The organism is Geodermatophilus sp. SYSU D00697 (assembly GCF_054050175.1).
Genome location: NZ_JBJGYV010000002.1, coordinates 110803 through 167881, shown reverse-complemented (window position 1 = coordinate 167881; position 57079 = coordinate 110803). Strand labels below are relative to the sequence as shown.

General features: G+C 73.9%; 51 protein-coding genes (2 of these 51 running past the window's edge). 27 read left to right on the top strand and 24 right to left on the bottom strand.

Annotated elements, in window-relative coordinates; genetic code table 11:
• Positions 1-745, bottom strand: partial view of an AraC-like ligand-binding domain-containing protein gene (locus tag ACI79C_RS02765; protein ID WP_456944079.1) — the 5' portion only. Its footprint begins 281 nt before the window's first position; 745 of the gene's 1026 nt are visible here — the first part of the coding sequence; it begins with the start codon at positions 743-745; the stop codon falls past the left edge of the window.
• Between the two features lie 249 nt (positions 746-994).
• On the opposite strand from ACI79C_RS02765, the gene ACI79C_RS02760 reads away from it, so the two are divergent.
• Entirely contained in the window at positions 995-2014 is a 1020-nt protein-coding gene (locus tag ACI79C_RS02760; RefSeq protein WP_456944078.1) for an AraC family transcriptional regulator, read from the top strand.
• Between the two features lie 59 nt (positions 2015-2073).
• Here the strand turns inward: ACI79C_RS02760 and ACI79C_RS02755 are convergent, their stop codons facing one another.
• Positions 2074-3213, bottom strand: a complete 1140-nt coding sequence (locus ACI79C_RS02755) for an LLM class flavin-dependent oxidoreductase (protein ID WP_456944077.1) — start codon at positions 3211-3213, stop codon at positions 2074-2076.
• Positions 3214-3470: 257 nt separating this feature from the next.
• Between ACI79C_RS02755 and ACI79C_RS02750 the strand changes: the two genes are divergently transcribed.
• Both ACI79C_RS02750 and ACI79C_RS02745 read left to right on the top strand, forming a co-directional pair.
• Positions 3471-4610 (top strand): flavin reductase, encoded by a 1140-nt coding sequence (locus ACI79C_RS02750; RefSeq protein WP_456944076.1) that lies wholly within the window; start codon positions 3471-3473, stop codon positions 4608-4610.
• Position 4611: 1 nt separating this feature from the next.
• Positions 4612-6678 (top strand): aconitate hydratase, encoded by a 2067-nt coding sequence (locus ACI79C_RS02745; RefSeq protein ID WP_456944075.1) that lies wholly within the window; start codon positions 4612-4614, stop codon positions 6676-6678.
• Here ACI79C_RS02745 and ACI79C_RS02740 read toward each other — a convergent pair.
• The 7 genes from ACI79C_RS02740 to ACI79C_RS02710 all read right to left on the bottom strand — a co-directional run bounded on the left by ACI79C_RS02740 (position 6627) and on the right by ACI79C_RS02710 (position 14668).
• Positions 6627-7550 carry a hydroxymethylglutaryl-CoA lyase gene (locus tag ACI79C_RS02740; RefSeq protein WP_456944074.1) on the bottom strand — a complete coding sequence of 308 codons (924 nt, stop codon included), beginning with the start codon at positions 7548-7550 and terminating at the stop codon, positions 6627-6629. The genes ACI79C_RS02745 and ACI79C_RS02740 overlap by 52 nt on opposite strands.
• 22 nt (positions 7551-7572) lie before the next feature.
• Entirely contained in the window at positions 7573-8790 is a 1218-nt protein-coding gene (locus tag ACI79C_RS02735) for a CaiB/BaiF CoA transferase family protein (protein WP_456944073.1), read from the bottom strand.
• A 161-nt stretch (positions 8791-8951) separates the two neighbouring features.
• Positions 8952-10139 carry an LLM class flavin-dependent oxidoreductase gene (locus tag ACI79C_RS02730; RefSeq protein WP_456944072.1) on the bottom strand — a complete coding sequence of 396 codons (1188 nt, stop codon included), beginning with the start codon at positions 10137-10139 and terminating at the stop codon, positions 8952-8954.
• A 226-nt stretch (positions 10140-10365) separates the two neighbouring features.
• Complete coding sequence (locus ACI79C_RS02725) at positions 10366-11604, bottom strand: bifunctional 3,4-dihydroxy-2-butanone-4-phosphate synthase/GTP cyclohydrolase II (RefSeq protein ID WP_456944071.1); 1239 nt, start codon at positions 11602-11604, stop codon at positions 10366-10368.
• A gap of 64 nt (positions 11605-11668) precedes the next feature.
• On the bottom strand, positions 11669-11878 hold the full coding sequence (locus ACI79C_RS02720; RefSeq protein WP_456944070.1) for a dodecin: 210 nt from the start codon (positions 11876-11878) through the stop codon (positions 11669-11671).
• Between the two features lie 106 nt (positions 11879-11984).
• Positions 11985-13475 (bottom strand): aldehyde dehydrogenase, encoded by a 1491-nt coding sequence (locus ACI79C_RS02715; RefSeq protein ID WP_456944069.1) that lies wholly within the window; start codon positions 13473-13475, stop codon positions 11985-11987.
• Between the two features lie 179 nt (positions 13476-13654).
• Positions 13655-14668, bottom strand: a complete 1014-nt coding sequence (locus ACI79C_RS02710; RefSeq protein WP_456944068.1) for an AraC family transcriptional regulator — start codon at positions 14666-14668, stop codon at positions 13655-13657.
• Positions 14669-14944: 276 nt separating this feature from the next.
• On the opposite strand from ACI79C_RS02710, the gene ACI79C_RS02705 reads away from it, so the two are divergent.
• Positions 14945-17269, top strand: a complete 2325-nt coding sequence (locus ACI79C_RS02705; RefSeq protein WP_456944067.1) for a transketolase-like TK C-terminal-containing protein — start codon at positions 14945-14947, stop codon at positions 17267-17269.
• Between the two features lie 21 nt (positions 17270-17290).
• On the opposite strand, the gene ilvA is transcribed toward ACI79C_RS02705, so the two are convergent.
• Positions 17291-18562, bottom strand: a complete 1272-nt coding sequence (gene ilvA, locus ACI79C_RS02700; protein ID WP_456944066.1) for a threonine ammonia-lyase IlvA — start codon at positions 18560-18562, stop codon at positions 17291-17293.
• Between the two features lie 75 nt (positions 18563-18637).
• Positions 18638-19522 (bottom strand): isocitrate lyase/PEP mutase family protein, encoded by an 885-nt coding sequence (locus tag ACI79C_RS02695; protein ID WP_456944065.1) that lies wholly within the window; start codon positions 19520-19522, stop codon positions 18638-18640.
• A 124-nt stretch (positions 19523-19646) separates the two neighbouring features.
• Between ACI79C_RS02695 and ACI79C_RS02690 the strand changes: the two genes are divergently transcribed.
• From ACI79C_RS02690 to ACI79C_RS02665, 6 genes are all read left to right on the top strand, one after another.
• A complete protein-coding gene (locus tag ACI79C_RS02690) occupies positions 19647-20336 on the top strand; it encodes a GntR family transcriptional regulator (RefSeq protein WP_456944238.1) in 690 nt (229 codons plus the stop codon).
• Positions 20333-22423, top strand: coding sequence for a hydantoinase/oxoprolinase family protein (locus ACI79C_RS02685; protein WP_456944064.1), 2091 nt, complete (start codon positions 20333-20335; stop codon positions 22421-22423). Before ACI79C_RS02690 ends, ACI79C_RS02685 begins: the two co-directional genes overlap by 4 nt.
• A gap of 5 nt (positions 22424-22428) precedes the next feature.
• Positions 22429-24306 (top strand): hydantoinase B/oxoprolinase family protein, encoded by a 1878-nt coding sequence (locus ACI79C_RS02680; RefSeq protein WP_456944063.1) that lies wholly within the window; start codon positions 22429-22431, stop codon positions 24304-24306.
• 91 nt (positions 24307-24397) lie between these two features.
• A complete protein-coding gene (locus ACI79C_RS02675) occupies positions 24398-25021 on the top strand; it encodes an isochorismatase family protein (protein ID WP_456944062.1) in 624 nt (207 codons plus the stop codon).
• A gap of 26 nt (positions 25022-25047) precedes the next feature.
• Complete coding sequence (locus tag ACI79C_RS02670; RefSeq protein WP_456944061.1) at positions 25048-25509, top strand: NUDIX domain-containing protein; 462 nt, start codon at positions 25048-25050, stop codon at positions 25507-25509.
• A gap of 189 nt (positions 25510-25698) precedes the next feature.
• Positions 25699-25989 carry an antibiotic biosynthesis monooxygenase family protein gene (locus ACI79C_RS02665; protein WP_456944060.1) on the top strand — a complete coding sequence of 97 codons (291 nt, stop codon included), beginning with the start codon at positions 25699-25701 and terminating at the stop codon, positions 25987-25989.
• 124 nt (positions 25990-26113) lie between these two features.
• Here ACI79C_RS02665 and ACI79C_RS02660 read toward each other — a convergent pair whose 3' ends face one another.
• From ACI79C_RS02660 to ACI79C_RS02640, 5 genes are all read right to left on the bottom strand, one after another.
• Positions 26114-26290 (bottom strand): hypothetical protein, encoded by a 177-nt coding sequence (locus tag ACI79C_RS02660; protein ID WP_456944059.1) that lies wholly within the window; start codon positions 26288-26290, stop codon positions 26114-26116.
• 138 nt (positions 26291-26428) lie between these two features.
• The gene (locus ACI79C_RS02655; protein ID WP_456944058.1) at positions 26429-27784 is read right to left on the bottom strand and encodes an amidohydrolase family protein; all 1356 of its coding nucleotides are present in this window, start codon (positions 27782-27784) and stop codon (positions 26429-26431) included.
• Positions 27785-27831: 47 nt separating this feature from the next.
• The gene (locus ACI79C_RS02650) at positions 27832-30153 is read right to left on the bottom strand and encodes a xanthine dehydrogenase family protein molybdopterin-binding subunit (RefSeq protein WP_456944057.1); all 2322 of its coding nucleotides are present in this window, start codon (positions 30151-30153) and stop codon (positions 27832-27834) included.
• Position 30154: 1 nt separating this feature from the next.
• Positions 30155-30670 carry a (2Fe-2S)-binding protein gene (locus tag ACI79C_RS02645; protein ID WP_456944056.1) on the bottom strand — a complete coding sequence of 172 codons (516 nt, stop codon included), beginning with the start codon at positions 30668-30670 and terminating at the stop codon, positions 30155-30157.
• Between the two features lie 74 nt (positions 30671-30744).
• Entirely contained in the window at positions 30745-31632 is an 888-nt protein-coding gene (locus tag ACI79C_RS02640) for an FAD binding domain-containing protein (protein ID WP_456944055.1), read from the bottom strand.
• 145 nt (positions 31633-31777) lie between these two features.
• Between ACI79C_RS02640 and ACI79C_RS02635 the strand changes: the two genes are divergently transcribed.
• The 4 genes from ACI79C_RS02635 (at position 31778) to ACI79C_RS02620 (ending at position 35681) form a co-directional block, all read left to right on the top strand.
• Entirely contained in the window at positions 31778-33289 is a 1512-nt protein-coding gene (locus ACI79C_RS02635) for a PucR family transcriptional regulator (RefSeq protein ID WP_456944054.1), read from the top strand.
• A 466-nt stretch (positions 33290-33755) separates the two neighbouring features.
• Entirely contained in the window at positions 33756-34751 is a 996-nt protein-coding gene (locus ACI79C_RS02630; RefSeq protein ID WP_456944053.1) for a ferritin-like domain-containing protein, read from the top strand.
• Positions 34752-34897: 146 nt separating this feature from the next.
• A complete protein-coding gene (locus ACI79C_RS02625; protein WP_456944052.1) occupies positions 34898-35320 on the top strand; it encodes a hypothetical protein in 423 nt (140 codons plus the stop codon).
• A 127-nt stretch (positions 35321-35447) separates the two neighbouring features.
• The gene (locus ACI79C_RS02620; protein ID WP_456944051.1) at positions 35448-35681 is read left to right on the top strand and encodes a hypothetical protein; all 234 of its coding nucleotides are present in this window, start codon (positions 35448-35450) and stop codon (positions 35679-35681) included.
• A 57-nt stretch (positions 35682-35738) separates the two neighbouring features.
• Here the strand turns inward: ACI79C_RS02620 and ACI79C_RS02615 are convergent, their stop codons facing one another.
• From ACI79C_RS02615 to ACI79C_RS02605, 3 genes are all read right to left on the bottom strand, one after another.
• The gene (locus tag ACI79C_RS02615) at positions 35739-36020 is read right to left on the bottom strand and encodes a DUF427 domain-containing protein (protein WP_456944050.1); all 282 of its coding nucleotides are present in this window, start codon (positions 36018-36020) and stop codon (positions 35739-35741) included.
• 99 nt (positions 36021-36119) lie between these two features.
• Positions 36120-36476, bottom strand: coding sequence for a hypothetical protein (locus ACI79C_RS02610; RefSeq protein ID WP_456944049.1), 357 nt, complete (start codon positions 36474-36476; stop codon positions 36120-36122).
• Between the two features lie 10 nt (positions 36477-36486).
• Entirely contained in the window at positions 36487-37857 is a 1371-nt protein-coding gene (locus tag ACI79C_RS02605; protein ID WP_456944048.1) for an FAD-binding oxidoreductase, read from the bottom strand.
• A 149-nt stretch (positions 37858-38006) separates the two neighbouring features.
• On the opposite strand from ACI79C_RS02605, the gene ACI79C_RS02600 reads away from it, so the two are divergent.
• Positions 38007-40886 carry a helix-turn-helix transcriptional regulator gene (locus tag ACI79C_RS02600; RefSeq protein ID WP_456944047.1) on the top strand — a complete coding sequence of 960 codons (2880 nt, stop codon included), beginning with the start codon at positions 38007-38009 and terminating at the stop codon, positions 40884-40886.
• On the opposite strand, the gene ACI79C_RS02595 is transcribed toward ACI79C_RS02600, so the two are convergent.
• From ACI79C_RS02595 to ACI79C_RS02580, 4 genes are all read right to left on the bottom strand, one after another.
• Entirely contained in the window at positions 40869-41138 is a 270-nt protein-coding gene (locus tag ACI79C_RS02595; protein ID WP_456944046.1) for a DUF4242 domain-containing protein, read from the bottom strand. The two genes, ACI79C_RS02600 and ACI79C_RS02595, sit on opposite strands and share 18 nt — an antisense overlap.
• 76 nt (positions 41139-41214) lie before the next feature.
• Positions 41215-42714, bottom strand: coding sequence for a class I adenylate-forming enzyme family protein (locus ACI79C_RS02590; RefSeq protein WP_456944045.1), 1500 nt, complete (start codon positions 42712-42714; stop codon positions 41215-41217).
• A gap of 56 nt (positions 42715-42770) precedes the next feature.
• Positions 42771-43151, bottom strand: a complete 381-nt coding sequence (locus ACI79C_RS02585) for a PaaI family thioesterase (RefSeq protein ID WP_456944044.1) — start codon at positions 43149-43151, stop codon at positions 42771-42773.
• A gap of 41 nt (positions 43152-43192) precedes the next feature.
• Positions 43193-44002: an IclR family transcriptional regulator gene (locus ACI79C_RS02580; protein ID WP_456944043.1), complete on the bottom strand. Its 810-nt coding sequence runs from the start codon at positions 44000-44002 to the stop codon at positions 43193-43195.
• 211 nt (positions 44003-44213) lie between these two features.
• Between ACI79C_RS02580 and ACI79C_RS02575 the strand changes: the two genes are divergently transcribed.
• The 9 genes from ACI79C_RS02575 to ACI79C_RS02535 all read left to right on the top strand — a co-directional run bounded on the left by ACI79C_RS02575 (position 44214) and on the right by ACI79C_RS02535 (position 53126).
• Positions 44214-45308 carry a cupin domain-containing protein gene (locus tag ACI79C_RS02575; RefSeq protein WP_456944042.1) on the top strand — a complete coding sequence of 365 codons (1095 nt, stop codon included), beginning with the start codon at positions 44214-44216 and terminating at the stop codon, positions 45306-45308.
• A gap of 29 nt (positions 45309-45337) precedes the next feature.
• Complete coding sequence (locus tag ACI79C_RS02570; protein ID WP_456944041.1) at positions 45338-46210, top strand: fumarylacetoacetate hydrolase family protein; 873 nt, start codon at positions 45338-45340, stop codon at positions 46208-46210.
• 25 nt (positions 46211-46235) lie between these two features.
• The gene (locus ACI79C_RS02565) at positions 46236-46925 is read left to right on the top strand and encodes a maleylpyruvate isomerase family mycothiol-dependent enzyme (RefSeq protein ID WP_456944040.1); all 690 of its coding nucleotides are present in this window, start codon (positions 46236-46238) and stop codon (positions 46923-46925) included.
• Positions 46926-46951: 26 nt separating this feature from the next.
• On the top strand, positions 46952-47854 hold the full coding sequence (locus tag ACI79C_RS02560; protein ID WP_456944039.1) for a LysR family transcriptional regulator: 903 nt from the start codon (positions 46952-46954) through the stop codon (positions 47852-47854).
• Between the two features lie 216 nt (positions 47855-48070).
• Positions 48071-49243, top strand: coding sequence for an acyl-CoA dehydrogenase family protein (locus ACI79C_RS02555; protein WP_456944038.1), 1173 nt, complete (start codon positions 48071-48073; stop codon positions 49241-49243).
• A 118-nt stretch (positions 49244-49361) separates the two neighbouring features.
• Positions 49362-50366: an ABC transporter substrate-binding protein gene (locus ACI79C_RS02550; RefSeq protein ID WP_456944037.1), complete on the top strand. Its 1005-nt coding sequence runs from the start codon at positions 49362-49364 to the stop codon at positions 50364-50366.
• Between the two features lie 64 nt (positions 50367-50430).
• The gene (locus ACI79C_RS02545; protein WP_456944036.1) at positions 50431-51300 is read left to right on the top strand and encodes an alpha/beta hydrolase; all 870 of its coding nucleotides are present in this window, start codon (positions 50431-50433) and stop codon (positions 51298-51300) included.
• A 124-nt stretch (positions 51301-51424) separates the two neighbouring features.
• Entirely contained in the window at positions 51425-51850 is a 426-nt protein-coding gene (locus tag ACI79C_RS02540) for a YciI family protein (RefSeq protein ID WP_456944035.1), read from the top strand.
• Positions 51851-51863: 13 nt separating this feature from the next.
• Positions 51864-53126, top strand: a complete 1263-nt coding sequence (locus tag ACI79C_RS02535; protein WP_456944034.1) for an RNA polymerase sigma factor — start codon at positions 51864-51866, stop codon at positions 53124-53126.
• 131 nt (positions 53127-53257) lie between these two features.
• Here ACI79C_RS02535 and ACI79C_RS02530 read toward each other — a convergent pair whose 3' ends face one another.
• A complete protein-coding gene (locus ACI79C_RS02530; protein ID WP_456944033.1) occupies positions 53258-53647 on the bottom strand; it encodes a hypothetical protein in 390 nt (129 codons plus the stop codon).
• 189 nt (positions 53648-53836) lie between these two features.
• Here ACI79C_RS02530 and ACI79C_RS02525 point away from each other — a divergent pair, with 189 nt between their 5' ends.
• From ACI79C_RS02525 to ACI79C_RS02515, 3 genes are all read left to right on the top strand, one after another.
• The gene (locus ACI79C_RS02525; protein ID WP_456944032.1) at positions 53837-55348 is read left to right on the top strand and encodes an alkaline phosphatase PhoX; all 1512 of its coding nucleotides are present in this window, start codon (positions 53837-53839) and stop codon (positions 55346-55348) included.
• Positions 55349-55471: 123 nt separating this feature from the next.
• Complete coding sequence (locus ACI79C_RS02520) at positions 55472-56434, top strand: bacteriorhodopsin (protein WP_456944031.1); 963 nt, start codon at positions 55472-55474, stop codon at positions 56432-56434.
• Positions 56435-56440: 6 nt separating this feature from the next.
• On the top strand, positions 56441-57079 hold the 5' portion of the coding sequence (locus tag ACI79C_RS02515) for a beta-carotene 15,15'-dioxygenase, Brp/Blh family (protein ID WP_456944030.1). 351 nt of this gene lie beyond the right edge of the window; 639 of the gene's 990 nt are visible here — the first part of the coding sequence; its start codon is at positions 56441-56443; its stop codon lies off the right edge, out of view.

The following is a 57079-nucleotide window of genomic DNA, read 5'->3' as shown; positions in this document are numbered from 1 at the left end:
TGCCCGCGACGGTGGCGAGCTCGGCCAACCCGAGGGGGCGCTCGGGGTACGCCTCGATGTAGTCGATCGCCTCGTCGAGCGCGAAGCGACCGATGGGGCCGGCCGCGGCCGAGAGCCGGCCGCTGTAGCTGTTCGGGATGCCGAGCAGCACCTGGGTGAGGATGAAGGACTCCATCTGCTGCTGGACGAGGGGCTCCGCCGGCTCGTGGAGCTCCAGCTGCGCGACCAGGAACCGGGTCGCGGTGAGCAGCGCCGCGCCGGCGGAGGACTGCAGGTCGACGGCGAGAGAGAACCGCAGCGGCCGGCTCAGCGCGTCGTGCAGCAGCGCCGACAGTTGTGACTCCAGCGACCGCCGGCCGATCTTCATCGCGAACTGGGTCGCGTCCGCCGACCAGTCCACCGTAGCCGGGCGGGTGGGGGAGATCATGACGCCGCTCCGGCCGGCGGCGGTCCGCACCTCGGCCCGCGCCTGCCGCACCGTCGTCGTCCCGGTCAGGGTCAGGTTCACGTGGAAGGCGTCGACCATCGCCGGGACGGTGAGCCGGGCGTCGGCCCCGTACCGGAGGTAGCCGATCGTGATGCCGCCCGAGGAGACGACGTTGAGCCGGGCGTCGAGCACACTGTCGGCCGTGAGACGGTGCGGGACGTAGGCGCCGGCCACCACGCGCTCGGCCTCTCCGACGTCGCGGGTCCGCATCGTCGCGAAGCGGGCCAGCGGTTCCCCGGATCGCTCCGGCAGCACCATCCTCACCCCCGACGACCCCTCGCCCGTCACCGCGAACCTACGACCGGTGACGGGACGGCGGCTATCCGGTCCGCGACGTGCTGGGCCGCAGTCCGCCGGGGGACCGTCGTTCCGCGGACAGCACCGTCGTTTCGTGGATGGTGACCCCGATCACGCGGTACCTATCGTGAGGTGGCTGCGCCGGGCGGTCCGCGCGGTCGACCACCGCACCGAGCGGGGAGCGGACACGGCTCCACCGGAGAGGCTGCCATGACCCGAGACGACGTCGAGGTGCGCGCCGTGCACGCCGGTGGGGGAGACGCCCCGGACCCGCTGCTGGTGACGCGGGACCTCGAGCAGGCCCGGCACTACATCACCGACGTCTACATCCCGCACGACCTGGAGACGCGGGACGGGCGGGTACTGGACTTCCGGCTGCGCTACCTGGCCTCCGAACGGCTCACCGTGGGCCACCTGGTCTACGGGGCCGACGCCGAGCTGCTCGTGCCGCCGATGCGCGACTGCTACCACATGAACCTGACGCTGCACGGCCAGACGATGGTGTCCCAGCACGGCCGCTGGGCCGCGACCGAGGCCACGCGCAGTGGCGTCCTGTTCAACCCGACCGACCCGTTCACCGTCCGCTGGAGCCCGGACGCGATCCAGTACGCCGTCAAGCTGCCGCGGCGGTCGGTCGAGGCGCACCTGGGCAAGCTGATCAACCAGCCGGTCGAGCGGCCGATCGAGTTCGACCTCGGCTTCGACCTGGTGTCGGCGACCGGGCAGGCGCTGCTCTCGACCGTGCACTTCCTGCGCCAGGAGCTGGCCCGGCCCGGCGGCATCGCCACCATGCCCACGGCGCGCGACCAGCTGGAGTCCCTGGTCCTCACCCAGCTGCTCCTCACCGTCCCGAACAACTACGCCGACCTGCTGCGGGCGCCGGACCCGCCGGTGCGGCACGGGCACGTCCGGCGGGTCGTCGAGCTGATCGAGGCCCACCCCGAGCGGGACCTCACGCTGGCCGAGCTGGCGCACGCCGCCGGTACCACCGCCCGCGCCCTGCAGCGGGGCTTCAAGGAGGTCGTGGGCATGTCCCCGACCGCGTACGTGCGTGCCGTCCGCCTCGACCGGGTGCACGCCGAGCTGCTCGCCACGGCCGGTACCGCCCCGGTCACCGACGTGGCGATGAAGTGGGGGTTCTTCCACCTGGGCCGCTTCGCCCAGCAGTACCGGGAGCGCTTCGGCGTCCTGCCCTCGCAGACCGCGCGCCGCGCCCAGTCCGCCGGCTGAACGACGCGGGAGGGCGGCCGCACCCGTCCTCTGGAGTGCGGCGCCTCCCGCCGCGGTCGTCAGTGCCGCAGGCCGTGCTTGCGCATCAGCGGCATGACCTCGTCGCCGAACTCCTTCAGCTCCTTGGCGTAGTCGAGGAAGCCGAAGATCGCGCCGCTCATGCCGGCCTCGCTGAGCTCGGCGAACTGCTCGACGATCTGCTCCGGCGTGCCGACCAGGTTGGGGCCGCCCCAGCCGGCGATGAACCGCTCCTGGAACTGCTTGATCTGAGTGCCGAACGACTGACTCTCCAGGCCCAGCACATCCATGATGATCTGCGCGCCGGGCCAGTCGCCCTTGTCGATGATCGCCTGGTGGGCCTCCCGCGCCTCCTTCTCGGTCTCGCGGCAGACGACGAGGCAGTAGGTCCAGACGTCGATGTCGCGCCCGTACTTGTCGTTGGCCAGGCCCTTGATGCCCTTGACGTAGGCCGGGACCTCCTCGGTCGGCAGCGCGATCAGGTTGACGTCGACGTTGCGGGCGGAGAAGTCCTGACCGGCGGGGGAGGCGCCGGCGTTGAGCAGCGCGGGGCGCGGGTCCTGGACCGGCTTGGGATAGGCGTGGGCGTTCTTCGACTGGAAGTACTTCCCGTCGAAGTCGAAGTTGCCCGGCTCGTTCCACAGCCGCTGGGCGAAGTCCAGCCACTCCTGGCCGTAGGCGTAGCGCTCGTCGTGCTCGAGCTGCTTGCGCCCGAACAGCTCCATCTCGGGGGTGAACCAGCCCATCACCAGGTTCATCCCGAACCGGCCGTTCGAGATGTGGTCGATGGTGGTCGCCATCTTCGCCGCGACGATCGGGTGGACGGTAGGCACGTGGGTGGTGGTGAAGACGCCGATGTCCTCCGTTGCCTGGGCCAGGCCCGCCGCCCAGGTGTAGGTCTCGAAGCAGACCCCGTTGAAGTTGGTCTCCCCACCGAAACCGGTCCACCGGCCGACCGGCACCATCGCCTCCATGCCGAGCCGGTCGGCTGTGCGGGCGATCTCGAGCTGCTGGTCCCAGGTGACCCGGAAGCCGGTCGGCTCGTGACTCATGATCACGCCGCCGCTGCAGTTGGCCGAGAAGATGCCGAGCTTCATCTTCTGGTCGTTGAACACCGGGTTCTCGCGAACGGGCTTGTACTTGCCGAGCAGGCCGTCGGCCTCGTGCATGGGCAGCGTCACGCTGGTCTTCCTCCCTCGTCGGGGTGCGCGACCGTTCCACCGGGCGGCCGGTCGCCGCGATCCGAACGTAAGCGGGGTCACACCTGCGGCCTATCCCGCGCGCGACAGCGGCTGTCCGCGCCACGTCGGCGCATCCGCGGACGTGCGCTCTGCGGTCATGAGCGTTCGCTGGCGGGATAGTCGGCGGGGCCGGCACTTCCTACCGTCGATGGACACCCGTTGTGGCGCGTGCCACACCGTAGGAGGAGGAGGCGGCGATGACCGGAAGCGCCGGTACCCGGACGGTCCTCGCGGACGAGGTCTTCCGCGACGTCATCGGCCGCTTCGCCAGCGGCGTCACGGTCATCACGACGACGGCGGGCGGCGCCGACTTCGGTACCACCGCCAGCGCGGTGACCTCGCTGTCGATGGAGCCGCCGATGCTCCTCATCTGCCTGAACAAGACCAGCGACACGCAGGCCGCGATCCTCGAATCCGGCGTGTTCGGGGTCAACATCCTGGCCGAGCACCAGGGGAAGGTCGCCTACCAGTTCGCCAAGAAGGGCCAGGACAAGTTCGCCGGCGTGGGCATCCAGCGCGGGCGCACCGGGATCCCGCTGGTGGAGGAAGCGCTCGCCCACCTGGAGTGCGAGGTCGACGAGACGGTCACCGGAGGCACCCACACCGTCTTCCTGGGACGGGTGAAGGAGGCGGCGGGCATGGAGGGAGCGCCGCTCACCTACTTCCGCGGTCGCTTCGGCAGGCTCGAGAGCGCCCTGGACGAGGCCGCCTACCGCGACCTCCGCAAGCGCGTCATCGAGCGCACCCTCCCGGCCGGGCAGCCGCTGGACCCGCAACGGCTGGCGGCGGAACTCGACGTCGATGCCCAGCGGATCTACTACGCGCTGACCAAGCTCGCCACCGACGACCTCGTGTCCCGCCGGCCGGAGGGGTACGTCGTCAACCCGCTGACCGCCGAGGCCGCTGAGCAGCTGTTCGACGCGCGGTGCACGATCGAGGTCGGCGTCGTCGACCAGACGGTGGGGGCGGTCGGCGGCGAGTCGCTCGACCACCTGGCACAGCTGGCCGACGACCTGGCGCAGATCGTCCGGAGCGAGGCCCCCGACCTCACGGCCTTCCTCCACACCAGCCACGCCTTCCACCGGCAGCTGGTGTCACTGGCCGGGTGCTCCCACCTGAGCGAGTCCTACGAGCGCCTGGGCATCCCGGCCTTCTGGACGCGCACGATGGCCGAGCGCCCCTGGTGGGAGGAGTTCGACGTCGTCCACCACGCGCAGCTGGTCGAGGCCTACCGCGCCGGCGACCTCGTGGAGGCCAAGCGGCTCATCTACCAGCACCGTGACCAGGTGAAGGAGCTCGCGCGCCGGCGCATCACGGAAGCCGGCGGAGAGGTCTGACGTGGCGCACCCGGTGAACCTCACGCACAAGCTGCTCCGCAGCCACCTGGTCGACGGGGACCTGGTGCCCGGGCAGGACATCCGCGTCGCCGTCGACCAGGTCCTCGTCGAGGACGCCACCGGCACGATGACCGGGATGCAGTTCGAACTGCTCGGTGCCGACGACGTCGCCGTCCCGCTGGCGGTCATGTACGTCGACCACAACGTCCTGCAGATCGACGACAGGAACATGCAGGACCACCGGTACCTGCGCTCGTTCTCGCAGCGGTACGGCCTGCGCTTCTCCCCGCCGGGCCACGGCATCTCGCACTACATCCACATCGAACGGTTCGCCCGGCCCGGCGAACTGCTGGTCGGCGCCGACTCGCACACCACCACCTCCGGCGCCCTGGGCATGTTCGCCACCGGAGCCGGCGGTCTGGAGGTCGCCGTCGCGATGGCGGGCTACGGCTTCGACCTGCCGTGCCCCCGGGTGATCGGCGTCGAGGTGACCGGCCGGCTGGGGCCGGCGGTCGAGGCCAAGGACGTGATCCTCGAGCTCCTCCGTCGCCACGGCGTCCGGGGCGGCACCGGCGCGGTGTTCGAGTTCTTCGGCGACGGAGTCGCGGGCCTGCCGACGACCGGGCGGGCGACCATCTGCAACATGGCGATGGAGACCGGCGCCACCACGGCGGTCTTCCCCTCCGACGAGGAGACCCGCCGCTGGCTGGCCGACCAGGGCCGGGAACGCGACTTCCGACCACTGGCCGCCGACCCCGGCGCCGAGTACGACGCCTACGAGCACATCGACCTGTCCGCCCTCGGGCCGCTCGTGGCGGTGCCGCAGTCGCCGGGCAACGTGGTGCCCGTCGCGGAGGTGGCCGGGACCGAGCTCGTGCAGGTGTGTGTGGGCTCGTCGGTGAACAGCGCCTACGAGGACCTGGCCACCGTCGCCGCCGCCCTGCGGGACCGCACGGTGAGCCCCGGCATCCAGCTCACCGTCACGCCGGGCTCGCGGCAGATCCTCGACATCATCATGCGGTCAGGGGTGTACCAGGACCTGCTCGCCTCCGGCGCCCGGATGCTCGAGCCCATCTGCGGGCCCTGCGTCGGCATCGGTCAGGCGCCGGCCAAGGGCAAGCCGTCGCTGCGGACCTTCAACCGGAACTTCCCGGGGCGCAGCGGGACCGCGGAGGACCTGGTCTACCTGTGCTCGCCGTCGACGGCCGCGGCCAGCGCGCTGACCGGCACCATCACCGATCCCCGGACCCTCGACCGGCCGCCGCTGCGACCTGCTGCGCCGCCGAACCCGGAGCTGCACGAGCGGCACGTCACCGAGGTGCTCCCCGAGGTCGAGCGCCGCGCGGTCGTGATCGAGCGCGGGGAGAACCTCGTGCCACCGCCGCTCCCGGGGCCGCTGCCGGAGGACCTCGACGGGCGTGTGGTCATCGTCGTCGGGGACGACATCTCGACAGGGGATCTGGCCGCGGACGGCGCCATCGCCATGTCCACGTGGTCGAACATCGCCGACTGCGCCCGGTTCATGTTCCGCCGGATCGATCCGGACTTCCACGATCGGGCACTCCGGTGGGGTGGCGGACTGGTCGTGGCAGGGCACAATTACGGGCAGGGCTCGTCGAGGGAGCACGCGGCGCTCTCCCCGTTGCACCTCGGGATCCGCGCCGTGGTCGCCCGCAGCTATGCCCGCATCCACCGGCGCAACCTCATCGCGGTCGGCATCCTGCCGCTGGTCTTCGCCGACGCGAAGGGGTACGGGCTGGCCGAGCAGGGGCAGCACGTCCGCATCCCCGGCCTGGCCGCGGCGGTCACCGGCGGCGCGGAGACCGTGACGGCGGAGGTGGACGGCGGGCAGCAGGTCGGGCTGGAGCTCCAGCTCACCTCGCGCGAACGCGCGGTGCTCGCTGCGGGCGGGCTGCTCGCCCACATCCGCGCAGGTGGTCGGGCCCCCGTCGCGGAACGGTCCGCCCCCGGCGCGGACCGAACGCCACCGCCGCGGGAACGCGTGCCGGCGTCCGGTCAGGAGCAGACCGTGCCCGACCGGGGCCGGGAGCGGCCGCCGGCCCGGTAGAGGTTGCTCGTCAGGGGGTGGCTGACCGCTTCCTCGACCACGGCGGCCGCCCGCAGCACGGCGTCGAGATCCAGGCCGGTGGAGACCCCCGAGTCCTCGAGCAGATAGACGACCTCCTCGGTGGCGATGTTGCCGCTGGCGCCGGGTGCGAAGGGACAGCCGCCGAGGCCACCCACGGAGGCGTCGAGCTGGGTCACGCCGGCGTCGACGGCGGCGATCACGCTGGCCAGACCGGACCCGCGGGTGTTGTGGAAGTGCACTCCCACCTCGACCCCGGGGCAGGCGTCCCGGACGCGGTCCAGCAGCTCCACGACCCGACCGGGCACGGTGGTGCCGATCGTGTCGCCCAGGCACAGCTGGTCGGCGCCCTGGTCGACCGCTCGGCGGGCGACGTCGACGACCCGCTCGACGGGCGTGCGCCCGTCGAAGGGACAGTCCCAGGCGACGGCGATGATCGCCTCGCACCGGCCACCGTTGTCGTGCGCGAGGCCGGCGATCTCGGTCACCGCGGCCACCGCCTCGGCAGTGGTCCGGCCGGCGTTCGCCTGGCTGTGCCCGTCGGATGCCGAGATCACGTACTCCAGTTCCGGCATGCCGGCGGCGACCGCGCGGCGGGCGCCGCCCGCCCCGGCCACCAACGCGGAGAAGTGCACGTCCGGCCAGCGGCCCAGCTCGGCGACCACCTGCTCGGCGTCCGCCATCGCCGGGACGGCACGCGGGGACACGAAGGAGGTCACCTCGACCCGGGAGACCCCGGTCGCGGCGACGGCCTCGAGGATGGCGAGCTTGGCCTCCGTCGGGACGGGCGCCTCCAGCTGGAGGCCGTCGCGCAGGCCCACCTCGCGGATGTCGACGGTCGAGGGCAGGTGCACCGTTCCTCCTCGGATCGGGGCGTCAGATGACGCCGGCTGCTTCCAGTTCGTGCAGCTGCGGGGCGGAGAGTCCGAGGAGCCCGCCGTACACCTCGGCGTTGTGGGCACCCGGGTGCGGGGCGCCGGCCCAGCGGACCGACCCGGGAGTGCCCGTCAGCTTGGGCACGACCCCGGGGCCGAGCACGTCGGCGCCGATCGCCTCGTCGAAGTGGGGGACGAGCATCTCCCGCGCCCGGAACTGCGGGTCCTCGACGACCTCGGCGACCGTGTTGACCGGGCCGACGACCACGCCGGCGTCCTCGAGCACCCGCGTGAGCGTCGCCGCGTCGTGCTGCCGGGCCCAGTCGGCGACGATGTCGTCGATCTCGTCCTGGTGCCGGCCCCGGGCGGTGTGCGAACGGAACCGCGGGTCGGTGACCAGCTCGGGCCGGTCCATGGCAGCGCACAGCCGGGAGAAGACGGTGTCCTGGTTGGCCGCGATGACCATCCAGCGCCCGTCGGCCGACTCGTACAGGTTGGAAGGCGCGATGCCCGTGAGCCGTGTGCCCGACGGTTCCCTCACGACACCGCCCCGGTCGTAGTCGGGGATGCTGGACTCCAGGAGAGCCAGGCAGGACTCGGTGAGCGCCACGTCGACGACCTGACCGGTGTGCCGGCCGCGCTCACGCGCCAGCAGGGCCATGAGGACGCCCTGCGCGGCGAACATGCCGGCCAGTGAGTCGCCGATCGAGAGGGCCGGTCGTGGGGGAGGACCACCCGGGTACCCGTTGAGGTAGCGCATGCCGCTCACCGCCTCCGCCACGGACGCGTACCCGGGACGCCGGCTGTCCGGACCGGTCTGGCCGTAGCCGGACACCCGCGCCAGGACCAGCCCGGGGTTGCGTGCGCCGAGGACCTCGGGGTCCAGCCCCCACTTCTCGAGCGTCCCGGGTCGGAAGCTCTCCACGAGGACGTCGGCGGTGTCGATGAGCCGCAGGAAGATCTCCTGCCCCTCCGGGCGGTGGAGGTCGAGGGTGATGCAGCGCTTGTTGCGTGCGTGCACCGTCCAGAAGAAGTGGTGCCCGTCCTGCTCGGCCTGGCCCCACTCGCGGAGGGGATCGGGTGCCCCGGGCGCCTCGATCTTGATGACGTCGGCCCCGTGGTCGGCGAGCAGCCGCCCGCAGAAGGGCCCGGCGATGATCGAACCGAGCTCGAGCACGCGGACGCCGGTCAGGGCGGGGGTGGAGACGTCGTCGGCCACGACGGAAACGCTAGGAACCGCCGGTGCGGGGGTCTATCCCTCCGGCGCGCGGGACTGTCCATCCTGCGCACGGCCCTGTGGCACACGGCGGCCCCGGGGTCCGCGCGGAGGAGCGCGGACCCCGGGGCCGGGTCCGGAGACCCAGAGGCGGACCCGGGCGGTCAGGCGTTGCGGATGCCCGCCTGCACCATGCGCGGCATGACCTCCGCGCCGAAGTACTTCATCTCCTCGTTGAAGTCGACCAGGCCCATGATCATCCCGTCCATCCCGGCCTCGTTGAGCTTGGCCATCTCCTCGGCCACCTGGTCCGGCGTCCCGACGATGGGGTAGCCGCCCCACCCGGCGATGAACCGGGTCTGCATCTCCTTGACCGCGTGGTCGAAGGACTCGCTGGAGCCCGACCCCGCGATCTTGATGACGTTGCCGGCGGCGCCCCAGTCGCCCTCGTCGATCACCTTCTGGTGGAAGTCCTGGGCCTCCTTCTCGGTGTCACGGGCGATCACGAGTCCGTAGGTCATCACCTGGATCTCGCGGTCGTACTCCCGGCGGGCCTTCTCCTTGATGGCAGTGGTGTAGGCCTTGATGTCGTCGAGCGTGGCCAGGGACGCGAAGTTGATGTCGACGTTGCGGGCCGAGAACTCGATGCCGGCCTTCGAGTTGCCGGCGTTGAGCAGCACCGGCCGGGGCGCCTGGTACGGCTTCGGATAGCCCTCGAGGTCGCGGCCCTGGAAGTACTTGCCGTTGACGTCGAAGGACCCCTCCTCGCTCCAGAGCCGCTCGACGAGGTCCAGCCACTCCTGGCCGAAGGCGTAGCGCTCGTCGTGCTCGCGCTGCTCGCGGCCGAACATCTCCATCTCCGGCGTGACCCAGCCCATCACCAGGTTCAGCGCGAACCGGCCCCGGGAGATGTGGTCGATGGTCATCCCGGCCTTGGCGGCGACGATCGGGTGCACCGTCGGCAGGTGGCTGGTGGAGGCGATGGCGATCCGCTGGGTGGACGCGGCGATGCCAGCAGCCCAGGTGTAGGTCTCGTACGTCTTGCCGTTGAAGTTCGTCGTCCCCCCGAAGCCCTTCCAGCGGGCGATCGGGACGAGGGCCTCGAGGCCGAGGGAGTCAGCGCGCTGGGCGATCTCCACAGTGTGGTCCCAGGTGACGTCGTAGGTGCTCGGCGCGTGGCTCATCACGAGCCCGTAGGAACAGTTGGTGCCGAAGAGCCCGAGCTTCATCTTCTGGTCACCCAACAGGGGGTTGGTCTGCCGACGGTCGACCAGCGGCCGGGTCTCCTCCGGCGGGCGTGGCTCGGTGGGGGCGAGCCCGAGGCGCTCGTTCGCGGACTGGGTCGTGCTCACGGCTGACTCCTGGGGATCGGCGGGGTGAGGGCGGTGCCACGCGACTGTGTCGCGCGTCACGTCGGGGGCGACGTTAGGAGCGGACGTGCGGCGGAGCCATCCGCGCAGTGCGAGCCGATGACCGTCCACCGCAGACTTGGCCCCGAGGGCCGGACCGGGCCCGGACGCGCGACGTCCCGCCCCGGGAGCCGGAGCGGGACGTGGGTCGATCGGCCGACGGCCGGGGTCACTCGGCGGTGCGCAGCTCCAGGTCGTGCCCCATGCGGTCGCGCTTGGTGCGCAGGTAGCGGACGTTGTGCGGCGTCTCGACGACGGGCAGCGCGACCCGCCCGACGATGCTGAGGCCGTAGCCCTCCAGCCCGCCGAACTTCGCCGGGTTGTTGGTGATCAGCCGGAGCCGGTTGATGCCGAGGTCGCCGAGGATCTGCGAGCCGACCCCGTAGCTGCGGGAGTCGGCGGGCAGGCCCTGGGCGGTGTTGGCGTCGACCGTGTCCAGCCCCTGGTCCTGCAGGGCGTAGGCGCGGATCTTGTGGCCGAGGCCGATGCCGCGACCCTCGTGCCCGCGCAGGTAGACCAGCGCGCCGCAGCCCTCGGCGGCGATGGCGCGCAGGGCCTGCTCGAGCTGACCCCCGCAGTCGCAGCGCAGCGAGCCCAGGATGTCGCCGGTGAGGCACTCGGAGTGCACCCGCACCAGGGCTCCGGCCTCGGAGCGGCCGGCCTCGGCGACGTCCCCCATGACCAGGGCCAGGTGCTCGCTGCCGTCCAGGGTGGAGCGGTAGGCCACCGCCCGGAAGGCGCCGAAGGCGGTCGGCATGGCCGAGACGGCGACCTGCTCGACCAGCCGCTCGGTGGCCCGCCGGTAGCGGACCAGGTCGGCGATGGCCAGGATCGGCAGCCCGTGCTCTGCGGCGAAGGTGGCGACCGAGACACCACTGGGCATGGTGCCGTCGTCGGCGGTGATCTCGGTGATGACCCCGACGCCGGACAGCCCGGCCATGGTGGTGAGGTCGACGGCGGCCTCGGTGTGGCCGGCGCGGACCAGGACACCACCGCTACGGGCGCGCAGCGGGAAGACGTGCCCGGGGCGACGCAGGTCGCCGGGGGCCGTCGCCGGATCGGCCAGTGCCCGGATGGTCGCGGCGCGGTCGGCGGCCGAGACGCCGGTCCCGGTGCTGCGGTGGTCGACGCTGACGGTGAAGGCGGTGCCGTGGGCGTCCGTGTTGTCGGTGACCATCAGGGGCAACCGCAGCTCCTCGGCGCGCTCGACGGACATCGGGACGCAGACGATGCCGGTGCCGTGCCGCACCATGAAGGCGATCTGGGCATCGGTCACCAGTTCGGCGCCGACGATCAGGTCGCCCTCGTCCTCCCGGTCGGCGTCGTCGACCACCACGACCATCCCGCCGGCCGCGAGTGCGGCCACAGCGTGCTGGACCGCCTCGGCAGGGGAGCGGCGCGGGCTCATCGGACCTCCTTGGGGCCGCACGGGGCGCGCGGCGTCGTTGCGGTGGGAAGGGACGGGACCGAGGTCAGTCGCGCAGCGTGAACCCGACCTTCATCGTGACCTGGTAGTGGGCCACCCTCTGGTCGGCGATGTGGCCGCGGATCTGGCTGACCTCGAACCAGTCCAGGTGCTCGAGGGTCCTGCCGGCACGGTCGATGCCGTTGCTGATGGCGTCGTCGACACCGGTCGTCGAGCTGCCGACGATCTCGATGACCCGGTACACGTGGTCGCTCACGGAAACTCCTCGGGACGGGGGCGCGACCGGGCCGGCCACGCGCTGGCAGGGGGACCGGCCGGCTCCGGCTGTGCGGAGCCGGCCGGGGTGCTGCGGGTGCGGGGCCTCAGCCGAGCTGGAACGGGTCCCGCGTGCCACCGCTGAGCTCGACGAAGACGGACTTGGTCTCGGTGTACTCGTTCATCGCCTCGACGCCGTTCTCGCGGCCGAGGCCGCTGTGGCCGAAGCCCCCGAAGGGCATGTTGGGTGCGACGACCCGGTAGGCGTTGATCCACACGGTCCCGGCGCGGAGCTTGGCCGCCACCCGGTGCGCCCGGTGGACGTCCTTGGTCCAGACGGCACCGGCCAGCCCGTACGGGGTGTCGTTCGCGATCTTCAGCGCCTCGTCCTCGGTGGTGAACGTGACGGCGGCGAGCACCGGCCCGAACACCTCCTCGCGGACGATCGTGTTCTCCGGGGTCACGTTGGTCACCACGGTGGGCTTGACGAAGAGGGCGCCGCGCTCGGCGTCCGCCTCGCCCCCGTAGGCGAAGGTGGCGCCCTCCTCCTTGGCGCCCTTCAGATACCCGAGGACCTTCTCGTACTGCGGCTGGTTGGCGACCGGGCCCATCTCGGTCTCCGCCTCGAGCGGGTCGCCGAGCTTGATGGTGCTCGCCCGGGCGACGACCTTCTCGACGAGCGCGTCGTGGACGTCGGCGTGCACGATCAGCCGGGACCCGGCCATGCAGGTCTGGCCTGTGGCCGCGAAGACGCCGGCAACCAGACCGTTGGCGGCCGCGTCCAGGTCGGCATCCGGGAAGACGATCTGGGGGCTCTTCCCGCCCAGCTCCAGGGTGACGCGGTTGACGTTGCCGGCGGCAGCCTGCGCGACCTTGATGCCCGTGGCCGTGGATCCCGTGAAGGCGACCTTGTCCACACCGGGGTGGGCGGCGAGACGTTCCCCGGTCGACCGGTCCCATCCGGTCACGACGTTGAGCACACCGGCGGGCAGGCCGGCCTCGAAGAGGACCTCGGCCAGCGCGACGGTCGACGCCGGGGAGTGCTCCGAGGGCTTGACGACACAGGTGTTGCCCGCGGCGAGCAGCGGGGCCAGCTTGAAGGTCAGGAGGAGGAGTGGGGAGTTCCACGGGGTGATGGCACCCACCACACCGAGCGGCTCGCGCCGGGTGTAGGCGAAGTAGTTGGCGTTGACCGGCGGGATGGTGCGGCCTTCGAGCTTGTCCGCCAGGCCGGAGAAGTAGTAGTACCACTGCGGCAGCGACCTGAGCTGCCCGAGCATCTCCCGCAGCAGCTTGCCCGAGTCCTGGACCTCGAGGCGGGCCAGCCGCTCGGCGTTGGCCGCGATGGCGTCGCCGCACGCGCGCATGACGGCGGCCCGCTCGAAGCCGGTCTTCTGTCCCCACTCGCCGTCGAAGGCGGCGCGCGCCGCTCCGACGGCGACGTCGACGTCCTCGGGGGAACCGTCGGCGATCCGCGCCCACGGCCGCCCGAGGTAGGGGTTCTGCGACTCGAACGTCTTGCCCGACAGCGCGTCGACGGACCTGCCGTTGATGAAGAGCTTGAACTCCTCGAGCTGGGTGGAGTCGGTGGAGGTCATCGACCTCTCCTTTCTCTGGATGTGGCGTCCGACACGCTGGCCTGAGCCGACGGTAGGAGTGCCGGTGCACCCCGGCTATCCGCGGAGCGAAGGGGTGTGGCCGCAGAGCGCAGTCCTGACGGCGACGTGCGCGCAGGACCCGGCGCCGCAGGGAGAGGCCCGCGGGCGAGGTCCTGTCGTCAGGACCGGAGGGTGTGGCTCGGCAGTTCGCCGAAGTGGTCCCGGTACTGCTGGGCGAAGCGGCTCTGGTGGAAGAAGCCCCACTTCATCGCCACGTCGGTGACGCGCACCCGTGACGGGTCGCTGCGCAGCAGCTCCGCCCGGACGCGGTCGAGCCGGATCCGCCGCAGGTAGGCCATGGGGGACTCGCCGAAGGTCTGCTGGAACGACGCGTGCAGCGTGCGCACGCTCATGCACCCCACCCGGGCGAGTTCGTGCGGGGTCAGCGGCTCGTCGGCGTTGGCCTCCATGTACTCGACGACCGGGGCCAGCCGGCCCAGTCGCACGGCCTCGGCGGGCGCGCGCAGCGCGTCGGTGAACTGGTGCTGACCGGCGTGCAGCAGCTGGGTCATGACGAAGGCCTCGAGCTGCTCGCGCGCCAGCGGCATCTCCGCCAGGCCGTCGGGGCGGTCGAGTTCCTCGGCCAGGAACCGCACGGCGTGCAGGAGGCTCCGACCGGGGCCGGTCGTCAGGTCCAGCCCGAAGGTGAAGTCGATGACGTCGGTGACCGGATGGCCGAGCAGCTCGCCGAGATGGGTCTCCAGGCTGCTGCGCGGGATCTTGAGGATGAGCTGCTCGGCCTGCGGGGTCCAGCGGACGGTGTTGCGCTGCACCGGGCTGAGGACCAGGCCGCGCTCGGCGGCCAGCGTGCGCTCGCGGGCGCCGTCCGTGCGGTCGGCGTCGGTCTGCCCCGCGGTGGTCAGGTTGATGTGGTAGCAGTTCTCCGTGGCCGGCATGACCAGCTCGGTCGAGGCGTGGTACGTCAGGTAGCCGAGCGTGAAGTGGTGGTCGGACACCGCGTTCAGGGTCATGTCGACGCGGTCGTCGGAGGCCCTCAGGTCGTGCGGCAGGTAGATCCGCGTGACCGCGTCGCACGCCTCCTCCAGGCTGCGGGTCGCGATGACCGGGAAGTGGAGGAGCGGGCAGTCGGGCTGCTCCTCGCGGTCGGCACGATCGAGGGTGTCGGTGGGCAACCTGGACCTCCGGGAGCGCCGCTCGGTCGTCGTCGGCCGGGCTGTGGCGTGCGCCACACGTGCGGAGACTATGCCGCGGAGGGCGACAGCGACATCCGCCCAGCGCACCCCGATGTCCGCCCCGCGCATCTGCGGCGGCCTCCTCCCGGGCGGCTCCGGGATCGGCTGGCCGGCTGCGCTCTCCGGATTGTGCGGTGCGGTTCCCCGTGGTCGGCTGCCGACGCCGGTGGGCGCTCGGCCGCCCCCGTCCCCCAGACCTCGAGGAGTGGACACACGATGAGCCTGACGGCCACCGAGGCGGGCAGGGACGCCGGCGCCGACCGGGCCCTGCGCGCGATCGAGGAGCGGGTCCTCTGGTTGGCGACGGCGATCGTCGACCACGCCAACCGGGTGCGACCCAATCCCACCGGGCTCAAGGTCGGCGGGCATCAGGCGTCCAGCGCGTCGATGGTGACGATCATGACCTCCCTGTGGCTGGAGCAGTTGACGGCTGAGGACAGGGTGGCGGTCAAGCCGCACGCCTCGCCGGTGCTGCACGCGCTGGAGTACCTGCTCGGCCAGCTCGACGCGTCCCACCTGACGACGCTCCGCGCGTTCGGTGGCCTGCAGAGCTACCCCAGCCGGCTCAAGGACCCGGTTCCCGCGGACTACTCCACCGGGTCGGTCGGCATCGGGGCCACGGCGCCGATCTGGGGTGCGCTGGCTCGCCGGTACGTCAACACCCAGCTCGGCGCCGGCGGCACCGGGCGGCAGTGGTCACTGGTCGGCGACGCCGAACTCGACGAGGGCGCCGTGTGGGAGACGGTCGTCGACCCCATGGTCGCCGAGCTCGGTGAGGTGGTCTGGGTCGTAGACCTCAACCGGCAGTCCCTCGACCGCGTCGTCCCCACGATGGGCGCCACCCGCCTGCAGGGCATGTTCGCCGCGGCCGGCTGGCAGGTGCTCACGGTCAAGTACGGGCGGCTGCTCGAGGAGGTGTTCGCCCGGCCCGGCGGCCCGGCACTGCGCAACCGGATCGACGACATGTCCAACCCCGAGTACCAGCGCCTGCTCCGCCACGACCCGGCCGACCTGCGCCGGCTGCTGCCGGGAGACGGACCGGCGGCCGCGGACATCGCGGAGCTCATCGCCGACGTCCCGGACGCCGACCTGACCGCGGCCGTCCGCAACCTCGGCGGCCACGACCTCGCCGCGCTCCGGGACGCCTTCTCCCGGATCGACGACACCCGGCCGACGGTCGTCCTGGCCTACACGCTCAAGGGCTACGAGCTGGCCACGGAGGGGCATCCGCAGAACCACTCCGCCCTGCTGACCGAGGCCCAGCTGCACGAGCTGGCCGGGCGCCTGGGTGTGGACCCGGCCGACCCGTGGGCCCGTTTCCCGGAGGACAGCACCCCCGCCCGGCTGCTCGACGCCGCGGCGCAGCGCCTGCAGCGCCCGGCGTACGAGGCGCAGCCGGCCCCGGACGTCCCGTCCGACCTGGGGCGCACGCCATCGGGGACGGCGACGACCCAGGCCGCTCTCGGCCGCACCCTGCTCGACCTCAACCGGGCCGCGCCCGAGGTGGGCCGGCGAGTGGTCACCGTCAGCCCCGACGTCAGCTCCAGCACCAACCTCGGCGGCTGGGTGAACAAGGTCGGCGTCTGGTCCCACGAGGACCGCCGCAACTGGTTCGCCGACGACCCCGAGACGATCCTGCACTGGCGGGAGCGGCCCACCGGGCAGCACATCGAGCTGGGCATCGCCGAGACCAACCTCGTCGGCGCGCTCGGCGAGCTGGGGGTGACCTGGAGCCGCTGGGGCCAGCCCCTGCTGCCGATCGGGGTGCTCTACGACCCGTTCGTGGGGAGGGCGCTGGAGCCGTGGTCGTTCGGGATCTACGCGGGCGGGCAGTCGATCCTCGTCGGGACGCCGTCGGGCGTGACGCTCGCCCCCGAGGGCGGTGCCCACCAGTCGATCACGACGCCGTCCATCGGTCTGGAGCAGCCCGGCTGCGTCAGCTACGAGCCCGCGTTCGCTCTCGACACCGAGTGGTGCCTGCTGGCGGCGCTGTCCCAGGTGGGCAGGCCGGGCGGCAGCTCGGCGTACCTGCGGCTGTCCACCCGGCCGGTCGACCAGGACCTGGCCGCCGTCCCGGCCGACCCGGCCGCCCGGGAGCGCAGGCGCCGCCAGGTCGTCGCCGGTGCCTACCCGATGCGGCGGCACGCCCGGCCGGTGGTCACCGTCGTGGCCATGGGGGCCCTCGTCCCGGAGGCCCTCGCCGCCGCCGGGCGCCTCGACGCCCTCGGGTTCGGCGCCGACGTCGTCTGCGTGACCAGCCCTGGCTCGCTGTTCCGGGCGCTGCAGGGTCGGCGCGCCCTGGATGAGACCCCCGGGTGGGTGCTCGACAGCGTGTTCCCGGAGGACCGCGCCGCGCCGATGGTCACCGTGCTCGACGGGCACCCGCACACCCTGGCGTTCCTCGCCGGGATCCGGAGCGTGCCGGCCACCCACTTGGGCGTCACGTCCTTCGGGCAGAGCGGTGACCTGGACAGCGTCTACCGCCACCACGGCCTGGACGTCGACTCGATCGTCGGTGCCGCCCTGGACCTGGTCGACTGACGTCCCGGGGACCGGCCCGGCTCAGACGAGGAAGCGGTAGGCCGTCGTCCCCGGGGCCAGGTGCTGGATCCGCAGGGGGCTGGCCTCGATGCGGGCGAGCAGGCCGGCGAGGTCGCCGGCCGAGCCGATCTCGATGCCGGTGAGCGCGGCGCCGGTCTCGCGGTTGTCCCGCTTGACGTACTCGAACAGGACGATGTCGTCGTCGGGCCCCAGGACCTCGTCGAGGAAGCGCCGGAGGGCGCCGGGCTCCTGCGGGAACTCGACGAGGAAGTAGTGCTTGAGCCCCCGGTGCACGAGGGAGCGCTCGACCACCTCGGCGTACCGGCTGACGTCGTTGTTGCCGCCGGACAGCAGGCAGACCACCGTCTGACCGGGCCGGACGGACACCAGCCCGCCGGTCAGCGCCGCGCTGGCCATCGCCCCGGCGGGCTCGGCGATGACGCCGTCCACCTGGTACAGGTCCAGCATCTCGGTGCAGATCTGGCCCTCGGGCACGGGGACCAGTTCGGCCCCGGAGTCGCGGACCAGCGGATAGGTGACGTCGCCGGCGCGGTGGACGGCGGCGCCGTCGACGAAGGCGTCGATCTCCGGCAGCTCGACCGGGCCGCCGGCGGCCAGGGCGGCGGCCATGTTCGCCGCCCCGGCGGGCTCGACGCCGACGAGCCGCGTGGCTGGGCTGTGGGCGCGCAGCCAGGTCGCGCACCCGGCCAGCAGCCCGCCGCCGCCCACGGGGAGGACGACGACGTCGGGCGGCCTGCCCAGCTGGTCGAGGATCTCCACGGCGACCGTGGCCTGGCCGATCACCGTCGACAGCGCGTCGAACGCCGGCACCAGCGTGGCGCCGGTGAGCCGTGCGTGATCTGAGGCCGCGGCCGCGGCCTCGTCGTAGGAGTCGCCGGCGACCACCAGGGTCACCGTGTCCCCGCCCAGGGCGGCGATGCGCTCGCGCTTCTGCCGGGGCGTCGTCCCCGGCACGAAGACCTGGCCGCGCACGCCCAGCGTCCGGCAGGCGTAGGCGACCCCCTGGCCGTGGTTGCCGGCGCTCGCGCAGACCACGCCCGCGGACCGGTGCGCCTCGTCCAGCCCACTGATCGTGTTGTAGGCGCCCCGCACCTTGTAGGAGCGGCCGACCTGGAGGTCCTCTCGCTTGACCCGGACATCCGCGCCGGTGACCGCCGACAGGCGCGCGTTGCGCTGCAGCGGGGTCATCTCGGCCACTCCGGTCAGCCGGCGCCCGGCCGCCCGCACCTGTGCGGTGAACCAGTCGAGGTCCAGCCGCGTATCGGTCGTCACGGGGCCATTCTCACCGCCGGCCGACGCCCGGCCGCAGGACGGGGAGCGCTGCACCCCCGTCCGCGCGGACGACCGTCAGGAGAAGCGCTGTTCCAGCTGCTGCACCTCGGGCAGGCCGACGAGCTCGGTGAACTCCTCGAACGCCGGCAGTCCCGCCAGCGACGGCACGCCGTCCCGGCGCAGGGACTCCAGGAGCGAGCGCATCCCCGCTGTCGCCGCCAACAGCGTCCCGATCGGGTAGATGACCAGCGCGAAGCCCAGCTCGGTCATCCGCGCCAGCGACAGCGGGGGAGTGCGGCCGCCCTCGGCCCAGTTGAACACCAGCGGCGCGACGCCCCGCAGCTCGGCCGCGACCCGCTCGATGTCGGCCTCGGACGTCGGCGCCTCCACGAAGAGCAGGTCCGCCCCGGCGTCGGCGTAGGCGCGGGCGCGCGCGAGGGCGTCGTCCACCCCGGTCACGGCCACGGCGTCGGTGCGCGCGATCAGGACCAGGTCCGGGTCCTGCCGCGCGGCGACCGCGGCGCGCACCTTGCCGACCATCTCGTCGGTGGCGATCAGCGCCTTGCCGCTCATGTGTCCGCACTTCTTGGGCATCACCTGGTCCTCGAGCTGGATCCCGGCGACGCCGGCCTGCTCGTAGAGCTGCACCGTGCGCACGACGTTGATCGCGTTGCCGTAGCCGGTGTCGGCGTCGGCGATCACCGGGACGTCGACGGCGGCGGCGATGCGGCGGGCGTTGTCGACCATCTCCGCACCGGTCAGCAGTCCCACGTCGGGGCGGCCGATCAGGGAGGCCGTCGTCCCGAAGCCGGTCATGTAGACGGCGGCGAAGCCGGCCTGCTCCACCAGCCGGGCCGACAGCGCGTCGTAGGCGCCCGGTGCCATGAGCGGTTCGGGTGCCGACAGCAGCTCGCGGAGCCGGGACCGCGGTGCGCGGCCGTTCCCCAACAGGTCCGCCACGGCGGCCTCCTCCGATACGGAACGGGATTCCTTGTATGCAGTCACGCGGAGTTCACCGGAGAGCATTGCCCATGGAACGGGGGCGCCTCTAGGTTTGCACACAATCTCCGAGGGGGTGTGACGACTGATACGCTCGCTGACCTCCGCCGAACGGGCGCTGACCACCCTCCGCGACATGATCATGGGCGGCGACCTGCGCCCCGGCGCGCGCCTGGGCGAGGTCGAGCTCGCCGACCGCCTCGGGGTGAGCCGGACGCCGGTGCGCGAGGCGCTCTCGCGGCTGGCCGCCGAGGGCCTGGTCGAGGTGGTGCCCAACCGCGGCGCGCGGGTCGCCACGTGGACCGTCACCGAGCTCGAGGGCGTGTTCGACCTGCGCTCCAGTCTCGAGCCGCAGCTGACCGCGTACGCCGTCCCGAACGCGACGCCCGCGGACGTCGAGGAGCTCGACGCGCTGGCCACGCGCATGCACGAGGTCGGCAGTCCCGGCCCGCAGCAGGACCTCGACGCCCTCGTCCCGCTCAACCGCGCCTTCCACGACCGGCTGGTCGTCCTCGCCGCGCACCCGACCCTGGCCGCCGCGCTGGCCGCGGCCATCCACCCGCCGATCGTGCGGCGCAACTTCCTCACCTACGACGAGGCGTCGCTGCGCCGCAGCCTCGCCCACCACAGCGAGATCGTCGCCGCCCTCCGCGCCGGCGACCCCGACTGGGCCCGCGCCGTCATGACCTCGCACATCGCCAACGCCCGGGCCGTCATGGTCCGGGCGGCACGGCTGCAGACCGAGAAGGCGACCGGAGAAGAGGAGACCGCATGAGCTACCGGCTCGGAGTGGACGTCGGCGGCACGTTCACCGACGTCCTGCTCGTCGACGAGGACAGCGGCGCCACCTGGCGGGCCAAGACCGCCTCGACGCCGGCCGACCAGGCGGTCGGGGTGCTCACCGGCATCGGCCGGGCCTGCGCCGACGCCGGCATCGAGCTGAGCGAGGTCGCGCAGGTGCTGCACGGAACCACGGTCGCGACCAACGCCATCCTCGAGGGCAAGGGCGCCACGGTCGGCCTGGTCACCACCCGGGGGTTCCGGCAGGTCCTGCAGATCGCCCGCTCCTTCGTCCCGGGCGGGCTGGCCGGCTGGATCATCTGGCCCAAGCCCGAGCCGCTGGCCGACCTGGAGAACACCGTCGAGGTCGAGGAGCGCATCGCCAGCGACGGGTCGGTGGTCCGGCCGCTGGACGAGGACGACGTCCGCGCGCAACTGGGGAAGCTGGCCGGGCAGGGCATCCAGGCGCTCGCGGTCAGCCTCATCAACTCCTTCGCCGACCCCGCCCACGAGCGGCGGATCGCCGCGATCGCCGCCGAGGTGCTGCCCGGCGTCCCGGTGTCGCTGTCCTCCGACGTCCTCCCGGAGCTGCGCGAGTACGAGCGGACCCTGACCACCGTCGCCAACGGCTACGTCCAGCCGCAGGTCGCCCGGTACGTGCAGCACCTGTCCGCCGGTCTGCACGAGAGCGGCGTCTCCGGCGAGCTGGCCATCCTGCGCAGCGACGGCGGGCTGCAGTCGGCGCAGGCCGCGGTCGAGGCTCCCGTGACCATGCTGCTGTCCGGACCGGCCGGCGGGGTCACCGGCGCGGTGTGGGTCGCCGAGCAGTGCGGCCACCGCGACCTGATCACCTTCGACATGGGCGGCACGTCCACCGACGTCGCCCTGGTCCAGGACCTCACCCCGCGCATCGGCCGGGAGACGAAGGTCGGCGACCTCACCGTGCGGGCCTCCAGCGTCGACATCCGCACCGTGGGGGCCGGCGGCGGGTCCATCGCGCACGTCCCGGAGCTGACCCGGGCGCTGCGGGTCGGCCCGCAGTCGGCCGGCGCCGACCCCGGCCCGGCCGCGTACGGCAAGGGCGGCACCGAACCCACGGTCACCGACGCGAACGTGGTCCTCGGCTACCTGCCCTCGTCGCTGGCCGGCGGGGAGATCACCCTGGACGCCGAGGCGTCGCGGGCCGCGGTGGGCAAGGTCGCCGAGGCGATGGGGCTGGACTCCCCGGAGGCCGCGGCCGCCGGGATCGTCGACATCGTCAACGAGAACATGCTGGGCGGCCTGCGGTTGGTCTCGGTGCAGCAGGGCTACGACCCCCGCGACTTCGCGCTGGTCGCCTTCGGCGGCGCCGGACCGCTGCACGCCAACGCCCTGGGCCGGCTCACCGGGGCCTGGCCGGTCATCGTGCCGCCGTCCCCGGGGGTGCTCGCCGCCTTCGGCGACGCGACCACCAGCCGGCGCGACGAGTCCGCCCGCACCGTGCTGCGCCGGTTCGGGCAGCTGACCGGCGCGGAGCTGGCCGCGATCCTGCGCGAGCTCGCCGACGAGGCCGGGGAGCGGCTGGCGGCCCAGGGCCTGCCGCGCGAGGACCAGACGGTCGGCTTCCAGGTCGACGTCCGCTACCACGGGCAGGGCTTCGAGATCCCGGTGGACGTCGACCCGGCGTGGCTGGACGGCGGCGACGGGGCCGGTGCGGGCGAGACCAGCACGGCGCTGGCCGAGCTCGGGCGGGCCTTCGACGCCGAGCACGACCGGCTGTTCTCCTTCCTGCTCGACGTCGACCACGAGCTGGTCAACGCCCGCGCCACCGTCACCGGGCCGCGGCCCGACGTCGCCCCGGTGCACCTCGAGCAGGGGGACGGCGACCCGCAGGCCGCGCTGGTCACCGAGCACCCCATCCACGTCGGGGGCGAGCAGGTGACCGCCGGGGTCTACGACCGGGAGCGGTTGCGCGCCGGCGACGTCGTCCCCGGCCCGGCGATCGTCACCGAGATGGACTCCACGACCCTCGTCCTGCCCGGGCACGCCGCCACCGTCCACCCCTCGGGCTCGCTGCTCATCAACCCCGTGCAGGAGGGCTGAGCGCCATGGCACGCATCGTCGAGACCGCGACCGGCGAGGTGGAGCGGGTCGATGTCGACCCGGTGACCCTCGACCTGATCGAGAACGGGCTGCGCAACGCCCGCTACGAGATGGACGAGGTGCTGTTCCGCACCGCGCTGTCGCCGGGCATCCGCGAGCAGCACGACGAGTTCCCGCTCATCGGCGACCCCAGCGGGAAGATGGTCGTCGGCCAGTTCGGCCTGTCCATCCCCGACTTCCTCGAGGGCTTCGACGACACCGTCGAGGAGGGCGACGTCCTGCTGACCAGCGACCCGTACGCCTGCGGGGCCGCGATCAGCCACGCCAACGACTGGCTGCTGGTCATGCCGGTCTTCCACGAGGGACGGGTCGTGGGGTGGGCGTCGATGTTCGGGCACATGTCGGACGTGGGCGGCAAGACGCCGTCGTCCATGCCCACCGACGCCCGGACCATCTACGAGGAGGGCGTGGTCATCCCGCCGTTCAAGCTGTACCGGAAGGGGCAGCTCAACGAGGACGCGCTGCGGATCATCCTCAACCAGGTCCGCATGCCCGACTGGAACCGGGCCGACCTCAACGGCCTGGTCGCCGCCTGCCGCACCGCAGCCCGGCGGGTGGTCGAGATGTGCGAGCGGTTCGGGACGGCGACCTACCTCTCGGCGCTCGACGCGCTGCTGCAGCGCAACCACGACGCCATGAAGGTGCTGCTGCAGACGGTGTTCGAGGAGGGGCGGACGCTCTCGTTCACCGACTACATCTGCGACGACGGCGTGGGCAACGGCCCCTACGAGCTGAAGCTGTCGCTGACCCGCACCGGCGAGAAGGTGCACCTGGACTTCACCGGCTCCTCGCCGCAGGCGGCCGGGCCGATCAACTACTACATCAACGAGAACCTGACCCGGATGTTCTTCGGGATCTACATGATCACCGTGGCCGATCCGCAGATCCTCTGGAACGACGGGTTCTACCCGCTGGTCGACGTCACCATCCCCGACGGCTCCTACTGGAAGCCGAAGCACCCGGCCGCCCTCAACGGCCGCAACCACGGCATCGGGCGGGTGTTCGACCTGTTCGGCGGGCTGCTCGGGCAGACCAACCCGGCGCTGCTCAACGCCGCCGGCTTCTCCTCCTCGCCGCACTTCATGTACTCGGGGCACTACTCGTCGGGCGAACGCAAGGGGGAGTGGTTCCAGCTGTACTCGATCGGCTTCGGCGGCATCCCCGGCCGGCCGCTGGGTGACGGCCCCGACGGGCACTCGCTGTGGCCGAGCTTCGTGAACATCCCCTGCGAGTACCTCGAGTCCTACTACCCGCTGCGGATCGAGACGTGGGAGACCGTCGCCGACACCGGCGGCCCCGGGCTGCACCGCGGCGGGAACGGCGTCGACGTCGCCTACGTGTTCGAGGAACCCGGCGAGATCGCCATCCACGACGACCGCTGGCTCACCTACCCGTGGGGGGTCAACGGCGGGCACCCCGGCGCGCGCGGCCGCAAGTGGATCGACCGCGCCGACGGCACCCGGGAGATGCTGCCGTCCAAGTGCCACGGGGTGGCGGTGTCGCCGGGCGACGTCCTGCACTTCGTCACCTGGGGTGGTGGCGGCTGGGGCGACCCGCTGGAGCGCGACCCGGAGCTGGTGGCCCGGGAGGTCCGCCGCGGGCTGGTCACCCAGGACGGCGCGCGGCGGTACGGGGTCGTGGTGTGCGACGGCGGCGAGGTGGACGTCGAGGCGACCGAGACCCTGCGCGACCAGGTCCGCGCCGACCGCCCCGGCGAACTGCCCGTCTTCGACATGGGCCCGCCGGTCGAGGAGCTGCTCGCCCGGTGCGAGGAGGAGACCGGGCTGCCCGCGCCCGAGCGCCCGGTGTGGGCAGCGGGATGAGGACCGCCGGTGCACGCGGGATCTGCACACCGGTCGTCGTCAAGGCCCGGATCGGCGCCGGTGTGCAGATCTCGCGGCCGGGGTGGGTCCGATGAGCACGCCCGAACCGGCGCCCGGGCCGCACGGGTCGGCGTTCTCCGGCCGGGTCGGCTGGGGGAGCGCGCCCGCGGTCGTGGTGGTCGACCTGGTGCGCGCCTACACCGACCTCGACGGGCCGTTCGGGCTGCCCGACCCCGGGCCCGCGGTGGCGGCCACGCAGCTGCTGGTGGACGCCGCCCGGGCGCACGGGCACCCGGTCGTGTGGACCGTCGTCCGCTACGCCCCGGGGCTGGGCGACGCGGGGTTGTTCGTGCACAAGGTGCCGGCGCTGGCCTGCTTCGTCGAGGACGCGCCGGGCACCTGGGGCGACCTCGCGCTGCCGCCGGAGGCGGGCGAGCCGGTGGTGGTCAAGCAGTACGCCTCGGCGTTCTTCGGGACCTCGCTGGCGTCGACGCTGCGGGCCGCCGGGGTGGACACGGTGGTGGTCGCCGGCGTCTCGACGTCGGGCTGCGTGCGGGCCACCGCGATGGACGCGCTCAACAACGGCTTCCGCCCGCAGGTGGTGCGCCAGGCCTGCGCCGACCGGACGCCCGCGCTGCACGACAGCAACCTCGCCGACCTCGACGCCAAGTACGCCGACGTGGTCGATCTGCCCGAGGCGCTGGCCCACCTCTGACCGCGGCCACCGGCGAGGATGGGGCGGTGCCGAGGACCAGCGCGGGCGTGCTCCTGTACCGGCGAGGACCCGACGGCGGCGTCGAGGTGCTCATCGGGCACATGGGCGGTCCGTTCTGGGCCCGCAAGGACGACGGCGCCTGGTCGATCCCCAAGGGGGAGTTCGGCGACGGCGAGGACCCGTTCGCCGTCGCCCGCCGCGAGTTCGAGGAGGAGCTGGGTTCGCCGGTGCCGGCCGAGGACTTCCTGCCCCTCGGCCGCCTGCGCGGCAGCGGCAAGCTGCTCACCGTCTGGGCCGCCGAGGGCGACCTGGACGCCGCGACCTGCCACAGCAACACCTTCGCGCTGGAGTGGCCGCCGCGGTCGGGGCGGGTGCAGGAGTTCCCCGAGGTCGACCGCGCCGCGTGGTTCGGCGTCGAGGCCGCACGCGCCAAGTTGGTGAAGGGTCAGGTGCCCTTCCTCGACCGGCTGCTGGAGCGGCTCGTCTAGGTGCTCCGGCTCGGCCGGGCGGGTCCGTCGACGAGGTCGCAGTCGAGCCCCTTGCGCGCCTCGGGGTCACGGAGAACCGTCTCCGTCACCCCCGAGACCGCGTGACGTGGGAGCTGCCGTCTCCGGCGCACGGTGTCGCAGCGGGGCCCCCGGGGCTCGGGATCCGGTGAGTTCGTCGAGGAGGGCGCGATGTACGCGGTCATCCGGCACTACAAGGGCAACTCGCAACTGTTCGACGAGTTGGAGCGGCGGACGGACGAGGTGGAACAGGTGATCCGAGGCGTCCCCGGATTCGTGGGTTACTCCCTGGTGAGGACCGAGGACGGCGGTGGCTTCAGTGTCAGCGTCTTCGAGGACGAGGCCGGGACGGAGGAGTCGACCCGCGTGGCGGGGAACTGGGTCAGGGAGAACGTCCCCCAGGCCGTGGGGAGCCCGCCGGAGGTCACCCAGGGCAGGGTGGTCCTCCACGCGCGCGCGTAGTCGCGCTCACCGTTCCCGGCACGGCCGGCCGACCCCGGCACGGCCTCCCGACTGCGGCGCGAGCCCCACGTGGTGATCGACAGCCGGGCCAGCCACGACCGTCCGGCGGTGGCTGGCCCGACCACTAGGTCGCGATCGGCGGCAGGTGCAGGTCGACGCCGAGCAGCACCAGCGGCCACAGGATGACCGCCACGACCAACGACAGGACCTCCGAGATCCCGGCGACGCTGTTGTAGCCCTGGGTGAGGGCCACGACCAGGCCGACCGCCAGGTAGACGAGGGTGAACAGGGACATCCGCACGCTTCCCACCTCCGGTGTCGGGGGAGGGGAGTCTGCACCGCCGGCCTGTGGCCCGGCTGCGAGCCGGCTGGCAGTCCGGCGGTGACCGCACCGGCCGCCGCGCCACGGGGGACGGCGGCGACGGCCGGTGCGGGGTCCTCAGGCGCCGACCAGCGACCGCCACCCGCGGACGGCGAACCGGTCGGTGCCGGCGCGGGCGGCCAGCGCGGTGGCCGCCGCGGTCGACCGGGCGCGGACGTCGGCCTCGTCCGCCGTCGTCAGCGCACCGCCGGACACCACCAGCCGGCCGTCGACGTAGACCCGGTCGACCTCGTCGCCCCGCTGGCTGTAGACGAGGGACGAGACCGCCGCGTGCACCGGCGTGGCGCAGAGGTTGGTCAGGTCCAGGACCACGACGTCGGCCCGCTTGCCGACCTCCAGAGAGCCGATCGAGCCGGCCATGCCCAGGGCCCGGGCGCCGTCGATGGTGGCCATCTCCAGCGCCTTCTCGGCGGTCATGACCTCCGGGTTGCGGTGCACCCCCTTGTGCAGCAGCGCGGCGAACTTCATCGCCTGCAGCATCGAGTGGTTCGACGACGAGGCCGGGCCGTCCGAGGCGAGGCCGACGGTGATGCCGCGCCGGTGCATCGCCGGCACCGGCGCGAACCCCGACCCGAGGTAGAGGTTCGAGCACGGGTTGTGCGACACCTTGGTGTCGGTCTGCTGCAGCAGGTCCAGGTCGTGGACGTCGACCTGGACGCAGTGCGCCGCCAGCAGGTCCGGGCCGAGCAGCCCGGTCTCCGCGGCGAAGGGCACGTCGCGCACCCCGAAGCGGCGGACGGACTCCTCGACGTCGAACGGCGACTCGGCCAGGTGCATGGTGACCAGCGTCCCCGTGGCGTCGGCCAGGGCGCGGGTCTCCCGCAGCGTCGCCTCGTCCACCGTCCAGCTCATGCACGGGGCCAGCCCGACGGTCACCCGGGACCCGGGCCGGTTCCGGGCGCCGATCAACCGCTGGGCGTCGGCCAGCGCGTCGTCCAGCGGCTGCACCAGCTGCGCCGGGGCACCGACGTCCGCCCCCGCCGTCATGTAGCCCCGGGCCATCACGCCCCGGATGCCGACGTCGTCCATCGCCGAGGCGACGGCGTCCCCGAGGCCGGGGCGCGGGTGCACGTACATGAAGTCCAGCAGCGTGGTCGTCCCGGTGGTCAGGGCCTCCGCGCAGCCGTGCAGCGCCGCGGCGTAGCAGTCCTCGGGGGTCAGCTCGACCGCCGAGGGCCCGGTCATCGTCAGGAACCAGTCCGACAGCACCCGGTCGTCGCCGAGTCCCTTGAGCAGGGTCTGGAACAGGTGGGTGTGGGTGTTGACGAAACCGGGGAGCACCAGCCGGCCCGCGCAGTCGACCACCTCCGCGCCGGGGTGCGCCGCGAGCACCTCCGCGGTCGGGCCGACGGCGAGCACCTGGTCGGAGAAGGCCACCGCGCCGTCGGCGAGCACCCGGCGCTCGGCGTCCATGGTGACGACGGTGGCCCCGGACAGCACCGTGACCGGCGGCGACGGACTCACTCCGGCGCCCCCGCCGACCGCAGCAGCTGCCACACGACCGCCGGTTTGAGCGGCGTCCGCGTGACCCGGACGCCGAGGTGCTCGATGGCGTCGGCGACGGCGTTGGCCACCGCCGAGTGGCCGCCGATCGCGCCGCCCTCGCCCATGCCCTTGACGCCCAGCGGGTTCAGCGGGGACGGGGACTCCAGGTGGCCGATCTCGACGTCGGGCACGTCCAGCGACCCGGGCATCAGGTAGTCCATGAAGGACGTGGACTGCGGCTGGCCGTCGGGGGCGTAGACGAGCTCCTCCATCAGCGCACCGCCCAGGCCCTGGGCCACGCCGCCGACGATCTGCCCCTCGGCGTTGCGCGGGTTGATGATCGTGCCGGCGTCGTTGACCACCACGTACCGCTGGACGGTCGTGTAGCCGGTGTCGGGGTCGACCTCCACCTCGGCGATGTGGATGCCGTAGGAGTAGGGCGCGGCCGTGTTCTCGAAGTACTGCACCGACTCGAGGTCGGGCGCCATGCCGGCCGGCCGGCTCCCGCCGGGACTGGCGGCCGCCGCCACCTGCGCCCAGGTCACCGACGCGGTCGGCACGCCCTTGACCGCGAAGGAGCCGTCCTCCAGCACCAGGTCGGCCGGGTCGGCCTCGAGCAGGTGCGCGGCCAGCTCCTCGGCCTTCTCCCGGACCCTGCGGGCGGCCAGCACGACGGCCGAGCCAGCCATGACCGCGTTGCGGCTGGCGTAGGTGCCCATGCCGAAGGGCAACCGGCCGGTGTCGCCGAACACCACCTTGATCGAGTCGTGCGGCACCTGCAGCTCGTCGGCGGCGATCTGGGACAGCATGGTCGCCGTCCCCTGGCCCATCGGGGCGGCGCCGGAGACGATCGTGACCTCGCCGGTGGGGTCCACCCGCACGCTGCCGCCCTCGAACGGGCCCGGCCCGGTGATCTGGTGGTAGACGCAGATCCCCAGGCCGATCAGCCGACCCTCCGCCCGGGCGGCGTGCTGGCGGGTGGCGAACCCGGCGTAGTCGACCATCTCGAGGGCCTTGTCCAGCCCGGCCGGGAAGTCGCCGCTGTCCAGGACGACGGCCGCCTCCAGTGACGCCAGCCCCGTGTCGAAGGGCAGCTCCTCGGGCGTGAGCAGGTTCTTCCGGCGCAGCTCGGCGCGGTCGATGCCCAGCTCGCGGGCGACGATGTCGAGCAGCCGTTCCCGCGCGAACGTCGACTCGGGCGCACCCGCTCCGCGATAGGGCGACGCCGGCGCCTTGTTGGTGGAGGCGCACACCGCCTCCACCCGGTAGGCGGGCACCCGGTAGACCCCGCCCAGGCTGGTGGCGGCCAGCGAGGCGTTGATGACGCCGAGCGGCCGCTGGTAGGCCCCGCAGTCGGTGACGTGCCGGGCCCGCAGGCCGAGGATCGTGCCGTCGGCGCGCAGCGCGATCTCCACCTCGTGGACCTGCTCGCGGGAGTGCGCGATGGACAGGAAGTGCTCGTTGCGGTCCTCGATCCACTTGACCGGCCGGCCGGTGCGGGCGGCGGCGAAGGGCACGAGGAAGTCCTCGGAGTTGAAGTCGGCCTTGACGCCGAACCCGCCGCCGATGTCGGGGATGAGCACGCGGATCGCGCGCACCGGCACGCCGAGCATCCCGGCGAGGATGGTCCGCACCGTGTGCGGCCACTGGGTGGAGTCCCAGACGGTGAGCTCACCGGTGACGGCGTCCCGCGAGGCCACGACGCCGCGGGTCTCCAGCGGGATGCCGGTGTAGCGCTGCATGTCCAGCCGCTCGCGGACCACCCGGTCGGCGGCGGCGAAGGCGGCGTCGACGTCGCCGTACTCGTAGACCGAGCGGGCGGCCACGTTGTCCGGCGCGTTGGCGTGCAGCACGGGGGCGCCGGGCGCGATGGCCTCGAGGGCGTCGACGACCGCCTCGAGCGGCTCGTACTCGACCTCGATCAGCTCGAGGGCGTCCTCGGCGACGTGCCGGCTCTCGGCGACCACGACGGCGACCGGCTCGCCCACGAACCGGACGGTGTCGACGGCCAGGGGGTGCTGCGGCGCGGGGTGGAAGGTCTCGAGCGCGAACAGGGCGGGGATGGCCGGGGGCTCGGGACCCAGGTCGGCGGCGGTGAAGGCGTCGACGACCCCGGGGAGCTCGCGGGCGGCGCGCACGTCGACCGACAGCAGCCGGGCGTGGGCGTGCGGGCTGCGCAGCACCGCCATGTGCTGCAGCCCCGGCACGCGGATGTCGTCGACGTAGGCCGCCTCGCCGCGCAGCAGCCGAGGGTCCTCCTGGCGCGGGACGCTGGCGCCGATCGTCTGCACGCCCATGTCAGCGCTCCCAGGTCTCGTCGGCGGCCTGGACGGAGCGGACGATCCCCTGGTAGCCGGTGCACCGGCAGAGGTTGCCCGACAGCGCCTCGCGGATCTCGGCCTCGTCGGGCCCGCGGTTGTCCCGCAGGAAGTCGTAGGTGGTCAGCAGGATCCCCGGGGTGCAGAAGCCGCACTGCAGGCCGTGGTGGTCCCAGAACGCCTGCTGGACCGGGTGCAGCTGCTCGCCGTCGGCCAGGCCCTCCACGGTCGTGAAGGCCGCGCCGTCGGCCTGGACGGCGAACATCAGGCAGGCCCGGATCGGTTCGCCGTCCATCAGCACCGTGCAGGCACCGCACACGCCGTGCTCGCACCCGACGTGCGTGCCGGTCAGCCCGAGGTCCTCGCGCAGGAAGTCGGCCAGCGAGCGCCGCACCGACACGGTCCGCTCGTGGAGGGTGCCGTTGACGGTGACCCGGATCTGCCGCTCCACGACGGGCGTGCCGGTCGACACGGCCGGGCGGTCCTCGACGTGCATCGTCTGCTCTCCTCCTCGGCCGGCCGGCGCCGGCGCACTGGTCGGGTCGGGTGCTGCGGTCGGTGGCGGCACGGTCAGGCCGCCGCGGCGGTGGAGGTGCCGGTGGCCTCGGTGAGGGCGCGCTCCAGCAGGTGGGCGGCCAGCGCCCGGCGGTACTCCGCGGGGCCGTGCACGTCCGGCGGCGGGTCCAGCGTGGCGGCGTAGTCGGCGGCCAGGCCGGCGAACGTGGCGGGCGCCGGTTCCTGGCCGACCAGCGCGGCGACGAGCTCCTGCGCGTCCACGGTGCCCGCGGCCACGCCGGCGAGGGCGACCCCGGCCCTGGTGACCCGGCCGTCGTCCACCGTGACGGCGGCGGCGACCGCGACCTGGGCGAAGTCGCCCCGACGGCGGCTGACCTCCAGGAACGAGGTGCCCGTGCCGGGCGGCCACGCGGGGAGGCGGACGGCGACCAGCAGCTCCTCGGGCGCCAGGCAGGTGGTGAAGAAGCCCTCGAAGAACTCGTCGGGGCCCACCTCCCGCTCACCCTCCGCGCTGCGCAGGCAGAAGGTGGCGCCCAGCGCGGTGACCGCGGCGGGCAGCTCCGCGGCGGGGTCGGCGTGCGCGAGGCTGCCGCCCACCGTCCCGCGTGCACGGATCTGCTTGTGCCCGACGTGGGCGACGGCTCGGGGGAGCAGCGCCCACGCGGAGGAGGGCGGCAGCCGGTCGGGCAGCCGGGTCTCCAGCGCCCGCTGGCGCACGGTGGCGCCGAGGGTGAGCGTCTCGCCGTCGACGGCGACCTCGTCGAGCCCCGCGACGGCGTTGACGTCGACGAGCACCGCGGGCCGGGCGAGCCGGAAGTTGAGCATCGGCACCAGGCTCTGACCGCCGGCCAGGACCTTGGCGTCGTCGCCGTGCTCGCGCAGCACGGCGAGGGTCTCCTCGACCGTGGTGGGCGCGAGGTAGTCGAACGGGGCTGGCTTCACGAACTCGATCTCCTCCCGGGCGCGGTGCCGAACCCGCGCGCGGTGGCCATCGTGGCCGGACCGGCCCGCCTGCTCCATGGACGTCCTGTGGCGAGTTGGGCGGTCGGGACTGGACGTTCTGTCCGGTCGTTGGTGGACTCCCCGTGTGGTCACGACGCTGCGCGAGGTCCTCGGGGTCGACGCCCTGCAGCGCGCCGCGCCCGAGGTGGTCGTCGGGTCCGACCTGCTCGACCGGCCGGTGCGCTGGGTGCACACCAGCGAGCTCGCCGAGGCGGCCTACCTGCTGCGGGGCGGGGAGCTGCTGCTGACCACGGGCCTGGGCATCGGCGGCCGCGGGGCGGTCGGGGAGGCCGCCTACGTCGCCGCCCTGGCCGAGCGCGGGGTGGCGGCGCTGGCCCTCGAGCTGGGCTGGACGTTCCCGGAGGCGCCCGCCGCGCTGGTCGCCGCCTGCCGGCGGCACGGGCTGCCGCTGGTCGTGCTGCGCGAGGTCGTGCCCTTCGTCGACATCACCGAGCAGATCCAGACGCTCCTCCTGGAGCGCGCCGCCGCCAGCTCCCGCCGGGACCGCGACGTGCGCCAGGTGCTGACCGACGCGCTGCTCGACGGCGCCGGCCCGCAGGAGCTGACCGCGGTCATGGCCGAGCTCGCCGGCGCCCCGGTCGTGGTCACCACGGCCGACGGCGCGCTGGTGGCCGCGGCGGGGCAGGCACCCGGTCCTGTCCGCCGGTCCGGCCGGCCGGTGGCGCGCCGCGACGTCGTCCTGCTGGAACGGCACTGGGGGCAGGTCGCGGTGCTGCCGCCCGGGCGGCCCGACGACCCGGCGCTGCCCGTGGTGGCGTCCTACGGCGCGGAGGCGCTGGGTCTGTCGCTGCTGCGGTCGGCCGTGGGCGGTGACCTCGACGACCGTCGCCGCCAGCTGCTGGCCGACCTCAGCGAGCGGCGCTGGCGCACCCCCGGCGAGCTGGTCACCCGGGCACGCGTGCTGGGCCTGCCGTTCCCCGCGGACGGCCGGTACGCCGCGCTGCTGGTCACCGACCTGGGTGACGCCGACCTCGACGGCGTGGTCCGGGCGGTGGGCGGGGCGCTGGCGCCCGGCACCGCGCTGGTGGCCGACGTGGGGGGCGACGTCGCGGCGGTCGTCCGGACGTCGGCGGTGCTGGCCGCCGCGCGGGCGGTGCTCTCCGCCGTCGACGCCCTGGGCGTGCCCTCGGCGCGGGTGGTCGCCGGCACCGTCGTCGGCCGGCTGGAGGACGTCGACCGCTCGGTCGGCCGCGCGCGCAGCGCCCTGCACCTGGCCGGCGCCGGTGAGCGAGTGGTCGCGGCCGGGACGATGACCGCCCGGCTGCTGCTCGACGGGGTCCGCCGCGAGCAGCTGGCCGAGCAGCTCGTCACCGAGGAGATCGGCCGGCTGGTCGCCCACGACACCGCCTCCGGCGGCGAGCTGGTGCACACGCTGCGGACCTACCTGGCGCACTCGTCGTCGAAGGTGCGGACGGCCGACGCGCTGCGGCTGCGGCGGCAGACGCTGTACCTGCGGCTGCAGCGGATCGAGGAGCTCATCGGGGACGTGCACGCCCCCGGGCGGCACGCGGCGCTGGTCCTCGCCCTCGCCCTGGCCGACCTCCCGGCAGCAGGCGGGGGCCGGGGGCGTCCGTGACCGGGGCACCTCCTGCATGACGGTCCAGTGACGTGTCGTCACACGCATCCCGTCCGGGGGCGCTGCGGGCGTCGGGCCTGGCAGGGTCTCCGTCCGGCGAGAGTCGCCCGGACTTCCGAGTACGAGGAGGACCCCATGACGTGCGCTTCCTGTGGGGCTGCCGACCAGCGCGGTCGGTTCTGTGTGGGCTGCGGCACGGCCGTTCCGCCGTCCCCCCGCCCGGCGCCGCGCCCGCGGTCGCCGCTGGCCGACGAGCTGACCCAGCCGGTGCTGCGGCTCGAGCGCCCCGCGAAGCCCGCCGTCCCGGCGCGGTGAGGGACCCCTCGGGGGCGAGGGTCGGTGGCCGGCGCCCCCGAGGGACGTGACGCGCTTCACTGCTAGCAATCCGCTTGCAGGAGTTAGCGGCGTCGGTCGGCGGGGCATGCCCTCTGACGTCAGGTCATCCCCGATGTCTGGAGACCCCGTCATGACCGACACCCGACTCACGGCCGACACGGCCAAGATCATCAACCAGCTCCGCGCCCTCGTGCTGCTGACCCAGACCGAGGAGCAGGTCGCGCGCACCCGCGTCTCGCAGGCGCGTACCGACGCCGTCCGCCGCGAGCTCAGCCAGAACGCCGACCACGCGGCCGAGCGGACGCAGGCGATCACCGAGCAGCTGCGCGCCCTCGGTGGCGTGCCCGACGTCGTCACCCCCGCCGTCGGGCGGCTGTCCGCCCTCGTCAAGGCCACTCTCGAGCAGGCCGAGCCGATCGAGGAGGCGCTGCTGCAGGACCTGCAGCTCGAGCACCAGCTGCTCGACCGCGCGACCTACCTCAAGGTGCTGGCCGACAAGGCGCAGCTGCCGCAGGTCCGCCAGCTGGCCGAGCGGCTCGTCACCGCCCACGAGGCCACCGTCGAGTGGCTCACCGTCGTGCTGGCCGAGGAGGCCATGGGTGGCCCGGCCGCCCTGCAGCCGACGCCGTTCCAGCGCGTCGCCGGTGGCGCGGTCCGGGTGGCCAACGCCCCGGTCCGCTTCTGGGCCAACCGGGTGAACGAGGCGCTCGAGACGGCGCACCAGCGTCGCGAGGAGGCCGGCCAGAAGCTCGGCCAGGTCGCCGGCAAGGCCAGCTCCTTCACCGACGCCGTCCGCGAGACCCTCACCGTGGGTCGCAGCGCGGCACTGCGCCGGGCCGAGCGGATCGCGCGCCGCGAGGGCAACACCGAGGCCGCCGACGCCGCCAAGGCCGCCCGCGAGGAGCTCGGCGACGTCTCGGCCGACGAGCTGCCCATCAAGGGCTACGACTCGATGTCCACCCAGGACGCGATCAAGGCCGTCAAGCAGCTGACCACCGCGCACGACCTGAACGTGGTCATCCGCTACGAGGAGACCCACAAGAACCGGTCCAGCATCGTGAGCGCGACGCAGACCCGGCTGGCCGCCCTGGCCAAGGAGGCCGTGGGCGTCGACAGCGAGAGCTGATCGGCTCGAGCCGACGAGGGCCCGCACCCCACCGGGGTGCGGGCCCTCGCGGCGTCCCGGGGAGGGGAGGCGGCGGTGGCCCCGCGGATGAGATCTGCGCGACACACCGGTTTGACCCGCCGAGCGCCCCGGGGATGGGATGCCTCATGCGCATCACACCCGGTGACCTCGAACGTGAGTTCTCCGTGACGACGGCCGTGACCCGCCTGGACTTCCTGAGCCGGCGGGACAGCGGCGCGACCACCCTCGACACCGCTGCTGGGGTCGACGCGGACGACTGGAGCTCGCTGAGGGACACCACCACCTCGCTGGACGTGCCCGAGGCCCTGGAGCTGCTCGCCCTCGGCGAGGTGGTGGCCCGCAAGGCCCACGACAGCCAGCTGGTCGGCTTCCGGGCCGCGCTGCGCGGCGGCGCGACGTGGGCGCAGATCGCCGAGGCGCTCGACGTGACCCCCGCCGAGGCGTGGGCGCTCTTCCAGGGGCTGATCGAACGCCAGGAGCGGGCCCGGACCCTCGACCCGGCCGACGCCGCGGCCGCCCGCGAGCTGGCCGGCGCCCAGCCGCGCTGACGGCGGTCAGCGGCCCTGGTGGCCGAGCCGCCGATGCGGTGGACTGGATCGCCGGAGCCGCTCGGCGCCTGCGGGGTCGACGGGCTCCGACGTGCAGGGGATCGCACCGACGCCGAGGAGGAGCGCCATGACCGGCACCCAGGAGACCGGGGACGTCACCGGCACCAAGGACAAGGACTACAACCTGGTCTGGTTCACCGAGCAGTGCCTGAGCAACGCCCTGCGGCTGGAGACCTACATCAAGGACGCGGAGCGCGACGGCGACCGGGAGGTCGCAGAGCTGTTCCGCAAGGCGCAGGCCGACAGCCGCAAGGGCGCCGACCAGGGCAAGGCGCTGCTCAGGGCCCGGCTGGGCAGCTGATCCGGACAGGGGCCGCCGGCCTCCCGGTCAGCGGCCCCTCTCCCGCGGGCGTCCCGGTCAGCCGACCTCGACGCCGCGCCAGAACGCGACGCGGCCGGTGATCTCCTTCGCCGCGTCTCTCGGCTCCGGGTAGAACCAGGCCGCGTCACGGTTGGTCTCCCCGTCCACCACGAGCGAGTAGTAGGACGCCGTCCCCTTCCACGGGCAGAACGTCGTCGTCTCCGACGGGCGCAGGACGTCGTCCCGGACGGCGTCCCGGGGGAAGTAGGCGTTGCCCTCGACGGTGACGATGTCGTCGGACTCGGCGAGGACGGTCCCGTTCCAGCGTGCGGTGGCCATGTGACCGCCAACACCCTGTGCCGGTACCGCATTCCGCCCACTCCTCGGGACGGGCGGGACGGCGTCGTCGGCGCCCCGCCCGTCCCCGGGGGCCCGGGCTCAGCCGCCCCGGATGTGCCGCACCACCGCCTCGAGCTCCTCGGACGGCGAGACGTCGACGTACTCGCAGTCGGTCAGGGCCACCGGGGCGTGGCCGGGCTCCCAGTAGAAGGCCCGCCCGGCCTCGAAGGTGGTGACCCCGCCCTCGCCGTGCATCTCGAGGCGACCGCTGATCACGTACCCCCAGTGCGGGCAGGGGCAGCGGTCCCCGGGGAGGCCGGCCAGGGCCGGTCGCAGGTCCGTGCCGGCGGGCAGTCGCACCCAGGCGATGGTCATGTCCCCGAAGCGCTGGGCCCGGAAGTCGACCCCGTTGCCCTCGATCTCCACCGGCAGGTCGGTGCGCGCGATGGACTGCATGGCGGCCTCCTCACGGCCGGATGTTCTGGTTGAGGCGGAACAGGTTGTCCGGGTCGTAGCGGCGCTTGACCTCGCGCAGCCGCTCGTAGTTGGCCCCGTAGTTCTCGGCGACCTTGGACTGGTCGTCGCCGGAGGCGAAGTTGGTGTAGCCACCGGGCTCGGAGTGCGGCGCGATCGCCGCGTAGTAGTCGCGCACCCAGCGGGTGTTGGCCTCGTTCTGGCCCGGGTCGGGCCACATCCCGGCGATGACGGTGGCGAACGTGGCGTCGCGGTGGCCGAAGGCGGTGGCGTCCGGGCCGACGTCGTGCACCGCGCCGTTGATCGGGTACAGGTGCATCGTCGAGTTGACCACCGGCACGCGGGCGCCGTGCTCGACGTGCGCGGCGATCGCCTCGTCGGTCAGCTCGGTGACGAACGCGGCCTTCCAGTAGTGCTGCAGTCCGGGGGGCACCAGCGGGTCGAAGGCGGCGTTGAGCGCGGGGTAGGGCATCGGGCCGACGTGCTCGGCGACCGGACGGGCCACCTGGCGGAACCGGTCGACCACCCGCTCACCCTCGGCCTGCGAGCCGCTCCAGCAGGACACCACCGCGCAGAGGGTGTCGCCGACCCGGTCCTCCGGCACGAAGGGCAGCGGCGGAGCGATCTGGAACGCCGGGAAGCCGCCGTACTCCCGCGGGGCCTCGCGGATGAAGTCGCGGAAGAACGCGAAGACCGCCGCCGCGTCGGAGAGCTCGAAGAACACCGGCCCGCCGTAGATGGTCTCCACCGGGTGCAGCCGGTAGGTGAACCGGGTGACCACGCCGAAGTTGCCGCCACCGCCGCGCAGTGCCCAGAACAGGTCGCTGTTCTCGTCCTCGTCGGCGATGACCACCGTGCCCTCGGCGGTCACCACCTCGGCGGCCAGCAGGTTGTCGCAGGAGAGGCCGTAGCCGCGGGACAGGTAGCCGATCCCACCGCCGAGGGTCAGCCCGCCGATCCCGGTGGTCGAGATGATGCCGCCCGTGGTGGCCAGCCCCGAGGCGCTGGTCGCGTCGTTGAACCGGCCCCAGGTGGTGCCGCCGCCGGCCGACGCCGTCCGCGCGCCGGGGTCGACGTCCACCGCCTGCATCAACGACAGGTCGGCCACCACGGCGCCGTCGCCCGTGCCGAAGCCGGGCACGCTGTGCCCGCCGCCCCGGACGGCCAGCGGCCGGCCGCTCTCGGCCGCGTACCGCACCACCGCGACCACGTCGTCGGTGCCGGCGCAGCGCACGACGAGGTCGGGGTGCGCGTCGATCATGCCGTTGTAGACCCGGCGCGCCTCCTCGTAGTCGGCGTCCCCCGGCCGGATGACCTGGCCCCGCACGCGGTCGGCGAGCGTCCCCGGTAGCTGTGTGGTCATGGCCCCTCCTCGGTGCGGGTCGGTGCGGCCGACGCTAGGGAGGCCACCGGTACGCGCACATGACCAGAAGTGCGCGAATCAGCGACGGCGCGCCGGGGGTCAGTTCTGACCATCGACAGCCCCGGAGGGGAGGGCTAGCGTCCGGGAGGGTGTCCGGGTGGACGCCGCCGGCCCTGCCGGCGCGCTGGACGAGGGCCGCGCGCCCGTTCTTCGTCGGCCGCCGGGGCGAGCTGGCCTGCCTCGAGGACCTGTGGACGGCGGTGCTCGGCGGCGCCCGCCAGGTGGCGTTCCTCGGCGGTGAGCCCGGGGCCGGCAAGTCGCGGTTGCTCGCCGAGTTCTGCACGCTGCTCCACGACCGAGGGGCAGCGGTGCTCCTCGGTACCTGCGCCGCCGAGCTCGGCCCGCCCTACCAGCCGTTCGTCGAGCCCATCGAGGCGCTGCTGCCGGCCGCCGAGCCGGGCAGTGCCCGCGAGGCGCTGTCCCGGCTGGTGGGCCGGGCCGACGACACCGCCGAGCCCGACACCCGCCGGGAGCTCTACGACGCCGCCGTGGACGCCGTCCGGACGCTGACCCGCACCGGGCCGGCCGTCCTGGCTCTGGAGGACGTGCACTGGGCCGGCAGCGCCGGGCTGCAGCTGCTCGGCCACCTGGTCGAGCGGACGGCGGAGTCGCCGCTGCTGGTCCTGGCCACCCACCGGACGACGGCGCCGGAGCGCTCCGCGGCGCTGACCGGCACCATCGCCCAGCTGTACCGGCTCGACGGCGTCCGGCGGCTGGACCTCGGCGGGCTGGACACCGAGGACATCGCCGAGTACCTCGCCCACGAGGCGCGGCTGCCGCTGCACCGGGCCCGGGTCAGCGCGGCGCTGCTCCGGGACCGCACCGGCGGCAACCCCTTCCTGCTGCGGGAGCTGTTGCGCGACGCGGCCGTCCCGGGAGCCGTGCCGGACCCGGCCGCGGCGACGCCGCTGTCGGTGCGGGACATGACCGCCGGGCGGCTGGAGCGCCTCACCGCCCCGGAGCGGCAGACCCTCGAGCTGGCCGCCGTCGTCGGGGAGGAGCCGGACCTGGCGACGGTGCTGGCCGTCTCCTCGTGGAGCGCGGACACCACCCTGGCGGCGCTGGACACCGCGGTCGCCTTCGGCCTGCTCGAGCCGTCCGGGGCCGCCTTCCGGTTCCCGCACAGCCTCGCCCGGCAGGCGGTGCTCGACCTCATGCCGGCCACCCGTCGGGCCCGGGAGCACCTCCGGGTCGCCGCCGTCCTGGAGGCATCCGGGACACCGTCGGACCGGCGCACGCAGCGACTGGCCCACCACTACGCGCAGGGTGCGGCGCTGGGTGCGGCCGACCAGGCGGTGCGCTACCTGACCGAGGCCGCGGAGGCCGCCTCGCGGAGCCTGGCCCACGAGGACGCCGCGCGGTGGTTCGAGCAGGCCGCGGCGCTGGCCGAGGACCCGCCGGACCGGCACCGGCTGCTGCTGTCGGCGGCCTCGGCGCACCTGCTCGGCGGCGACTTCGCCCGGGCCCGGGCGCTCTTCGCCGAGGTCGCCGGCGCGGCGGCCGCCCGGGATCGCCTGGCGGCGGCCATCGGCTTCGAGGCGGCGTCCTGGCGGCCCGGGCTGCCCGGCCAGCGGGCGGTGGAGCTGCTCACCGAGGCGCTGCGGGGCGTGCCGCACGACCCGGCCGACCCGCTCTACGTGCGCGGACTGGCCGGGCTCGGCCGAGCGCTGGCCTTCCTGGGGGCGACCGAGCAGGCCGCCGAGCTCGGCCGGCGGTCGGTCGAGCTGGCCCGGGCGCTGGGCGACGACGTCCTCCTCGCGGCCGTGCTGGAGGCCAGCCTCTGGAACGGGCTGCACCCCGCGGACGGCCCCGCGAAGCTGGCCCGGGCCACCGAGCTCTCCGCGTTGGCTCATCGGATCCGCGACCTGAGCCCGCTGGGGCCGGCGGGCTTCTGGCGGGCGGCCATCGCCTACCAGCAGGGCGACCCCGAGGAGCTGGCCGCGGCGTACTGGGACGTCCTGCGGATGGCGCGGGCGACCGGCGAGGCCTACTTCGAGTACGTGGCGGGGTGCATCCGCTACGGCCGCCAGTTCCTCGCCGGCGACTTCACCGGCGCGGACCGGACCTGCGAGCAGCTGCTCGAACTGGGAGAGACCTTCGGCACCGACGACACCGAGGGCTCCACGGCGGTGCAGACGTTCATGGTGCGGCGGGAGACCGGGTCCCTGGAGGCCGTCCGCGCGCTGGTGAGCGGCGAGGAGTCCCCGGAGGAGCACTGGGCGCCGGGCCTGCTGGCCCTCTACACCGAGCTGCGGCTGGACCGCCCGGCGCACCGGCTGCTGCGCTGGCTGGTGGACGGCGGACTCGAGCGGTACGAGGACGCCCAGTGGCCCTGCGTCCTCGCCTTCGTCGGGGAGGCGGCGCTGCACCTGGGCGACGAGGAGGTGCTGCGCGCCCTGCGGCCGCGGATCGCCGAGTACAGCGGGACGAACCTGCGGGCCGGCCAGTTCGTCGCGCTGTTCGGCAGCGCCGACCGGTACCTCGGTCAGGTCGACGCCGCGCTCGGCCGGGCCACGGCCGTGCCGCTGCTGGAGGCGGCGCTGGAGATGGACACCCGGATGGGCGCGGTGGTGCACCGGGCGCAGAGCCTCGCCGCGCTCGCCGACCACCTCCGGCGGCACGGGGACCCCGGCCGGCGGGCCCGCGCGCTGGCCGAGGAGGCCGGGCAGCTGGCCCGGGACCTCGGCCTGCGCCGGGTGCTGCGGGCGCTGGGGCCGGCGCCGGTGCCCGGGCCCGCTGCCTCGCCCACCCGCCCGGCGGGGCTGACCGCGCGCGAGGCGGAGGTGCTGCGCCTGCTGGGGGAGGGGTTGCTCAACCGGGAGATCTCCGCGCGGCTGGTGATCAGCGAGAACACCGTCGCCAACCACGTGCGCAGCATCCTGGCCAAGACCGGCGCGGGGAACCGCACGCAGGCGGCGATGTACGCCGCCGCGCACGGCCTGCTGGACGGGTCAGACCGGCTGCAGTGACCCGTCGGGCTGCACGGTCGCCGAGACCTCGACGACCACGTCGGCCGGCAGCCCGGCCCGCACAGCCGCGCGTCGGATCGCGTCGGCGGACGGCGCCTCGTACAGGCAGTAGGTCTTGCGCTTGTCGGCCGACAGGAAGGAGTACAGCCAGCGCACGCCCTCGTCGGCGTTGATCCGGTTGACGCCGTCGGCGATGTCGGCGGTGAGCTCCAGCGCGTCGGAGTACCGGCGCTCGATCATGAAGACGGGCATCGCGGTTCCTCACCGGAGGGGTCGGTCGGCCGGGGCGACGGTACCGCCGCGGTCCGCCGGCCGACAGGTCCGGACGTCACTGGACCGGCTGCCACTCCGCCTGCTCGCGCAGCGGCGGCTTGAGCACCTTGCCGCCCGGGTTGCGCGGCAGCGGGTCGGCGCGCAGCACCAGGTACTGCGGCACCTTGAAGTCGGCCAGCCGCTCGCGGGCGAAGGCGACCAGGTCGGCGGCGGTGACCTCCCGGCCCGGCCGCGGGACGACGACCGCGCCGACCTTCTCGCCCATCATCGGGTCGGGCACGCCGAGCACGGCGACCTCACCGACGTCGGGATGGGCGGCCAGGGCGTTCTCCACCTCCACGCAGTACACGTTCTCCCCGCCCCGGTTGATCATGTCCTTCTTGCGGTCGACCACGTAGGTGAGGCCCCGCCCGTCGATGCGGGCGAGGTCGCCGGTGTGCAACCAGCCGTCGACGAACGTCTCGGTGGTCTGCTCCGGCTTGCGCCAGTAGCCGGACACCACGTTGGGGCCGCGGACCAGGAGCTCGCCGACGCCGGTCCGCGGGTCGACGTCGGCCAGGTCGAGCTCGACCACCGGCGCGGGGAAGCCGACCGAGTCGGCGTCCTCGGCCGCGTACTCGTGCGGGAGGAAGGTCGCCACCGACGAGGTCTCGGTGAGCCCGAAGCCGTTGCCGACCCGCGCGGTCGGGAAGGCCCGCTGGATGCGGTGCACCAGGTCCGGGGCGATCGGCGCACCGCCGTAGGTCACCGCTCGCACCGAGGAGGTGTCGACGCCCGCGAAGCCCGGCTGCTGCAGGGCCAGCCAGTAGATGGCCGGCACGGTGACCAGCAGGGTGATGCGCTCCTCCTCGACCGCCCGCAGGAAGGCGCCCACCTCGAAGGCCGGCATCACCACCGTGGTGCCGGCGACCGCGGTGGCGACCAGCAGCTGGGAGTTGCAGCCGGTGACGTGGAACAGCGGCACCGAGACCAGCGTCGTCAGCGGCTCGGTCCGGTCCAGCGACATGACCCGCAGGCAGGTCTCGACGTTGGACAGGAAGTTCTCGTGGCTGGTCATCGCCCCCTTCGGGAAGCCGGTGGTGCCGCTGGTGTAGAAGATCGCCGCGAGGTCCCCGTGCCCCGGCTCCGCCGGCTCCGGGGGCTCGCCGTCGGGCAGTGCGGACCCGGGCTCCACGACCACGGCGGCGCCGGAGTCCTCGACGACGTAGCGGACCTCCGGCTCGGCGAACCGGGTGCTGACCGGGACGGTGACCGCGCCGGCCAGCAGCGTCCCCCAGAACACCAGCACCCAGTCCAGGCCGTTGGGCAGCCGGTTGGCCACCCGGTCGCCCGGCCGCACCCCGGCCGCCCGCAGCCCGCCCGCCACGCGCAGCGCCCGCGCCTCCAGCTGCCGGTAGGTGAGCCGCGCGCCGCCGAGCTCGGCGACCGCGACGCCGTCCGGGCGCTGGTCCACCGCAGTCCGCAGCAGGGACAGCAGGGAGGGCGGCAGGCCGGTGTAGTGCCGGACCCCGTCGGGGCCGGTCTCGATGCCGCTCTGGTCGAAGGGCTGGGTCACCGCGACCTCCGCAGACGAGTCGTCAGCGGGCAGCGTCGTGACGCCGGGTCGTGCGGTCAAGGGGTGAGCAGGGCGAAGGTTGCGACCGCGTGGGCGATCGCCTTCCCGTCCTGCTCGACGTCGGCCTCGCAGACGGTCAGGTGCTCGCCGCGGGTCCGCACCGCGGCGGTCACCGACAGCGGCCCGGGCCGGCCGGGGCGCAGGTAGGTGACGGTCAGCTGGCTGGTTGCGGGCACCTCGCCCTCGCCGGTGGTGGTGCGGACCGCCTGGCCCATCGCCGTGTCCACGAGCGTGGCCACCACGCCGCCGTGCAGCGTGCCGGCCGGGTTGAGGTGCTCCTCGCGCGCCTCGAACTCGATCCGCGCGCCGCGGTCCTCGGTCTCGGCGACCTCTGCCCCGAGCCGCTCGGCGAACCCGCCCGGTCCTCCTGCTGCCATGGGCAGCCCCTACCCCGGAGCACGGCGGTCACGCGGCGGGATCAGGACGGTGCCCGGAGCCGCTCCTCGATGAGCGCGGCGCCGCGCCGCACGGCCGGGGCGAGCGCCCGGATGGCCTCGACGTCGCCCATCCGGCTGCTCGGGGCGGCCACGCCCAGCCCGGCCAGGGGCTGGCCCACCGTGTCCTTGAGGGCGACGGCCACCGCGCACACGCCGTCGGCGGTCTCCTCCCAGTTGAGCGCGTGGCCCTGCGCGCGGATCGTGGCCAGCTCCTCGCGCAGGGCGGCCAGCCGGGTGTGCGCGGCCGCGGTGGGGGCGGGGGGCAGCGTGCCGTCGGGGTAGCGGCGGTCGAGCTCGGCGTCGGAGAGGCCGGCGAGGATGGCCTTGCCGACGGCGGAGGCGTGCGCGGGCCGGACGACGCCGGTGCGGTTGCCGACGCGGACCGACCGCGGGCTCTCCGCGCAGTCGAGGAAGCGCACCGTCGTCCCCTCGAGCAGGGCCAGGCTGACCGTCTCCTGGGTCTCCTCGCGCAGCTGCTCGAGCACCGGGCGGGCCACCCGGCGGATGTCGATGCGGCTGACCGCCGCCAGGCCGATCTCGTACAGCGCCGGACCCGGCCGGTAGGCGCCGTTGGGCCGGTCCTGGGTGACGAAGCCGCGCCGACGCAGCGCCGTGAGCAGTCGGTGCGCGGTCGACCGGGCGACGCCGAGCAGCTCCGCGGCCTCGGCCACGCGCAGCGCCTGCCGGTCGCCCACCAGCTGCAGCAACCAGAGGGCGTTGTCGACCGACGTGGTGGTCGGCCCTTCCGGAGGCGCGGACGCCGCGGGAGCCGGTCGACGTGGATTCGACATGGCGGAACTATAGGCCACCTCCTAGGTGGAGAACGGAACTCGGCCCTAGCCTGTGCGCCATGACGGGGAGCCGGCCGCCGCGTGCGCCGGCGGACCCCCGGCGGCCTGCTGGAGCAGCCGGTGGAGCCACTGCCGCGCCCCTCCCGATGGGGGCCCGCCGGTCGACGCCCGCCCCGCGCGCCCCGCGGAACGAGAACTGGAGGTCCCTGCGATGACCGCGAGCCCCGAGACCCGCACCGACCTGGAGCTGGAGGCGCTCTACCGCGACCTGGCCGCGGTCGACCTCCGGCCGCTGTGGACCATCACCGAGCAGCTGCTCACCCCGACCCCGCAGCCGCGGGCGATCCCGTGGCTGTGGTCGGCGGCGACGATGAAGCCGCTGGCCCGCCGGGCGATCCAGCTGGTCCCGGTCGAGCGCGGCGGCGAGCGGCGGGTGCTCAGCCTGCAGAACCCCGGCCTCGGCGGCCGGCCGTACGCCGCCGGCACGCTGTGGGGGGCCCTCCAGTGCCTCGGCCCGCGGGAGACCGCGCCGGCGCACCGGCACACGCCCGGCGCGGTCCGGTGGGTGCTCGAGGGCGAGGGCGTCTGGACGACCGTCGACGGCGACGCCTGCGACATGCACCCCGGCGACCTGGTGCTCACCCCGTCGTGGAACTGGCACGACCACGTCAACGGCGGCGACTCGGAGATGTTCTGGTTCGACGGCCTGGACCTGCCGATGGTCGAGGCGCTGGACGGCGTCTTCTTCGAGCCCTACCCCGGGCCGGGGGAGAGCCAGCCCCAGCCGGCCGAGCACAACCTCTCCGAGCGGGCGCACCCGCCGGGCACCCGCTACGTGCGGGGCGCCGTCGACGGGCCGCTGACCCCCGGCCCCTCGCCACTGCTCATCTACCGCTGGTCCGACACCGCCGCCGAGCTGGACCGGCTGGCCGCGGAGTCCGACGAGCCGGTCGTCGCCCTGGAGTACGTCAACCCCACCACCGGCGCCAGCGTGCTGCCGACCCTGGGCTGCTCGGTGCTCCGGGTCCGGGCCGGCGGGCACAGTCTCCCGGTGCGCCGGTCGGGCAACGCCGTCTTCGTCGCCTTCCAGGGCTCGGGCTCGACGGTCATCGACGGCCAGCGCTTCGACTGGGGCCCCGGCGACATGTTCGTCGCGCCGTCCTGGTCGGCAGTCGAGCACACCGCCGGCGAGGAGAGCGTGCTGTTCCTGCTCACCGACGCCCCCGTGCTGCGCGCACTGGGCATCGACCGCGAGCAGGTCCTGCCCGGCCCGCAGTCGGTGACCGGCACCTTCACCCCTCGCTGAGAACCACCACCCGCTGACACTGGAGACCCGTGAAGCTCGCCCTCTTCGACGACAACCGGCTCGGCGTGGTCGCCGCGGACGACGCGACGCTCGTCGACGTCACCGACGCGCTGCCCTGGCCGCACGACCCGGACCCGGTCACCGCCGGCTGGTGGCGGGCGCTGTGCCGCGACGCGGCCACCGTGCTGCCCCGGCTGCGGGAGGCCGCCGAGGCCGGGACGCCGCGGCCGGTCGCCGAGGTCGTGCTGCGGGCACCGGTGCTCGGGCCGTCCAAGGTGGTCGCCGCGGCCAGCAACTACGGCGAGCACGTCGCCGAGATGCACGGCGTCCAGGAGCGGACGCTGGGCCGGGTCGAGTCCTGGATGATGGAGTTCGACGTCTTCCTCAAGGCGCCGTCCTCGATCGTCGGCCCGGGCGCGGAGATCGTGCTGCCGCCCGACGTCGTCGCCGCCGGCTCCGAGGTGCACCACGAGTCGGAGCTGGTCGTGGTGATCGGCACCGGGGGCAAGGACATCCCGGTCGAGTCGGCCCTGGACGCCGTCCTCGGGTTCACCGCCGGGCTGGACATCACCGTCCGCAGCGCCGCGGACCGCTCCCGGCGCAAGAGCTACGACACCTTCAGCCCGCTCGGCCCCTGGCTGGTGACCGCCGACGAGGTCGGCGACGGGTCGGACCTCGACATCCGGCTGACCAGTGGCGGGGAGGTGCGGCAGTCGGTGAACACCCGGGACCTGATCACCCCGGTGCGCCAGATCGTCGCGTACGCCTCGACGATCATGAGCCTGGTGCCCGGCGACGTGCTCTTCACCGGCGCCCCTCCCGGTGTGGGCCCCATCGCACCCGGTGAGAAGCTGGAGATGACCATCAGCCGGATCGGGTCCATGGCGGTCACCGTCCGCTGACCCGGCCCTCGCCGAGGAGGAGCGCATGACCACGCCGGAGACGCTCGACTGGTGGGCCGACGGGGAGCGGCTGTTCGGCACCGCCCTCGGCCGGCTGACCGACGAGGAGTTCGGCTCCCCGTCGCTGCTCCCCGGCTGGAGCCGCCACTACCTGCTGGCCCACGTGGCCCGCAACGCCGACGCGCTGTGCAACCTGCTGGCCTGGGCGCGGACCGGCGTCGAGACGCCGATGTACGCCTCGCCCGAGGCCCGCGAGGCCGGCATCGCCGAGGCGGCGGAGCTGTCCCCGGCCGAGCTGCGCGGGGAGGTGCTCGCCGCGACCGGCCGGCTCGCCGAGGCGGTGCACGGCCTCCCCGGCGAGGCCTGGTCGGCGACGGTGCGGACCGCGCAGGGCCGCGACGTCCCGGCCTCGGAGGTGCCGTGGATGCGCTGCCGCGAGGTCTACGTGCACGCCGTCGACCTCGACTCCGGGGTGACCTTCGGCGACATCGCCGAGGAGATCCAGGCGGCCATGATCGACGACGTGTTCCGCATGTGGGACCGCCGCGACCAGGTGCCCGACGTCGTGGTGTTCGCCGGCGACCGCGAGTGGGGGACCGGCTCGGTGGCAGTCTCCGGCCCGCTGCCGGCGGTGACCGCCTGGCTCACCGGGCGCTCCCGGGGTGAGGGGCTCGAGGCCGACGGCGGCATCCCGGAGGTGCCCGCGTGGCTGTGAGCGCACCCCGCTCGGCGCGGTAGCCGGTGGAGCTGCGCCACCTGCGCTACTTCGTCTCCGTCGCGGAGGAGCTCCACTTCCGCCGCGCCGCGCAGAAGCTGCACATCGTCCAGCCGGCGCTGAGCAAGCAGATCAGCGCGCTGGAGCACGAGCTCGGGGTCCAGCTGCTCGACCGCGACCGCCGCGGGGTGACCCTCACCGAGGCCGGGCGGGTCTTCCTCGCCGAGGCCGTCGAGGTGCTCGCCCGCGCGGACGGCGCCGTCGACCGGGCCCGCGCCGTCGTCCGCGGCGAGGTGGGCCGCCTGTCCATCGGGTTCATCCAGCCCGCCCTGGCCGATCTGCTCCCGCGGTCGCTGCGGGCCTTCCGGAGGCACCACCCCCGCGTCGTCCTGACCCTGAGCGAGGCCACCAGCCGGACGGCGCTCGAGCGGGTCACCGACGGCAGCATGCACCTCGCGTTCACCCGGCTGCCCATCCCGCCGCGGCCGGAGCTGCGGACGGCGGTGGTGAGCGAGGAACCGGTGCTGCTGGTCGTCCCGCGCGGGCACCGGCTGGCCGAGCGGTCGTCGGTCGGCCTGGCGGAGATCGCCGGCGAGGAGGTCATCCTCATCGACCGCGCGGTGGAACCCGGGCTGCACGACTACTACGTCACCGCGTGCAACCGGGCCGGGTTCAGCCCGCGGGTCGCCCACGAGGTCAGCAGCACCTCCATCGCGCTCGGCCTGGTGGCCGGTGGCCTCGGGGTCGCCTTCGCCCCCGCGTCGGCCCGGCTGGCTGCGCAGGCCAGCGTCGCCCACGTGCCCCTGGAGGACGGCGACCTGACCCTGACGATGGGCGCGATGTGGCGCGCCGGGCCGCGGCCGGCGGTGCTCGAGAACTTCCTGGCGCTGCGCCCCTGGGAGGACGGCGAGACGCGGCCGGGTGACTGACACCCGCGGGTCATCACCCGGCCGGGGCGCCGGCTCCCCGGCCCGCTCGCTCGCCGGTGTCCCCCCAGGTGGACCCGCTCATTCCTGGCCGGAATCAGTGCGGCCCGATTCCCTATCAGCCGGACCCGTGTCAGCCCCGTTCCAGCTCCCTACAGTCGCTCGCGGACCGCGATGGCACGACGGCGGAACGCCGCCGGCGCGACGGAGGAGCAGCGCATGACGACCGTGCAGGAGCAGCCGGTGACCACGGGGCGGACGCCGTCCGAGGTGATCCGCGCGGCCGAGGAGCTCACCGACCTCGTCGACCGGTACGGCGAGGAGAACGACCGCGCGGGCCGGATCGCCGAGCCGGTCGTCGAGGAGCTCCACCGCATCGGCGCGATCGGCGTCTTCACCCCACGCGAGCTGGGCGGCGCGGAGATGACCCCGCGGCAGTCGATGGACCTGTTCCGCACCCTCTCCTACGCCGACCCCTCGACCGGCTGGGTGACCATGGCCATGGGGCTGGCCACCGGCCTGGCCGGCGCGTTCTTCGGCAAGGAGGCAGCCCGGGAGCTGTTCGCCACCCCGCGGCTGGGCATCGCGGGTCAGGGCACCAGGCCCGGTCGCGCCGTCCCGGTCGACGGCGGTCACCGGATCAGCGGCGAGTGGTCCTTCGCCTCGGGCATCAAGCACTGCACCCACCTGCACACGGCCGCGCTGGACACCGAGACGGGCCAGACGCGGTTCTTCATCGTGCCGGTCGAGCAGGTGACCTTCATCGAGAACTGGGACGTCCTTGGCCTGCGCGGCACGGGGAGCATCGACTACACCCTCGAGGACTGCTTCGTCCCGATCGAGTACAGCTACCCGTCGCTGTCCACGGAGCCGGTGACCGGGGGAGACCTCTACCGGATCGGCATCGGCAACTTCGCCAGCATCAACCACGGCGGGTGGGTGCTCGGTGTGGGCCGCCGGGTGCTCGACGAGCTCGCCGCCGTCGTCCGGGCGAAGGCCGGCCGCCCCGGCGCGCTGACCGACACCGACGCCTTCGCCGAGCGCTACGCGAAGGCGGAGGTGCAGCTCCGCGCCGCCAAGGCGCTCCTCTACGAGGTGTGGGAGGAGATCGAGGCGACGCTGGCCCGGGGGCAGGAGATCCCGCTGCGGCAGCACACGCTCAACCGGGTCGCGCTGCACAACGCCACGTTCTCCGTCGCCGAGATCGCGCAGTTCGCCTACGTGTCGGCCGGCACCGACGCGCTGCGCCGCGGCACCCTGCAGCGGCTGTTCCGGGACGTGCACGGCGGCACGCAGCACGTCTCGTCGTCCCCGCTGATCATGCAGTCGGCCGGCCGCGAGCTGGCCGGTCAGGCCGAGGGCAAGCGCTGGGTGCACTTCTCGCTGAAGTGACCCCGATTCGATCCAGCGGAACTTCCATCGCGTTGATTGTCCAGCGCGGAACGGTGACGTACGTTACAGCGCGCCGACCGGTCGGCCGGCGTCCCCGAACGACCTCCAAGGAGATCGGATGAAGTCCTCTCGAGCCGCGTGGGCGCTGCTCACCGCCGCTGTGCTGGTGGCGGGTACGGCGTGCGGCGGGTCCGACGACTCGGCCGACGCGGCCGGCTCGGCCGGGTCGACGGGCGCCGGCGACGGCGGCCTGACGACGCTGACCATGGCCGAGACCCCCGGCGGCCCGTACTCCTTCGTGGCGTACGGGGTCCAGCGCGGGCACTTCGAGGACGAGGGGATCGACCTGCAGGCGCGGGTGAACCCCGGTGGTGGCACCGCCACGGTCCCGGCGCTCGTGCAGGGCGACATGGACGTCCTCGGCCTGGACCTGGTCTCCGCGATCACCAGCATCAACGCGGGCCTGCCGATCAAGATGGTCGCCGCCGGGAGCGCCACCTCCGAGGAGCCCGACGGCGACTTCGCCGCGGTCCTGGTGAAGCCCGACAGCCCCATCCAGGGCCCGCAGGACCTCGACGGCGTCCGGATGGGCGTCAACGCGCTGCGCAACGTCAACGACCTGGCGATCGGCCGGATCCGGGACGACCAGGGCTTCGCCGAGGACGCGATCAACCCCGTCGAGCTGCCGTTCCCGGACATCCTGGCGGCCATCGACCGCGGGGACGTCGACGCCGGCATCGTGATCGAGCCGTTCGCGACCATCGGGCAGAACCAGGGCCTGCGCGTCGTCCACCGCCCGTGGGTGGGGATCGAGCCAGGCCTGCAGATCGGCACCATGGTCATGACCGACGAGACCATCGCCCGGGTGGGCGACGACGTCGTGGCAGCGTTCGGGCGGGCCGTGCAGGCGACCGCCGACGACATCCGGGAGGACCCGGAGTCCTTCCGGCAGGCCATGCCCGAGCTGATCGAGATCGACCCGGCCCTCGCCGAGCAGATCAACCTCATCCAGTGGCGCGGGAAGAACGACCCCGAGTCGATCCGGACGTTCGGCGAGCTGATGGTCAAGTACGGCCTCGTCGACGAGGAGATCGACTACGACGCGGCGATCATCGACGACTGACCGCGAGCCCCCGGTGCGGCGACCGCGCCGCACCGGGGGCGCCTCCGGCGACGACGGGAGCCCCATGACGACGACCACGCCCGGCCTGCCAACCGGCGGCCCACAGCTGGTCGACGTCCTCGCCGAGGACGGCCTGCTGCTGCAGGGCCTGCTGTACCCGCCGCCGCGGGAGCCGGTCGCGGCGCTGCTGCACGTGCACGGCAAGGGCGGCAACTGCTACTCCGGCCCGCCGCGGACCCTGCCGCCGCTGGTGGCGCCCGACCGGTTCGTGCACCTGTCGCTCAACCTGCGCTGCCACGACCTGGGCTACAGCCGGCTCGGCGACGCCCCGGGCATCGCGACCGGCGCCGAGGCCGCCCACGGCGGCATGTGGGAGCGGCTGGACGACGGGCCGGTCGACCTGCGTGCCGGCGCGGCCTGGCTGCGTGAGCGGACCGGCCTGCCGGTGTTCGTCGTCGGTCACTCCGCGGGCGGCTGGTTCCTGGGCGACTGGGCGCCGGGCGCCGACGAGGTGGCCGGGCGGGTGTTCCTCTCCCCGCTGACCTCGGTGCGCTTCCCGCTGTCGGCCTGGTTCGACGACGACGCGGCACTGGACCGGGCGCGGGTCCGGGCGCAGGCGATGGTCGACCGCGGCGAGGGCCACCTGCTCATCCCGGTCCCGGCCTGGTACTTCGCCATCTCCGCGGCCTCCTTCCTCGAGCGCCTCGCCGAGCGCCCGGGCCGCTGGCTGGAGGGCTGCAACGCCTCGCCGTCCCCGCTGCTGCTGGCCTGGGGCGGTGCCGAGACGCGGGCGCCGGCCTGGCGGGACCTCTTCGACCGCATGACGGTCGCCGACCGGCACCGCGTCGAGCTGCCCGGCGCCGGGCACGAGTACGGCGGTCTCGAGGCGGCCCTCGCCGGGGAGCTCACCCGGTTCGTCGACGCCCACCGCTGAGGGGCCTGCGAGGAGAGTCGGTGCGTCGTGTCGATCGGCGCGCCGGCTGTTCGACGTGTCGGTGAGGGTGGGGTGCACGCCGGTCAGCCCAGGCCGGCGCCCCGCCGACGAGGAGGAGACCCCGATGCGCTTCATGGTGATCGTCAAGGCGTCCGAGGCCAGCGAGAGCGGCGTGCTGCCCACCGAGCAGGAACTGGCCGAGATGGGCGCCTTCAACGAGCAACTGGTCAAGGCCGGCGTGATGCTCGCCGGCGAGGGCCTGCGGCCGAGCTCGACGGGCGTCCGGCTCCGCTACGGCAAGGACGGGAAGAGCACCGTGGTCGACGGCCCGTTCGCCGAGACCAAGGAGCTCATCGCCGGCTTCTGGATCCTGCAGGTCAGCTCGCGGGAGGAGGTCGTCGAGTGGATGAAGCGGGCGCCCTTCCGCGACGGCGAGGTGGAGATCCGGCAGGTGGCCGAGGCCGAGGACTTCGGCGAGGCGTTCACCCCCGAGCTGCGCGAGCAGGAGGATCGGCTGCGGGCGACGGTGGAGGCGCAGCAGCAGGCGTGACCGGAGGGCGGCGATGAGCGGTCCGACGACGACGCACCGGGTCGTCGAGGCGGTCTGGCGGATCGAGTCGGCCAAGCTCGTCGCCGCCCTCACCCGCGTCACGGGGGACGTCGGACTGGCCGAGGAGCTGGCCCAGGACGCCCTCGTCGCGGCGCTCGAGCGCTGGCCCGAGACGGGGGTGCCCGACAAGCCCGCCGCCTGGCTCATGGCCACGGCCAAGCACCGGGCGATCGACGTCTTCCGCCGGGCGCAGCGACTGGAGGCCAAGACCGCCCTGCTCGGCCGCGAGCTGACCGACGCCGAGGAGCCGGACTGGGCGGCCGCGCTGGACGAGGTGGTCGAGGACGACCTGCTCCGGCTGGTCTTCATCGCCTGCCACCCGGTGCTCTCCCGCGAGGCGCGGGTCGCGCTCACCCTGCGCCTGCTCGGCGGCCTGACCACCGACGAGATCGCCCGCGCGTTCCTCGTCCCCGAGTCGACGGTGGCCCAGCGGATCGTGCGCGCCAAGCGCACCCTCGCGGCCGCCCGGGTGCCCTTCGAGGTGCCGGCCGGCGCGGACTTCACCGCCCGCCTGTCCTCGGTGCTCGAGGTCGTCTACCTGGTGTTCAACGAGGGCTACGCGGCGACGGCGGGGGAGTCCTGGACCCGCCCGGAGCTGTGCGACGAGGCGCTGCGGCTGGGCCGCGTCCTCGCCGGCCTGGCACCGGGCGAGGCCGAGGTGCACGGGCTGGTCGCGCTCATGGAGATCCAGGCCTCGCGCATGCGGGCCCGGGTCGGTCCCGGCGGTCAGCCGGTGCTCCTCCTGGACCAGGACCGCGCCCGCTGGGACCACGTGCTCATCGGCCGGGGCCTGGCCGCACTGCGCCGGGCCGAGGAACTCGGCACGGGGCTGGGGCCCTACGGGTTGCAGGCCGCCATCGCCGCCTGCCACGCCCGCGCGCGGACGGCGGAGGAGACCGACTGGGTGCGCATCGCCGCCCTGTACGAGGCGCTCGCCGAGGTGGCGCCCTCCCCGGTCGTCGAGCTCAACCGTGCCGTCGCCGTCTCCCGCGCCTACGGGCCGGCGGCCGGCCTGGAGCTGGTGGACGCGCTGACCGGTGTGGCCGCGCTGCGCGGTTACCACCTGCTGCCCGCGGCCCGCGGGGACCTGCTGCTGCAGCTGGGCCGCGCGGCCGAAGCGCGGGCCGAGTTCGAGCGGGCGGCGTCGCTCACCCGCAACGAGCAGGAGCGCACGGTCCTGATGGGCCGGGCCGCCGCCTGCGGCCTGCCGGGCTGAGCGCGCTCAGCTGCGCGGCAGCCGCCCGGCGAGCTCCCCCTCCTCCGGGCGCAGCGGAGAGACCGACGCCGCGACCAGCCGCCGGCCGGCAGGTCGAGGACGGCGTCGTGGTGTCCGCCGGCGATCGCGGGTCATCCTGAACGGGGTCGTCTCGTAGACTCGGGCCCGGGCGGGGACCCGGTGTCTCGGGGGGCCCGGGCCTCCGCCCGGCCCCGGTCGACGGAGGCGTCGAGCCGGGCCAGCAGCGCCCGCGCGACGGCCGTCGCCGCCGGGTCGCCGGGGGTCGCGGCACGCAGCCACGCGGCCAGCGGTGCGGCGAGCGCGGGCGACAGCGCGGCGATCCAGGCGCCGGTGCACGCCCGCGCCTCGGCCACGTGCTCGGTCCCGCCGTCGGGCAGGTGCGCGACCACCTCGGGCCGCGAGGCCAGCAGGCCCGCGGTACGCCAGTCGCCCGGGGTCGTCCGCGCGGCCAGCGCCTCGAGCCGGTCGGCCGCCGTCCGCAGGAGTTCGGCCGCGTCCACGACGGCATCCTGCTCGACTGCGGAGAGTGTCCGCACCGTGACCTTCCCGGCGTGTCCCCCGACGCGCCGTCGTCGTCCCCCGCCGTCCGGCCGGGGGATCCGGGACGTTCGCCCCTCGTTGGGGGACGCGCCACCTCTCCTGTCCAGCGTGTGCCCGACCGCGTACCCGGCGACAGAGAGAGAACCTCCGTGACGACATCCGAACGACTCCCCGAGACCGCCGGCTTCTCCCGCCGCTCCTTCCTCGGCCGCGGTGCGGCGACGGGGCTGGGCATCGTCCTCGTCGGCAGCGTCGACACGATCTTCGGCGCCGGGACCGCCGCCGCGCACGACGGGGACCCGAGCAGCGACGGGGGGACCGGGTACGGCCCGCTCGTCCCGGACCCCGCGGGCATCCTGGCGCTCCCGGCCGGGTTCTCGTACCGGATCATCGCCGAGACCGGCGTCACCGACCTGGAGGAGGGCGGCAAGACCCCCGCCGACCCCGACGGTGCCGCGAGCTTCCCGGGCCGCCGCGGCGGCGCGGTCCTGGTCTACAACCACGAGGTCGGCGGCGACGAGGAGAACCCGGTACCGCTCGTCGAGGGCCTCGTCTACGACCCGGCCGGCGGCGGCGGGACGACGAACATCGAGGTCGACCGCGACGGGAACCGGGTGCGCGAGTACGTCAGCCTGGCCGGGACCGTCAACAACTGCGCCGGCGGCAAGACGCCCTGGGACACCTGGCTCACCTGCGAGGAGACCGAGGTGGTCGAGGGTGAGCAGGGCTCCTACGGGGCGCTGACGAAGCGGCACGGCTACGTCTTCGAGGTCGACCCCCACGACCGGGACGCCAACCGGGACCCCCGGCCGATCAAGGCACTGGGCCGCTACCCGCACGAGGCGGTCGTCGTCGACCCGCGGCGCGGCCACTTCTACCTGACCGAGGACGCCAGCGAGCCCTACGGGTTGTTCTACCGCTGGACGCCGCCGGAGGACTTCCGCCACGGCAAGGACCGGCTGCGGGACCTCGCCGACGACGCCGGCACGCTCGAGGCGATGCGCGCGCTCGACCGCGGCCGGCACGTCCCCGACCTGTCCGTCGCCGAGGAGATCGGCACCACCTACTCCGTGGAGTGGGTGGAGGTGCCCGACCGGGACGCCGCGACGACGTCCACCCGCAAGCAGTTCGGCGACGACGACATCACCCGCAGCCAGAAGCTCGAGGGCATGTGGTGGGGCGACGGGGGCGCGTACTTCACCGCCTCCTTCGCCCGGACCGCCGAGGACGACGCGGAGGAGGCCAGCGCCGTGTCGCACGACGGGCAGGTGTGGTTCCTCGACCCGAAGGCGGGGACGATCGAGCTGACCCTGCGCTTCGCCTACACGCCCGGGGACCAGGACGGCGACCCCGACGGTCCGGACAACATCACCGTCTCGCCGTTCGGTGGCGTGATCATCGCCGAGGACGGCGAGGGCGTGCAGCACCTGGTCGGCGCGACCGACGACGGCGAGGCGTTCTTCTTCGCGCGCAACGAGACCGCGGCCCAGTCGGAGTTCACCGGGCCGAACTTCTCCCCGGACCAGCGGATCCTCTTCGCCAACATCCAGGGCGACGGCAGGGGCCGCGCGGAGGGGGAGGAGGGGCCCGACGAGGGGGCGGACCCGGCCAACCCGGGCTACGTCTTCGCCATCACCGGGCCGTTCCGGCACCTGCGCTGATGACGGCACGGGTGGGTGCCGGCGGCACCGGCGCCCACCCGTGCCCGGTCCCTCCCGCGCCGAGGGTTGGGGCGGCCGCTGCCGGGGGTAGCCCGGGGGAAACCACCTCGCCCGGAGTCGCCCGTGGATCCCTCGCACCCGCCCGTGCCCGAGTTGCAGACCATGCCACTGGGCCTCTACGACGTGGTGCAGCTGGCCATCCTCGGCGCCGGCTTCGCCCTGTTCGCCTACTTCCTCTACTCCTGGGCCAGCAAGGACGAGGTCTCCGCGCGCTACCGCCCCTCGTCGTACGCGGCGCTGTGCCTGGCCGCGGTGGCAACGGTGGCCTACCTCGTCCTCTACCTCGACTGGGACGGCGGCTTCCGGCTGGAGGGCGGCGTCTACGTGCCGACCGAGGAGGCGCGGACGACCGAGGGCACCCGCTACATCGACTGGTCGGTCACCGTGCCCCTGCTGACGGTCGAGCTGCTCGCCGTGTGCTCGGTGGCCGGTGCGGCCGCCCGGCGCCTGCGGTTCAGCACGATGGCCGCGGCCTTCCTGATGATCGTGACCGGGTACGTCGGCGCCCAGGTCGTCGACCAGGGCCGCGATCGACTCTCCCTCGTCGTGTGGGGACTGGTCAGCACGGCCTTCTTCGCCTACCTGTACGTGGCGCTCATCGGGGCGGTCCGCCGGTCCCTGCCGACGATGGGGCCCGAGGCCGCGGCCAGCCTCCGCAACGCCACGATCGTCCTGCTGGGCAGCTTCGGGGTCTACCCGCTGGTGTACGCGGTGCCGGTCTTCGCCGACGTGACCCCCGCCTGGTTCACGGCCATGCAGGTCGCCTACTCGGTCGCCGACGTCATCGCCAAGATCGGCTTCGGCGTCCTCGTCCACAAGGTCGCCAAGCTGCGCACCGCCGAGGACGTCGCCGCCGGCGCGGACACCCACCCGGAGCCGGTGTGGTCCAGCCACGTGCACAAGAGCGACGGCGTCCTCCCGGAGCTCGGGCGGGTGTCCCCGGAGGTGCTCGACCGGCTGCGCCGCAACGGGGAGCGGGAGGTCCGGCCGGGAGAGGTGGGCGCGCCCCGTACGCGGGACCCCTGACCGGTCGTGGCCACCCGGACGGCGCCCTCGCGGCCCCGGCGTCGCACGCCGCTGGAGGTCGGGACGGTCGGGTCCCTGACCGCCGCCGTGGTGGCGCTCGCCCTCGGGATCGTCGCGCCCGGCGCGGTGGAGTCGCACGCGGAGGCGGTGCTGGTCGCCGGCCTGCTCCTGGCGCTGCCGCACGGCGCGGTCGACGCCCTGCTGCTCGGCCGCGCGCGGGGTCGCACGGGACGGCGCCGCGTCGGGCCCCTCGCCGGGTACACGGTGCTCGCCGTCCTGACCCACCAGCTGTTCCAGGCGGCGCCGGGGCCGGGCCTCGCCGCCTTCGTCGCCGTCTCCGTGTGGCACTTCGGCAGCGGGGAGACCGCGGTCGCCGACCTCCGAGCCGGCAGGGGGGTGCCGCGGCGGGTGACCGCCGCACTGGTCCTCGGCTCGGTGGTGGTCCTCGTCCCGCTGGCACGGCCGTCGCCGGAGGCGGCCGCACTGGTCGCCGCCGTGGTCCCCGGGCACCCGGAGGGCCGTCCACTGCTGCCCCCGGCCGTCGTCCCCGTGGTGACCGGTGCTGCTGTGCTGGTGGTCGCGCTGCTGCTGCTCCGGCGGCGCCGGCTGGAGGCGCTGGAGGTGGCGGTCCTGCTGGCGGTGGCG

Bases quoted from the DNA above. Each gene is read 5' to 3' on its own strand.
- ACI79C_RS02760 (WP_456944078.1), top strand. From the start codon at position 995: ATGACCCGAGACGACGTCGAGGTGCGCGCCGTGCACGCCGGTGGGGGA.
- ACI79C_RS02750 (WP_456944076.1), top strand. From the start codon at position 3,471: ATGACCGGAAGCGCCGGTACCCGGACGGTCCTCGCGGACGAGGTCTTC.
- ACI79C_RS02725 (WP_456944071.1), bottom strand. From the start codon at position 11,604: ATGAGCCCGCGCCGCTCCCCTGCCGAGGCGGTCCAGCACGCTGTGGCC.
- ACI79C_RS02715 (WP_456944069.1), bottom strand. From the start codon at position 13,475: ATGACCTCCACCGACTCCACCCAGCTCGAGGAGTTCAAGCTCTTCATC.
- ACI79C_RS02705 (WP_456944067.1), top strand. From the start codon at position 14,945: ATGAGCCTGACGGCCACCGAGGCGGGCAGGGACGCCGGCGCCGACCGG.
- ACI79C_RS02685 (WP_456944064.1), top strand. From the start codon at position 20,333: ATGAGCTACCGGCTCGGAGTGGACGTCGGCGGCACGTTCACCGACGTC.
- ACI79C_RS02680 (WP_456944063.1), top strand. From the start codon at position 22,429: ATGGCACGCATCGTCGAGACCGCGACCGGCGAGGTGGAGCGGGTCGAT.
- ACI79C_RS02675 (WP_456944062.1), top strand. From the start codon at position 24,398: ATGAGCACGCCCGAACCGGCGCCCGGGCCGCACGGGTCGGCGTTCTCC.
- ACI79C_RS02665 (WP_456944060.1), top strand. From the start codon at position 25,699: ATGTACGCGGTCATCCGGCACTACAAGGGCAACTCGCAACTGTTCGAC.
- ACI79C_RS02655 (WP_456944058.1), bottom strand. From the start codon at position 27,784: ATGGACGCCGAGCGCCGGGTGCTCGCCGACGGCGCGGTGGCCTTCTCC.
- ACI79C_RS02650 (WP_456944057.1), bottom strand. From the start codon at position 30,153: ATGGGCGTGCAGACGATCGGCGCCAGCGTCCCGCGCCAGGAGGACCCT.
- ACI79C_RS02645 (WP_456944056.1), bottom strand. From the start codon at position 30,670: ATGCACGTCGAGGACCGCCCGGCCGTGTCGACCGGCACGCCCGTCGTG.
- ACI79C_RS02630 (WP_456944053.1), top strand. From the start codon at position 33,756: ATGACCGACACCCGACTCACGGCCGACACGGCCAAGATCATCAACCAG.
- ACI79C_RS02625 (WP_456944052.1), top strand. From the start codon at position 34,898: ATGCGCATCACACCCGGTGACCTCGAACGTGAGTTCTCCGTGACGACG.
- ACI79C_RS02620 (WP_456944051.1), top strand. From the start codon at position 35,448: ATGACCGGCACCCAGGAGACCGGGGACGTCACCGGCACCAAGGACAAG.
- ACI79C_RS02615 (WP_456944050.1), bottom strand. From the start codon at position 36,020: ATGGCCACCGCACGCTGGAACGGGACCGTCCTCGCCGAGTCCGACGAC.
- ACI79C_RS02610 (WP_456944049.1), bottom strand. From the start codon at position 36,476: ATGCAGTCCATCGCGCGCACCGACCTGCCGGTGGAGATCGAGGGCAAC.
- ACI79C_RS02605 (WP_456944048.1), bottom strand. From the start codon at position 37,857: ATGACCACACAGCTACCGGGGACGCTCGCCGACCGCGTGCGGGGCCAG.
- ACI79C_RS02595 (WP_456944046.1), bottom strand. From the start codon at position 41,138: ATGCCCGTCTTCATGATCGAGCGCCGGTACTCCGACGCGCTGGAGCTC.
- ACI79C_RS02585 (WP_456944044.1), bottom strand. From the start codon at position 43,151: ATGGCAGCAGGAGGACCGGGCGGGTTCGCCGAGCGGCTCGGGGCAGAG.
- ACI79C_RS02580 (WP_456944043.1), bottom strand. From the start codon at position 44,002: ATGTCGAATCCACGTCGACCGGCTCCCGCGGCGTCCGCGCCTCCGGAA.
- ACI79C_RS02575 (WP_456944042.1), top strand. From the start codon at position 44,214: ATGACCGCGAGCCCCGAGACCCGCACCGACCTGGAGCTGGAGGCGCTC.
- ACI79C_RS02565 (WP_456944040.1), top strand. From the start codon at position 46,236: ATGACCACGCCGGAGACGCTCGACTGGTGGGCCGACGGGGAGCGGCTG.
- ACI79C_RS02555 (WP_456944038.1), top strand. From the start codon at position 48,071: ATGACGACCGTGCAGGAGCAGCCGGTGACCACGGGGCGGACGCCGTCC.
- ACI79C_RS02550 (WP_456944037.1), top strand. From the start codon at position 49,362: ATGAAGTCCTCTCGAGCCGCGTGGGCGCTGCTCACCGCCGCTGTGCTG.
- ACI79C_RS02545 (WP_456944036.1), top strand. From the start codon at position 50,431: ATGACGACGACCACGCCCGGCCTGCCAACCGGCGGCCCACAGCTGGTC.
- ACI79C_RS02540 (WP_456944035.1), top strand. From the start codon at position 51,425: ATGCGCTTCATGGTGATCGTCAAGGCGTCCGAGGCCAGCGAGAGCGGC.
- ACI79C_RS02535 (WP_456944034.1), top strand. From the start codon at position 51,864: ATGAGCGGTCCGACGACGACGCACCGGGTCGTCGAGGCGGTCTGGCGG.